48 protein-coding genes are annotated in these 46,850 nt (G+C 39.3%); 23 read left to right on the top strand and 25 right to left on the bottom strand.

Translation table 11 applies throughout. From position 1 onward, the window contains the following. Window positions 1–90 precede the first annotated feature (90 nt). The 12 genes from LPA49_RS20120 to LPA49_RS20065 all read right to left on the bottom strand — a co-directional run bounded on the left by LPA49_RS20120 (window position 91) and on the right by LPA49_RS20065 (window position 7,933). A complete protein-coding gene (locus tag LPA49_RS20120) occupies window positions 91–474 on the bottom strand; it encodes a hypothetical protein (RefSeq protein ID WP_230237601.1) in 384 nt (127 codons plus the stop codon). 36 nt (window positions 475–510) lie between these two features. Continuing rightward, window positions 511–657 carry a hypothetical protein gene (locus LPA49_RS20115; protein ID WP_199524901.1) on the bottom strand — a complete coding sequence of 49 codons (147 nt, stop codon included), beginning with the start codon at window positions 655–657 and terminating at the stop codon, window positions 511–513. A 41-nt stretch (window positions 658–698) separates the two neighbouring features. Further along, entirely contained in the window at window positions 699–1,109 is a 411-nt protein-coding gene (locus tag LPA49_RS20110; RefSeq protein ID WP_230237599.1) for a hypothetical protein, read from the bottom strand. 315 nt (window positions 1,110–1,424) lie between these two features. Then, complete coding sequence (locus LPA49_RS20105) at window positions 1,425–1,610, bottom strand: hypothetical protein (RefSeq protein ID WP_182396615.1); 186 nt, start codon at window positions 1,608–1,610, stop codon at window positions 1,425–1,427. 89 nt (window positions 1,611–1,699) lie between these two features. Continuing rightward, window positions 1,700–3,049, bottom strand: a complete 1,350-nt coding sequence (locus LPA49_RS20100; RefSeq protein WP_230237597.1) for a zonular occludens toxin domain-containing protein — start codon at window positions 3,047–3,049, stop codon at window positions 1,700–1,702. After that, window positions 3,046–3,360: a DUF2523 family protein gene (locus tag LPA49_RS20095; protein WP_182396619.1), complete on the bottom strand. Its 315-nt coding sequence runs from the start codon at window positions 3,358–3,360 to the stop codon at window positions 3,046–3,048. The genes LPA49_RS20100 and LPA49_RS20095 overlap by 4 nt, the downstream gene beginning before the upstream one ends. After that, window positions 3,360–4,847 (bottom strand): hypothetical protein, encoded by a 1,488-nt coding sequence (locus LPA49_RS20090; protein WP_230237595.1) that lies wholly within the window; start codon window positions 4,845–4,847, stop codon window positions 3,360–3,362. Before LPA49_RS20090 ends, LPA49_RS20095 begins: the two co-directional genes overlap by 1 nt. A gap of 87 nt (window positions 4,848–4,934) precedes the next feature. Then, the gene (locus LPA49_RS20085) at window positions 4,935–5,162 is read right to left on the bottom strand and encodes a hypothetical protein (protein WP_182396622.1); all 228 of its coding nucleotides are present in this window, start codon (window positions 5,160–5,162) and stop codon (window positions 4,935–4,937) included. A gap of 11 nt (window positions 5,163–5,173) precedes the next feature. Beyond that, the gene (locus LPA49_RS20080) at window positions 5,174–5,377 is read right to left on the bottom strand and encodes a hypothetical protein (protein WP_182396624.1); all 204 of its coding nucleotides are present in this window, start codon (window positions 5,375–5,377) and stop codon (window positions 5,174–5,176) included. Between the two features lie 2 nt (window positions 5,378–5,379). After that, window positions 5,380–5,703: a hypothetical protein gene (locus tag LPA49_RS20075; RefSeq protein WP_182396625.1), complete on the bottom strand. Its 324-nt coding sequence runs from the start codon at window positions 5,701–5,703 to the stop codon at window positions 5,380–5,382. A gap of 43 nt (window positions 5,704–5,746) precedes the next feature. Then, window positions 5,747–7,738: a replication endonuclease gene (locus tag LPA49_RS20070; protein WP_230237593.1), complete on the bottom strand. Its 1,992-nt coding sequence runs from the start codon at window positions 7,736–7,738 to the stop codon at window positions 5,747–5,749. A 3-nt stretch (window positions 7,739–7,741) separates the two neighbouring features. Then, on the bottom strand, window positions 7,742–7,933 hold the full coding sequence (locus LPA49_RS20065; protein ID WP_230237591.1) for a hypothetical protein: 192 nt from the start codon (window positions 7,931–7,933) through the stop codon (window positions 7,742–7,744). A 133-nt stretch (window positions 7,934–8,066) separates the two neighbouring features. On the opposite strand from LPA49_RS20065, the gene LPA49_RS20060 reads away from it, so the two are divergent. After that, entirely contained in the window at window positions 8,067–8,405 is a 339-nt protein-coding gene (locus tag LPA49_RS20060; protein ID WP_230237589.1) for a DUF3693 domain-containing protein, read from the top strand. A 97-nt stretch (window positions 8,406–8,502) separates the two neighbouring features. On the opposite strand, the gene LPA49_RS20055 is transcribed toward LPA49_RS20060, so the two are convergent. Further along, on the bottom strand, window positions 8,503–9,069 hold the full coding sequence (locus LPA49_RS20055) for a YSC84-related protein (RefSeq protein WP_036972643.1): 567 nt from the start codon (window positions 9,067–9,069) through the stop codon (window positions 8,503–8,505). Between the two features lie 139 nt (window positions 9,070–9,208). Here LPA49_RS20055 and LPA49_RS20050 point away from each other — a divergent pair, with 139 nt between their 5' ends. Together LPA49_RS20050 and LPA49_RS20045 are read left to right on the top strand one after the other, a co-directional pair. Further along, window positions 9,209–10,420: a tyrosine-type recombinase/integrase gene (locus LPA49_RS20050; protein WP_065979180.1), complete on the top strand. Its 1,212-nt coding sequence runs from the start codon at window positions 9,209–9,211 to the stop codon at window positions 10,418–10,420. Beyond that, a complete protein-coding gene (locus LPA49_RS20045; protein ID WP_065979181.1) occupies window positions 10,420–11,607 on the top strand; it encodes a sodium:proton antiporter in 1,188 nt (395 codons plus the stop codon). Before LPA49_RS20050 ends, LPA49_RS20045 begins: the two co-directional genes overlap by 1 nt. A 22-nt stretch (window positions 11,608–11,629) precedes the next feature. Here LPA49_RS20045 and LPA49_RS20040 read toward each other — a convergent pair whose 3' ends face one another. Then, window positions 11,630–14,674, bottom strand: a complete 3,045-nt coding sequence (locus LPA49_RS20040; RefSeq protein ID WP_065979182.1) for an FAD-binding and (Fe-S)-binding domain-containing protein — start codon at window positions 14,672–14,674, stop codon at window positions 11,630–11,632. 147 nt (window positions 14,675–14,821) lie between these two features. Between LPA49_RS20040 and LPA49_RS20035 the strand changes: the two genes are divergently transcribed. After that, complete coding sequence (locus LPA49_RS20035) at window positions 14,822–15,031, top strand: PGPGW domain-containing protein (protein ID WP_036972636.1); 210 nt, start codon at window positions 14,822–14,824, stop codon at window positions 15,029–15,031. Between the two features lie 99 nt (window positions 15,032–15,130). Here LPA49_RS20035 and ppsA read toward each other — a convergent pair whose 3' ends face one another. Beyond that, the gene (gene ppsA, locus LPA49_RS20030; RefSeq protein WP_065979183.1) at window positions 15,131–17,506 is read right to left on the bottom strand and encodes a phosphoenolpyruvate synthase; all 2,376 of its coding nucleotides are present in this window, start codon (window positions 17,504–17,506) and stop codon (window positions 15,131–15,133) included. A 153-nt stretch (window positions 17,507–17,659) separates the two neighbouring features. Here ppsA and LPA49_RS20025 point away from each other — a divergent pair, with 153 nt between their 5' ends. Further along, window positions 17,660–18,469, top strand: a complete 810-nt coding sequence (locus LPA49_RS20025) for a pyruvate, water dikinase regulatory protein (RefSeq protein WP_230237587.1) — start codon at window positions 17,660–17,662, stop codon at window positions 18,467–18,469. Window positions 18,470–18,550: 81 nt separating this feature from the next. Here LPA49_RS20025 and LPA49_RS20020 read toward each other — a convergent pair whose 3' ends face one another. Then, window positions 18,551–19,900, bottom strand: coding sequence for a class II 3-deoxy-7-phosphoheptulonate synthase (locus LPA49_RS20020; RefSeq protein ID WP_036972631.1), 1,350 nt, complete (start codon window positions 19,898–19,900; stop codon window positions 18,551–18,553). 434 nt (window positions 19,901–20,334) lie between these two features. Here LPA49_RS20020 and LPA49_RS20015 point away from each other — a divergent pair, with 434 nt between their 5' ends. Continuing rightward, window positions 20,335–21,210, top strand: a complete 876-nt coding sequence (locus LPA49_RS20015) for a DNA replication terminus site-binding protein (RefSeq protein ID WP_036972629.1) — start codon at window positions 20,335–20,337, stop codon at window positions 21,208–21,210. Between the two features lie 66 nt (window positions 21,211–21,276). Here the strand turns inward: LPA49_RS20015 and LPA49_RS20010 are convergent, their stop codons facing one another. Further along, a complete protein-coding gene (locus tag LPA49_RS20010) occupies window positions 21,277–22,491 on the bottom strand; it encodes a hypothetical protein (RefSeq protein WP_036972628.1) in 1,215 nt (404 codons plus the stop codon). A 770-nt stretch (window positions 22,492–23,261) separates the two neighbouring features. Between LPA49_RS20010 and LPA49_RS20005 the strand changes: the two genes are divergently transcribed. From LPA49_RS20005 to rmuC, 4 genes are all read left to right on the top strand, one after another. After that, window positions 23,262–24,500 carry an AAA family ATPase gene (locus LPA49_RS20005; RefSeq protein WP_036972627.1) on the top strand — a complete coding sequence of 413 codons (1,239 nt, stop codon included), beginning with the start codon at window positions 23,262–23,264 and terminating at the stop codon, window positions 24,498–24,500. A gap of 14 nt (window positions 24,501–24,514) precedes the next feature. Beyond that, entirely contained in the window at window positions 24,515–25,477 is a 963-nt protein-coding gene (locus LPA49_RS20000; protein WP_036972625.1) for a transcriptional regulator, read from the top strand. A 416-nt stretch (window positions 25,478–25,893) separates the two neighbouring features. Continuing rightward, on the top strand, window positions 25,894–29,034 hold the full coding sequence (locus LPA49_RS19995) for a DEAD/DEAH box helicase (RefSeq protein WP_230237585.1): 3,141 nt from the start codon (window positions 25,894–25,896) through the stop codon (window positions 29,032–29,034). A 227-nt stretch (window positions 29,035–29,261) separates the two neighbouring features. Continuing rightward, on the top strand, window positions 29,262–30,728 hold the full coding sequence (gene rmuC / locus LPA49_RS19990; RefSeq protein WP_036972622.1) for a DNA recombination protein RmuC: 1,467 nt from the start codon (window positions 29,262–29,264) through the stop codon (window positions 30,726–30,728). Between the two features lie 59 nt (window positions 30,729–30,787). On the opposite strand, the gene LPA49_RS19985 is transcribed toward rmuC, so the two are convergent. Next, window positions 30,788–31,492: a hypothetical protein gene (locus LPA49_RS19985; RefSeq protein ID WP_230237582.1), complete on the bottom strand. Its 705-nt coding sequence runs from the start codon at window positions 31,490–31,492 to the stop codon at window positions 30,788–30,790. A gap of 125 nt (window positions 31,493–31,617) precedes the next feature. Between LPA49_RS19985 and LPA49_RS19980 the strand changes: the two genes are divergently transcribed. Further along, window positions 31,618–32,187 (top strand): DJ-1/PfpI family protein, encoded by a 570-nt coding sequence (locus LPA49_RS19980; protein WP_180311833.1) that lies wholly within the window; start codon window positions 31,618–31,620, stop codon window positions 32,185–32,187. On the opposite strand, the gene LPA49_RS19975 is transcribed toward LPA49_RS19980, so the two are convergent. Next, on the bottom strand, window positions 32,182–33,066 hold the full coding sequence (locus LPA49_RS19975; protein ID WP_230237580.1) for a LysR family transcriptional regulator: 885 nt from the start codon (window positions 33,064–33,066) through the stop codon (window positions 32,182–32,184). The two genes, LPA49_RS19980 and LPA49_RS19975, sit on opposite strands and share 6 nt — an antisense overlap. 94 nt (window positions 33,067–33,160) lie before the next feature. On the opposite strand from LPA49_RS19975, the gene LPA49_RS19970 reads away from it, so the two are divergent. From LPA49_RS19970 to LPA49_RS19955, 4 genes are all read left to right on the top strand, one after another. Continuing rightward, window positions 33,161–33,649: a DUF2938 domain-containing protein gene (locus LPA49_RS19970; RefSeq protein ID WP_075593361.1), complete on the top strand. Its 489-nt coding sequence runs from the start codon at window positions 33,161–33,163 to the stop codon at window positions 33,647–33,649. Window positions 33,650–33,658: 9 nt separating this feature from the next. Continuing rightward, on the top strand, window positions 33,659–34,291 hold the full coding sequence (gene tmpT, locus LPA49_RS19965) for a thiopurine S-methyltransferase (protein WP_182396641.1): 633 nt from the start codon (window positions 33,659–33,661) through the stop codon (window positions 34,289–34,291). Window positions 34,292–34,403: 112 nt separating this feature from the next. Beyond that, window positions 34,404–35,204, top strand: coding sequence for a class III extradiol ring-cleavage dioxygenase (locus LPA49_RS19960; protein WP_230237578.1), 801 nt, complete (start codon window positions 34,404–34,406; stop codon window positions 35,202–35,204). An 88-nt stretch (window positions 35,205–35,292) separates the two neighbouring features. Further along, complete coding sequence (locus LPA49_RS19955) at window positions 35,293–37,620, top strand: S9 family peptidase (protein ID WP_074988406.1); 2,328 nt, start codon at window positions 35,293–35,295, stop codon at window positions 37,618–37,620. Between the two features lie 89 nt (window positions 37,621–37,709). On the opposite strand, the gene LPA49_RS19950 is transcribed toward LPA49_RS19955, so the two are convergent. Further along, on the bottom strand, window positions 37,710–38,558 hold the full coding sequence (locus LPA49_RS19950) for a LysR family transcriptional regulator (RefSeq protein WP_075593363.1): 849 nt from the start codon (window positions 38,556–38,558) through the stop codon (window positions 37,710–37,712). A gap of 118 nt (window positions 38,559–38,676) precedes the next feature. Here LPA49_RS19950 and LPA49_RS19945 point away from each other — a divergent pair, with 118 nt between their 5' ends. Further along, a complete protein-coding gene (locus tag LPA49_RS19945) occupies window positions 38,677–39,339 on the top strand; it encodes an FMN-dependent NADH-azoreductase (protein ID WP_075593465.1) in 663 nt (220 codons plus the stop codon). Window positions 39,340–39,409: 70 nt separating this feature from the next. Here LPA49_RS19945 and LPA49_RS19940 read toward each other — a convergent pair whose 3' ends face one another. Continuing rightward, complete coding sequence (locus tag LPA49_RS19940) at window positions 39,410–39,583, bottom strand: hypothetical protein (RefSeq protein ID WP_199524889.1); 174 nt, start codon at window positions 39,581–39,583, stop codon at window positions 39,410–39,412. Window positions 39,584–39,757: 174 nt separating this feature from the next. Then, window positions 39,758–40,078, bottom strand: a complete 321-nt coding sequence (locus LPA49_RS19935) for a GyrI-like domain-containing protein (RefSeq protein ID WP_199524069.1) — start codon at window positions 40,076–40,078, stop codon at window positions 39,758–39,760. Between the two features lie 190 nt (window positions 40,079–40,268). Here LPA49_RS19935 and LPA49_RS19930 point away from each other — a divergent pair, with 190 nt between their 5' ends. The 6 genes from LPA49_RS19930 (at window position 40,269) to LPA49_RS19905 (ending at window position 44,962) form a co-directional block, all read left to right on the top strand. Next, on the top strand, window positions 40,269–40,895 hold the full coding sequence (locus LPA49_RS19930) for a fused MFS/spermidine synthase (protein ID WP_036972611.1): 627 nt from the start codon (window positions 40,269–40,271) through the stop codon (window positions 40,893–40,895). Then, window positions 40,880–41,767, top strand: a complete 888-nt coding sequence (locus LPA49_RS19925) for a spermidine synthase (RefSeq protein ID WP_199524070.1) — start codon at window positions 40,880–40,882, stop codon at window positions 41,765–41,767. Before LPA49_RS19930 ends, LPA49_RS19925 begins: the two co-directional genes overlap by 16 nt. Then, window positions 41,764–42,240 (top strand): TlpA disulfide reductase family protein, encoded by a 477-nt coding sequence (locus tag LPA49_RS19920; protein ID WP_199524071.1) that lies wholly within the window; start codon window positions 41,764–41,766, stop codon window positions 42,238–42,240. Before LPA49_RS19925 ends, LPA49_RS19920 begins: the two co-directional genes overlap by 4 nt. A 131-nt stretch (window positions 42,241–42,371) precedes the next feature. Beyond that, window positions 42,372–42,848 (top strand): MarR family winged helix-turn-helix transcriptional regulator, encoded by a 477-nt coding sequence (locus LPA49_RS19915; RefSeq protein ID WP_036972607.1) that lies wholly within the window; start codon window positions 42,372–42,374, stop codon window positions 42,846–42,848. A 4-nt stretch (window positions 42,849–42,852) separates the two neighbouring features. Further along, on the top strand, window positions 42,853–43,914 hold the full coding sequence (locus LPA49_RS19910) for an HlyD family secretion protein (protein ID WP_065979205.1): 1,062 nt from the start codon (window positions 42,853–42,855) through the stop codon (window positions 43,912–43,914). 13 nt (window positions 43,915–43,927) lie between these two features. Further along, window positions 43,928–44,962 carry a DUF2955 domain-containing protein gene (locus LPA49_RS19905; protein ID WP_065979206.1) on the top strand — a complete coding sequence of 345 codons (1,035 nt, stop codon included), beginning with the start codon at window positions 43,928–43,930 and terminating at the stop codon, window positions 44,960–44,962. Between the two features lie 30 nt (window positions 44,963–44,992). Here the strand turns inward: LPA49_RS19905 and LPA49_RS19900 are convergent, their stop codons facing one another. Both LPA49_RS19900 and arfB read right to left on the bottom strand, forming a co-directional pair. Beyond that, entirely contained in the window at window positions 44,993–45,316 is a 324-nt protein-coding gene (locus tag LPA49_RS19900) for a hypothetical protein (RefSeq protein ID WP_036972603.1), read from the bottom strand. 133 nt (window positions 45,317–45,449) lie between these two features. Further along, entirely contained in the window at window positions 45,450–45,863 is a 414-nt protein-coding gene (gene arfB, locus LPA49_RS19895; RefSeq protein WP_065979207.1) for an alternative ribosome rescue aminoacyl-tRNA hydrolase ArfB, read from the bottom strand. A gap of 108 nt (window positions 45,864–45,971) precedes the next feature. Here arfB and LPA49_RS19890 point away from each other — a divergent pair, with 108 nt between their 5' ends. After that, the gene (locus tag LPA49_RS19890) at window positions 45,972–46,535 is read left to right on the top strand and encodes a short-chain dehydrogenase (RefSeq protein WP_230237576.1); all 564 of its coding nucleotides are present in this window, start codon (window positions 45,972–45,974) and stop codon (window positions 46,533–46,535) included. A gap of 60 nt (window positions 46,536–46,595) precedes the next feature. Here the strand turns inward: LPA49_RS19890 and LPA49_RS19885 are convergent. Beyond that, window positions 46,596–46,850 (bottom strand): IS3 family transposase (locus tag LPA49_RS19885; protein WP_230237574.1); only part of this gene is annotated, 255 nt, incomplete at its 5' end.

Below are 46,850 nucleotides of genomic sequence, written 5' to 3'. Positions count from 1 at the left end.
CATAAATTACGGTACGTAAAAATTAAGAAAAGGGCGAAAAGCCCTTTTTTATTATGTAGTTATGTCCGCTGTCAATATTGACAGCTTGGCTTAGTGATACATTGGGTCACAGGCTTTGACATACTTAGATTCGTTCTCTTTTGTTCGATTTTTTTTATATAACTCAGTGAAATAATTGCAAACAATAAGCTTTTCTTCATATTCTTCTTTTGTGTATTTAGAATGTAATTCTTGCATGTACTTATCAGTTTTTATTTGGTTGGACTCAATTTGCAATTTTTTCTGACGTGCCATCGCAACTTCTAACTGCTGTTCAAATGTTAAAAATTTGGAGTCTTTAATAACTGTTTGGTGTTTTTTGATATCACTTAAATAATTTTTAAGTTTATTGTATTCATAGGCCTCTTTAGCAAACCAAAGAGTAGCACCAGCAAAGACGATGATGAGGTATAGTTTGAAGTCATTAAAATTCATATCACGCCCTTGCTGATAATCTTATTTGTTAAAAGTTTAAGACGTTTTATCTAAAATTTCTTTAATATCTTCAACGTCATTTTCTAAACCCATCAAATGGGATTCAACTCTCTCAAGCTGATTTAATTTCGAAGAGATATTTTCTAAAAGTTTTATAATTTCATTTGCTTGCTCTTCATTCATGCTATTTATTTTCCTTCTATAAATTTAAAAAATAATAAAGACTAACTTCCTGTCTTTCTTGATATTTCACCTACAATATCTAGTAATTTATCCTGAAGATCAAATAAATATTTGTCTTGAACTTTTGTTTCGGATTTTAGCTTTTTATACATAGACTCATGCTCCTTTGCTGACCATTTATATCGATAAACAAATTGTACATCTGATGGCTTTACTTTACCCCAAGGCGTAGTCATAACATTGTTATGGTATGAAATGCTGCACTCTGCCCAAGGGCCAGTGTCTGGCAAATAGCCGCGATACATTATCCAAATCAATTTTTCGACTGGTTTACTGGCTTTGTTCGCTTTTACATATCTCCTTACTTGTCGCTCACTTACTCCGAGTTCTTTAGCTCCTTTTGCATAGTCATAACCGAATAGCGTAACGAACTGCAATTTAAAGTTGCTCATTGTGATTTACTCCTTTTTGTTAAAATCACAATGCGCACTCCATTTAACTCTTTTTGGTTTATCAGAAGGCAATCAACTTTTTTCAAAGACAGACTAGGGCAGTGAGTGCGATTGGCTTTCTCACTGAATTGATACCCGACCATAATAAACAGTCTATAAAATGGAAACAGATTCTCGATGAAATGTTGATTTTCTGGAATGTATGACATGGCTTCGCCATCCACCAAGAACTGGAGACACAAAGGTGACTGGTACGTAATAATCAAGTTCATTATTACGTACTGATTAAAATGTTACGTAAAAAATTACGTACCACTATATGGCCTTTTTCATACGACCTGTTTTAACGTTCCTTGCCATAAAAGGAATGTGGTCAGGGTTATCAATCAGAAACTCTATCATCTGTTTGATTTCAATCTCTGATTCGTCAGGAATCCAAAGGGTTACTTTCTTTAAGCCTTTAGACTTTTGTTTCTGTTCGTATTTTTGATTTCTAGTCATAGTGTCACCAGTGACATGTAATAGGTTGACGTTTCTAAGCACACAAGGCAGAGGCTCGAAGCTCGCCTTTCTGCCTTTGTGTTGCTTAGTTAAAACTGTCTAAGGAAAATGTTTTTGTCAGAAAATTTTAAGATTGGTAAATCTTCTGTTAGGTATATCGAGTAACCGATTTTCTCTAAATAGTTTGAGCTAAGCGCTATTACTTCGGGTTCTGATACAATTTCGGATTTCTCGGTTTGATTTTCATCATCACCAAAAATTGAGGTGTTTTTCCTTTCAACGTTCTTACCAGTGACGCAGTTAATGTAATGCTCAACAGTGACAACGCCATGTTTCTTTTTAAGCACATAGCCACCGTATTCGTAGTCATCACATATTTCGTTTAGTGGATGCTCAAATTTCTGTGGCTTATACGTTAAATCTAATTTTGGTTTAACAGTCGGTTGTTGTGTTTGCTGTTTTACATCTGCACTTTTGGGTTCTGGTGTGCTGGCCGTTTCGGGTTCTTCTGAACTGCTCAGCCCTAAGCTACCGAGTAAGGTATAAAAAAGATAAATAAATATTGGGACAGCTAAGAGAAACAAAAACGCCTTTGGTGGTAATTTAAACTTTGCTGTATGTTCATCTGCTGACCAATAGACACCGTAAAAATTAGCATCTCGGCGCATTAGTTTAGTTGCGCATTTCTCTAAGTCACCTTTGTAATCGGTATTGAATTGTTTATCACGTTGAAAGCGTGTAATCGCAGAGCCACCCATTGGTCTAAAATAATGAATATGGGAGTTGGTACACTTTTGAATAACGTTATCTAAAAAGGTGTAGTGCTGAGTTACAAGGTGTATATCGACACCTGAATGTCGATGTGTTTGAAACCTTGTGTAATGGACTGGCCGTTTAGCGCTATTGGCCATTGGTGAAAAGTAATCCTGACACTCATCGAATACACTAATAGAGCCATTGGGTAAATCGAACCATTGCGTTGGGTCATCTACTTTTGTCCAGTGATAGTTAAGCAGCTTAATGGATTCAATGGTTGGCTGTTCGGCCTCAGCAATATAGGTATTTAAACCTGCTAAGTTTTGTTTTGGATAACAACGGCGACACCAATTAACAAACAGCGTAATAGCGGCTTGTTCATCGTATAACTTAAACGAAGGTGCTAACCAAGGAACGTCAGTTAGCTCGACTAACCTGCCTTGTTCATGCGCTTTCTTTATTATCTTAGAATAACGAGATCCTTTTTTAGTTTGTTGGACTGTTGGATAGAACGAACCATAGAACCAACCCGCAAAACTATTTAAGAAATCTAAGTCGAGTAAGAAACATTTAATGTTGTTATAGAACTTTTCTTTTTGCGTCACGGCTGGGTCTTGGCAAATTTCTTTCAACGTATTTAATGTTTTGCCTGCACCTGGGACACCCGTTCGTAAATAAATCATGAGTTAGGTGCTCCCAATTTCATTTTTGTAACTGAGCCGCCAGACGTTAAGCCCCGAATTGTGAGTGCCGCAGCATAAGCGCCAAGCATAAACCCAATTGCTTGGTCTAATTTTGCGTAATTGAAAACAGCAATAACTTCAATTGGTAGCGTGGCCGCATTTGAAACAATGAGATTAAAGATATAATCAATACCGAATGAACCGAGTTCATAAGTAACATAGCCAAAACCGAGACCTACAAGAACCTTGGCTACAAGGCTGGGAAGTAGGGTAGCTAGTGCAGTGAAAAAGGCTTGAATTAGAAATGGCATTATACTGACCTCGCAATTATTGAAGCGCTATGAATCAAAGAGCTAAGAACGATTAACCCAGATATAGCCTGAAAGAAAACGATAAAATATTGAAAGCTAAAACAAAGAGATTTGCCGTTAGTGAGTGTGATACATTTTTCTGGAGGTAACTCGGCATTAGGTAGCCAGTTGTTATACTTTTGTGCGTACTGGTCTAAATTTCGGGTTTCATGACTGAGTTCTACACCGTCACCATTACCAATGCCTGCACATTCTTCGATTGTTCCCTCACAGTCTTCGCCGCCAATGTTGCCTTCACCAGAGCCATTACCACCGCCGCCAGTTCCAGTACCATTCCCCTCTAAACCATTAATTGCATCAATAACCCCCTGCAATTTACCAACAGTTTGCGCAGCATTAATATCGGATTTCTTATCGGCCATGAAAAGAATCGTGCCTATTGAATCCATGGAATTGATTACAGCTTTTGTGTTTTCAACATCGGCATCAATTTTTTTGTTGTGTAATACATTATCGTTTTCAATCTGGTCATTTGTTGAGTTGGTGATTTCAGCTTCAACATTTTTCATCTGGCAGCTAGCATCCGCAGGGTCACAAGACTCCTTAGGCAAGTCAGGTTTTTTATCCTCCCCAACTTTGGCATCATCATTATTATGAGGGTCAACCTCAGGAGTCGTGGCTGTTGACTCTGGACAGGCCATAAGGGAAACACCATCTGCATTGGTGGTCACATTGCACTTTAAATCCTCACCATCATCAGCCATTTTGAAATTATCGTAAGGTTTGGTGCCACATGCTGCACCTTGACTAGTTCCAACTGCATAACTCTTTGATGTGATTTGACTCGATTCAACAGTGTATGCACAACCATCATTGCAATACATGCCACCGCCAGAAAATGGAATACCACCAGTCATAGGTGAAGATGAAAGGTTTTCTCCTGAACCAGCTGCTGGACAAGCTTTTGGCATACATTCATCACCACCAGAAATGGCTTTCGAAGCTGCTAAGGAGTGGTATCCAGCAGGGCAATCATCAGGTAATTTTTCGCGAGCACATTTTAATGTGCCATCTGCTTCAAAGACTTCGTATTTAAACATTGGGAAAGATTCAGGCGGGCAAGATGGCTCACCTTCTATTTGTGTCCAGTTCCCCAATTCCACTTTGACATAATTACACGTAGCGCAAGTTTTAAAGCTCGAATAAATATTGTAGATTGGCCCTGTTGAGCTCTGACCAATAAGAGAGGAAAAAGCATCGCCTGCATTATCGCCATTCCTTGACTTATAATGGTCATCGATAAGTTTGACGCAAGCACCTAAAGGAATGTTGGTTTTATTAAATATACCGTAATAATTACAGTTACCAATGTATTCAAATTTAGGGTGTTTCAAATTTTCCATATCTAGTTTAGTTGACTCGATTGAGTAAACATTAGAAACAAAAAAGGCGCTCATTAGCGCCAATATAAATATTAGTATTCGCATAATTGCGCCTTAGTTTTTAATCATCGAAAAGGATATAAAGTGCTAAAAGTCCGGAGACAATTAGCACTGTGTCTAATGTGATAAACATTAGCTAAAGGTTGTGCCTTTAAGCCATTTCCAGCCAACAGCCACAAAAGCAGCAGCTAGAAAAACGCCACCGATTAAATTCGCGTTATCAGTGAAGAATGTTTGAAAACTCGAAGTTGCAGCCGATACTTCTGGTGCAGCTTCCGCAAAAGCAGAGCCAGAGGCCGCAGCAAGTGCAGTTAGAATTCCCGCTTTAGTAAGCTTGTTTTTAAGAATGTTTGTTTTCATGGTTAAGTTCCTTATCTATTCCAAACCATTTTGTTTAATTTCTTCCAACCATAAGCGGTAAGAAGAACGACGATGATTGAAGGAGCAACTTCAGTTTTGAAGGTGTCCCAATCAAGCGGAACGGGAAGGGGCATTGCAACCACCTCCAATTCCACCGGACACTGTTTCTCTACAGGCGCAACGGGACAAATAGCAATGTATTTGTTCTCGCCCATAGTTAGTTTTTAACCTGTTTTGTTTCAGCTGGTAGACTGTGTAAGCGGAAACCTTTCCAGTCCATCTGGCGGGCAACGTTTGCACCTTCGTAATACTCGATATTGAGTAAAACAGGTTTTAAGCCCCAACCATTCGGGTCAGATTGCATTTGTTCTAATTGCTTGTATGTGCCGTCTGCATATTGGTCAGCAGAGACTTTTACCGACAGAATTTGTGCAGGGTTTTTCGTGTGTAGCTTAAACTCTGCGGTTGTTGGGAGTGGCACACCTTTATCGTCTGTACGATTGATTGGTGCTAAATCAGTAATTGCGCCTTCAATATTCATAGCTAATTTCCTTAATGAGTGGTCGATAAATTAAAAGTTACAGTTAATGACACAAGTCCAAGCTCGCGATTTCATCGCTCATAATGTTGCCTGCAAGTGCTTCGTAATCCATGAACAAACACATGTTTTGATAGTCCTCTAAAACACATGATTCTAAGAATTGCATTTCTTCTTTGGTCGGCTCGAATAAGCGGCCATCGTCATGCCAACCTTGAATCTGCTCTGATACGCCTATCATGATTTTGCGCTGAGCCTTAATGTCAGTTTCAGTCAAAATCTGTGACGTACCACGGCGAGTGATAACAACAACGGCATCCCATGCAACACCCAAAATACGGTTTGCTGGTTGGTCGCCATATTTGGTGGCAAAGTAGGGCGACTGGGTTTCGCTTCGGCTAATCTCGCCTGTAATTTGGTCAACAATATCAGGTATCTGATAATGCAGTCTTAGCGTTTGGTCTTTACGTTTAACTTGTACGCCGCCCATTGCTAAACAAAACGCTTTCCAGTCAGATGAATCAGCGGCTTGACGAACCTTTTCTAAGGCATATTTTGATACGGTATCTAGTGTGGTTTTCATTGCGTTTGCAACCTCGCATTTGCCTTGTTCGCCTTGGCCTAGTCGTCTAAGTTCACGCCATAAACTGACAGATGGACCACCGATTTGTTGAAAGCGTCTAATGTTAAAAGTGCTTGCCCATGTTGATGCACGTTCGGCGGCATCGGCGGGGAGTACGTTCATTTCACCTGCTTGAGAGCAAGTGACTTTATCAATGCAATCACCAGTAACAGCTTTGGTAATGTATTTAGCAATGTAACCAGCCGCAGAGCCTTTGTTTTTGTTTATGGCTATTGCTTTAAAGCGGGTTGATGTCGTTTTAAATTCGTCGGGTGTATCTTGGGTGCAAAGCTTGCGTAATATGCTGCGAACCTGTTTTGCTTCACCTTTTTCCATGAATAAAAGCATGTGCCAGTGTGGGCAACCGTCATGATGTGGTTCAACAACTCTGAATCCGTATGGTCTTAAATCTTGTTTAGCGAATAGGGCGCGGGCACGTTTCCAAATATCATTAAAGTATTCTTGTGCTTCTTGAGGGGTTGAGCCGTTATATTTTTTGTTCGGTATACCAGTATGGTGTACTGAATGAAAACGACTAGGCGCTGATAAAGTATAAAACTCACCACGATGGCCATGCATGTCGGCCAGTTCTTCAAAACCACGAATACGAACCATAAGTTCGGCTGCTTGTTGTTTACCCGATGTATGCGAACGTTCGATGATTGATTGTAATGTTTCAAATTCTTCAAATGGATTTGATTCATTAGGAACAACAAATAAATCAGACATGATTTGTTCTGATTTGCGTTTTCTATCACGGCGGTTTTGGATGGTAGGTTGTGAGACGTACGCACTCGCTTTTTTGTGAACGAGTCTTAAATCACGGGCTAATTGTTCGATGGTAACAGCTTGGATTTTACGTAGTTTTCTACGCCACCAAATAGGGTCTGCAAAACGGTTTAACGCACCGACTAATGATGTTGCTGATAAGGTTGAACAGTAGGGTGAAACCAGAACCGGTGCATCAATATCAAATGAATTTGCTAGTTCTTCTAACTGTGCAAATACATGCAAGTTATGACCTTTTTTAGCGATTTTAAGCTCGCAATAGCGAGCTTTTTGCTCTGCAATATCGCAAAGCTCATCATCAGAAACTGATAAATTGATGTGTCCAAACTTCACATTTCCAAGTTTTAAAGCTTCATCAGCACGCTTTAAACGGGCATTTGCATCGGCTAAATTGCCGAATTTTTCAGCTAAAAAATACCCCGTACTAAGCATGTGAGCAAGGTTAGAATGACGTTCAAAGATACGATTTCGCCAAGTTTGATAGTCGAAAAAACGTTCTTTCATTGGCTTCGATAAGTTCTCGAAAACGTCTTTTGCTGTGTTTGCTGGGTGCAAGTTGGCCGTTAAATTCATTGCTGCATTTAACGGGAAAACTTTTGCGTATTGGTTAGATGATAGTGCGGTCATTTTCTATTTCCCTAAATCATCTGAATAAGAATCTTTAAGTGATGCGTTAATAGCTGCCAGAGCGCTGAAAATTACGAGTAAGTACAGGATGAAAAAAATCATCATTGTTACTGGGTCAGGAATAACGACTGAGAATGTATCGAGTAAATATTGAGATAAAGATTGGTTTAACTCATGTAATTTAGTGAAACTCATATCCGTATTCCTTGTTAAAATTACCGTTTGTCAAAATTGACAATTTGTCGAAGTGTAATTGTCATCTTTGACAATTGTCAACTTTTTATTTATCAACATTTAAAGTTATAATTAAAAAAGTGAGGAGAACGCTATGAACTTTAGTTACGAACTAATTGAAAAATATAAAATTTTTAAAGGTTATACTCAGGACAAACAAGTTGTTTCAGACTTTGCTGAATTTAACTCTGGAAACCTGACTCAGATTAAACAGGGCAAACGTCATTTAACAGCTAACCAATGTATTAATCTTGCTAATATTGTTGGTATGGATCAAAAAGAAGCGTTACTCAAACTTGCCATCGAAAAATCAAAATCGAAGGAAGAAGGTAAGATCTGGTCGGATATTGTAAAAAAGATTAGTGCGGCATGTGTAGCGCTAACACTTGTTGCAGGACTTGCAAATGCTCCAACTGAGGACGCATTTGCGTAATAGCGATAGCTCATAAATTACGTTATGTTAAATATGGTGCAATAAATAAAAGTGGGTGTTATGTTGCTAACTAGCCCACTTATAGAAGGGTTTTTAATTACTGATTTAGCTCAGAATCTACCCAAAATTTAGTACCTTTAAGAACCGCTTGAAGCGCCAAGCCATTTTCGGTTAAAGAATATACGGTAACTTGATCGGCTATCGCTTCGGCAACTAAAGCGCCACCTTTATCTTCATATTTAGCGGCTGCATCTGCGTTGCCACCAAACGCCCATCCATGCTCGATGAAACGGTTTACAGCAGCCTGATTATGAAAAACCATAACAACATTGAAATCTTTAACACCTAAACCGAGGCCTAAACCTGCTTCGCCCATGTTCATGTAAGTTGATTTACCTGTTAGGTTGTTTTTAACAACACCGTAGCCACCGCCAAAACTTGCCAAAACTACATTTACATTGGCATTATCGAAAACAGCATAGCCAGCTGAGTTAGCAATTTGTTGTTTCACATCAGGTTTTTCTGCATATAATGTGTTTAGAGTGTTTGTTTTCATACTCTGGACTAGCGCCCGTTTTTCACTCGGAGAGGCACTGCCGGTAGTAGCACAACCCGACAAAACGGTTGATAATATGATTAAACTGATCGCAATAAACTTTTTCATACATATTCCTTGAATAATTGTATGGCAAGATAGTAATTAAAATACTCGTTAATTTAAGGATATCTTAAGTCCAATACTAGACAGTATCGGACTTTGTGTTACTCTTATAACTAGTTATTTTACAAGATATTTATACATTATGCTCGTTGCTCTAGTCGATACTATAAAACAACTTCGTTACCAAATTGCCCACCTAGAAGATGATACTCTAGCAACAGAATATCCAGAACTTGATACATTTATACACCAGGTTGGATTGACTGTTGCTGAATCAAAAAATGACTTGGCTTTTTTGTATCAGTTTCTTTATGTGTATGGTCGAAAATCCGAAGCGACATTTAATCGATTTAGAAATGAACTTGAACGTTTTTGTTTATGGTCTTGGCTGATAGCTGAAAAATCAGTTTTTGAACTAAAACGTGAAGATATTGAAGCTTATGTTGATTTTATGGTTGAGCCAGAATCAGCGTGGTTATCAAATTCAGTTCAATGGCGATACAAAGATGAACAAGGTATTCGACGATTAAATTCTAATTGGCGCCCTTTTATCGGAAGAGAAAATATTGCTAGTCAACAAACGTTAGCTGCAATGTTTACTGCATTAAATGTATTTTATAAATTTGCCATTCTAGAAGAAAAAACATTCGCTAACTTTGTACCTGTTGTAAAAAAGAATAGCCCATATTTGGTTGTGCAATCTCAAATTAAAATTCCAGACACATTAAGTGATATTCAGTGGGAATATGTATTCGGTGTAACGCGTGATTTATGTGAAGAACAACCTGATCTTGAGCGAAACTTATTTACGCTTGCATGCTTAAAAGGATTGTATCTACGGATTTCTGAATTGTCGGAACGGCCGCAATGGTCACCGGTAATGTCACATTTTTGGCAAGATAATGATGGGTTCTGGTTTTTACGTATCATGGGCAAAGGCAATAAATTACGGGATGTAACATTAAGTGAAGATTTTATTAATTACCTAAAACGTTACCGATTATACCGAGGGTTACCCGCCCTGCCCCGAGTTGATGAAGCCGAACCTTTAGTTCACAAAATTCGTGGTAAAGGTGGTATGACGGTTAGACAAATTAGACGTTTAGTTCAACAAAGTTTTGACTTGGCGAAAAAATCATTACTTGATGATGGTTTTAAAGATGATGCAGAACAACTTGAAGCTGCCACAGCACATTGGCTTCGACATACGGGTGCAACACACGATGCACAAACTCGCCCTTTAAAACATTTATCTGAAGATCTTGGTCATGCAAAAATAGCCACAACAGATCAAATTTATATTCAAACTAATATTAAAGAAAGAGCAAAGTCAGGGATGAAAAGGAAAGTATAATGGAATACACCATATTGGCCATTGTTGGTTGTGCGTTGCTATTTTACTCAATGACAATCCGCCAACTTGAGCGCACCGAAATCACCGGACCAATGTTCTTTGTATTGGTCGGGATTGCAATGTCTTACTTATTACCCAGTGAATTTAAGCTTGGTGAAAATGGACTCAATGAAATTTTACCTTTAGTTGAGTTAACGCTAAGTATTTTTTTATTTACCGATGCAGCTAAATCAAAGTTAAGTGTATTGCAGCATAGTTTTCAGTACCCTAGCCTGCTTTTATTTGTAGCATTACCACTCACATTACTTGCAGGGGTTGCCGGTGGTTTATTTATATTTTCTGAGCTATCACTATTTCAATCTGCACTTATTGCAATTATTTTAACTCCGACGGACGCGGCGTTAAGCAAAGGTATTTTAGAATGCTCGTCGGTTCCTGAAAAAATTCGAGAAGGGATCAATACTGAAAGTGGGTTAAATGATGGATTATGTGTGCCAATATTTTTAGTTTTATTATTGCTAGTTCAGAATCCAGATAGTGCTGTGACAACAACAGATACTCTCGTTGTTTTTATTAGAGAATTGGGTGTTGCGTTTTTGGTTGCCGCAGTTGCAACAGCGATATTTATTCCACTCCTTAAGGCCGCTTTGGCGCGTCATTATTTTGCAAATAATAGCAGTCCATTTTTATTGATTGGTTTAGTAATGGCGATCTTCTCGTTAACGCAAAACTTTCATGGTAGTGGATTTATTGCCGTATTTGTCGCTGGGTTATTGTTTGACTATTTTTCACCAAGAAAAATTCGTCTTACTTTAGTTAAAGACTCGGAGCATATCGCAGAATTTATAGCATTACTCATTTGGTGTTTGTTTGGGTTTGTTTGTGGACATTTAATAATTAATGATATTACTTGGCCTATTGTTTTTTATGCATTACTTAGCGTGACCTTATTTAGAATCATACCTGTATTACTTTCTTTATTTTTCACAGACTTAAATAGAAAAGATAAATTTACGTTTGCCTGGTTTGGACCAAGAGGTCTTGCGTCAATTGTATTTACACTAATGGTTATGGATACAACAATTGCTAACAAAGAACAAATTGCGACAGTAACGTTAACAACAATTCTATTCAGTGTTTTTATTCATGGCATGAGTACCAAGCCTATTGCGAATAGCTATAAATAAAAAGGCGCTTAAAGCGCCTTTTTTATAACAGTTCTGCTATTAATTGCAGTGGATGTTTTGGTTTATATTTTTCGTAACGCTTTACTTGGCTACGGCAAGAAAATCCAGTAGCCAAAATAGTTTCTGGTTCACTATTTTCAATAAGTGGTTTCCAACTCATTTCGTACAATGCGCGTGAGTTTTCTTGGTTTTGTTTTTCATGACCATAAGTGCCAGCCATACCACAACAACCTGTACTTGTTGTACTCAAAGATAAACCTAAATCAGAGAAAATATTTTGCCAAACTTTTGAGGCATTTGGCATCGCTGTCGTTTCAGTGCAGTGGCTTAATAATTTAAATGGCACAGCACTTTTTGCCGAAAGTGATACGTTTTTAAAGTTTTGTGTTTGTAACCACTCATGAGCAAGTTCAACTTTAAAATCACCACGCGTTTCTTTTAGTATTGATACATACTCATCGCGGTAACACATAACAAGTGACGCATCGAGACCAACCAGTGGAGAGTTTATTTCAGAAAGTGAATTTAAAAACTCAGCCGAATTTTTTGCTGTAATTTTAAATTCATTTAAAAAACCTTTTACGTGCTGGGCTTTTCCATTTGGTTTAAAGGGTAACAGCATTGGTTTTTTACCCAGCGCTTTTATTACTTTTATAAAACTCTCAACCAATTCTGCCTCGTAAAAACTGGTAAATGGATCTTGCACAATAAGAACATACTCAGCTTGTTCATCACTGGTAAGTGATTTAAGTAATTCAAAATTGAACATGTCATTTTTGTTTACGCGTTTCGAAAGTTGAGGAACACTTAACGTTGGTGTATCTACATAGCCAATTGTATTTTTTATTAAACTAGAAACCAGTTTTGTATTTACAATTGGATTCACTACCTTCGCAAATTTAGCCATGACAGGTGCCGTCTGTTCGATACCTGCCACTAAATAATCTTTTAATGGCCGCGCGTAGTAACTGTGATAGAAATTTAAAAACTGCGATCTAAATGTTGGCACATCTACTTTTATAGGACAGGCTGTTGTACATGCTTTGCATGCTAAACATTCGTCCATTGACTCTTTCACTTCATGCGAAAAATCATAAACGCCTTTTTTCTTATTTCGGCTATGCTGAAAACGTTCCCACCACGTGATTACTTCTCCATTGATAAGTTCTTTTTCAACATGTATTAAATCAATATTTTCTGATTCTTGAAGACGCAACCATTCGCGCATTAAACCTGCACGTCCTTTAGGTGAGTAGCGTCTGTCACCCGTTACTTTATACGAAGGGCACATTGGAGAATTTTGATCATAGTTAAAACAAAGACCATTACCATTACAAGTCATGGCGTTATTAAATTCTGTTTTAACGTCAATAGAAATTTCTTTATCAAACCAAGCTCGCTTCTGATCATCAACAGAAACGAGGGAGTCTTTACTTTCAAGCGGTGTACATATTTTACCGGGATTAATGCGATTGTCTGGATCGAAAGCTGATTTAATTTTTCGTAGTTGAGTAAATAAATGCTCACCAAAGAATTCTGGTCCATACTCACTACGATAACCTTTACCGTGCTCGCCCCACATTAAACCACCATATTTAGCGGTAAGTTTTACAACTTCATCTGAAATATGGCGAAGTAATTTTTCTTGTTCAGGATCACACATATCTAGGGCTGGACGCACATGTAAAACACCCGCATCAACGTGGCCAAACATACCATACTGAAGATGGTGACTATCAAGAAGTTGACGAAACTCAACAATAAAATCTGCCAAATTTTCTGGAGGTACGGCAGTATCTTCTGCAAATGCGAGCGGCTTTTGACTACCTTTAACATTGCCTAGTAAACCAACAGACTTTTTACGCATGGCATAAATTTTTAGAATATCGGCTTTATCATTGGTAAGTTGGTAACCGATCACACCATGCGTTTCGTTTTTAACGCAGTCATCTAATAATCTACATAGCGTGTCTACTTTTTCTTTAATATCATCCGGTGATACGGCATTAAACTCAACCATGTTGAGGCCTTGCATATCTTTATTATCAACATCGGTTATTAAGTCCGATACTGAATGCCAAATGATATCTTCCCGTGCCAAGTTAAGCACTTTACTGTCGACTGTTTCAACAGACGTTGCATTTGCGGCGACCAAAAAAGGTGAATGACGCAATGCTGAATCAAAACTATCGTATTTAATATTGATTAAGGTTTTAAACTCAGCAATTGGGGTAATATTAAGTTTGGCTTCGGTAACTATACCTAAAGAACCTTCAGATCCCGTAATTAAACGACTCATATCAAAAGTTTGTAAGTCGTCAGAAAAAATATGTTCTAAGTCATAACCGGTTAAAAAACGATTTAATCGTGGGAATTTTTGCAAAATTGCATCACGATTATTGAGTCCAATATCCATTACCGTTTTATACAACTTGCCGACTGTTGAGTTTTGCTCAGCAACTAACTGTGCTTTTTCGATAGGCATGGGTGAGGTAGACATTTCAGTTCCATCGATTAGGTATGTTGTCAGACCTAAAACATGATCACTGGTTTTACCGTAGACAAGCGAGCCCTGCCCTGATGCATCGGTATTTATCATCCCACCAATTGTTGCTCGGTTACTGGTTGATAAATCAGGTGCGAAGAAAAATCCATAAGGGCGTAAAAAGTCATTAAGCTGATCTTTAATGACACCTGTTTGCACTCTTACCCAGTTTTCCTCAACATTTATTTCTAATATTTCACGCATGTAGCGAGATAAATCAACAACGATACCAGGAGTAAGAGACTGACCATTTGTCCCTGTGCCACCGCCGCGAGGACCAAAAGTCAGTGACAGAAATGGATCTCGTGAGGCGATTTGCATTGCAAGTTGAATATCTTTCGCCGTTTTTGGAAAAATAACTCCTTGCGGTACTTGCTGATAAACACTGTTATCGGTCGATAAGCTTAATCGCGTAGAATAACTTGCGTCTGTGTCACCCGAAAAACCTTGTTTTACAATAGTTTCTAGGTAGTTAGCGACTAACTCAGAAGCGACTTGTTGTTGACTTATTGTTGCTATCATGACGGTGATAAATTAAGGCATTTCGTAAATTATATCATGCTAATAGCTAAGTTAAATTGAAGATTTTACAGTTTGTAACACTCTTTTAATCGATTTAAGTCTCAATACTTTTATACTGTTTATTAAAGCATCAAATGAGTAAGGGATATGAAAAAGATTTTATTAGTAAGCTTAGGTATTTTAAGTATGCTACTTGGGTTGATATTTGTCATTGTGCCCGGCCCATCATTACTATTTTTTATAGTGGGATTACTGTGCTTTTCGTTTTATTACCCACTGGCACGTCGCTATTTGGTTTATTGTCAAAAAGCACTCACTAAATCATGTGCTTATTTAGATAAAAAACTAGCGAGATAATTGCCAATCTACGATAACACTTAAGTGCATCGTTATTCTTTCTAATTGAGTAAACAAAAATGCCAGCATAATCGCTGGCATTTTTTTAATAAACACTAGTTAGTCTGCTAGCTTTTTAGCTAAGTATAACCAAGTTTCTAATACTGTATCTGGATTAAGAGATACAGAATCAATCCCTTGCTCAACTAGCCATGCTGCAAAATCTTCATGATCTGATGGACCTTGACCACAAATACCTACGTATTTGCCTTTTGCTTTTGCAGTTTGGATTGCCATTGAAAGCAGCTTTTTAATCGCAGGATTACGCTCATCAAAAAGATGTGCAATTAAACCTGAGTCACGGTCAAGACCAAGTGTTAGCTGAGTCAAATCGTTTGAGCCAATAGAGAAACCATCGAAGTATTCTAAGAACTCTTCAGCTAATAGCGCATTTGATGGTAATTCACACATCATGATCACTTTAAGACCATTTTCGCCACGTTTTAAGCCATGTTCTTCAAGAAGTTCGATAACACGCTTACCTTCTTCAAGGGTACGTACGAATGGAATCATGATTTCGATGTTCGTCATACCCATTTCGTTGCGAACGCGTTTAATTGCTTCACACTCTAGCGCGAAACAATCACGGAAATCTTCAGAAATGTAGCGAGCAGCACCGCGGAAACCAATCATTGGGTTTTCTTCTTCCGGCTCATATTGCTGGCCCCCAACTAGGTTTGCGTATTCGTTTGATTTGAAATCAGACATACGAACAATGACACGCTCTGGTGCAAACGCACACCCTAATGTCGCAATACCTTCAACAAGCTTAGAAATGTAGAACTCAACCGGTGACTCATAGCCAGCCATCATGTCTGAAATTTCTGCTTTTAACTCATCTGATTGCGCATCAAAGTTTAATAGTGCTTTAGGGTGAACACCGATCATACGGTTGATAACGAACTCAACACGTGCAAGGCCAACACCTGCATGAGGTAAACGGGCAAAATCGAAAGCACGGTCTGGGTTACCAACGTTCATCATAATTTTCATTGGTAGTTCTGGCATTTCATCAACGCGCGAAGTAAGTACTTCGTAATCTAGAATGCCTTCGTAGATATAACCTGTATCACCTTCAGCACACGAAACGGTTACATCTTGGCCTGCTTTAATTAAATCAGTTGCGTTGCCACAACCCACAACAGCAGGTATACCTAGTTCACGAGCAATAATAGCTGCGTGACATGTACGGCCACCACGATTGGTAACAATCGCAGCTGCACGTTTCATGATTGGTTCCCAATCTGGGTCGGTCATATCGGTAACAAGGATATCGCCTTGCTGTACTTTGTCCATCTCGTCTATAGAGTTAAGAACTCGTACCGTACCAGCACCAATTTTGTGACCAATAGCACGCCCTTCGACAACAACATTGCTCGAGCCATTTAATTGGAAACGTTCCATTACGTTGGCATCTTCATTTGAGCGAACGGTTTCTGGACGTGCTTGAACAATGTAAAGCTTACCGTCGTTGCCATCTTTAGCCCATTCGATGTCCATTGGACGACCGTAATGTTTTTCGATGATCACAGCTTGCTTAGCCAGTTCTTGAACTTCGGCATCTGTGATTGAGAATTTGTTTGATAATGCAGTATCTACATCTACGATTTCAACTTGCTTACCATGTGATTCATCACTTGAGTAAATCATTTGGATTGCTTTTGAACCGATGTTACGACGAACTACTGCAGGCTTGCCGCTCGCAAGCGTTGGTTTATGTACATAAAATTCATCTGGGTTTACTGCACCCTGTACAACCATTTCACCAAGACCGTAGCTTGATGTGACAAACACAACGTCTTCGAAACCAGATTCAGTATCGATACTGAACATAACACCTGACGATGCTTTGTCTGAACGTACCATGCGTTGAATACCAGCCGATAAAGCAACACCACGGTGATCATAGCCTTGGTGAACTCGGTAAGAGATAGCGCGGTCATTGAATAATGAGGCAAACACGTGTTTGATTGCAGTCATAACTGAATCAATACCACGTACGTTTAAAAACGTTTCTTGTTGTCCTGCGAATGAAGCGTCTGGCATGTCTTCTGCTGTAGCAGATGAGCGAACTGCAAATGATACATCTTGAGATGCGTCGCCATGTAATTGGCTATATGCGTCGCGGATGGCTTGGTCTAGGTTAGGTTGGAATGGTGTGTCGATAATCCATTGGCGGATTTCGGCACCGACTTTAGCGAGTGTATTTACATCATCCACATCCAATGTGTCTAAAATATCGTGGATTTTTGAGTTTAGCCCTGATTGCTCAAGGAACTCGTTAAATGCATCGGCAGTTGTAGCGAAACCACCTGGCACTTGTACACCAGCGTTAGCTAGGTTTGAGATCATTTCACCCAGTGAGGCATTTTTACCGCCAACACGTGGAACATCTTGCATACCAAGCTCTTGATACCAGAGAACGTATTCTTGCACGGATCTTTCTCCATAAAACAAATTGTAGTACTAACTGTGAGAGTTAAGAAAGAAAACCTTCTAAAAAGGTCGCCATCATTCTACACTGGCAACAGACCTCACGTAAACCGTGAAGCCCCTATTTTGCAGATAAAGGTAATAAAAAGGTTAATTATGAGAACTGCATTCTATATTTCTGACGGAACAGCTATCACCTCTGAAGTGTTTGGCCATGCTACATTGTCGATGTTCCCTGTCGATTTTAATCACAAAACAATTCCATTCGTTGAGACAGAAAAAAAAGCCAACGAAGTTAAAAATTTAATCAACTCAACAGCCCAGCGCGACGGCGAACAGCCTTTGGTATTTTTCACTTTTGTGAATCATGAGCTAAGTGAAATTATTAAATCTTCGTGTGCGGTGTGTTACGATTTCTTATCTCAGTACAGTGACCAAATAGCAAAAGAGCTCAAAGTTGCGCCTGTGCCTAAAGTTCACCGTACACACTCTATGCATGAAAAAAGCTACGATTTTAGAATTGATGCCGTTAACTACGCGCTAACAAACGATGATGGCGCTAATATAAAAAACTATGCTGAATCTGATATCATTTTGGTGGGCGTAAGTCGCAGTGGTAAAACCCCTACTAGCCTCTATTTAGCATTACAATATGGAATAAAAGCAGCAAACTATCCATTGACTGAAGATGACCTAGAGCGTGGCAGCCTACCTGAATGTTTGAAGTCGTATAAACATAAACTATTTGGTTTAACAATCGACCCTGTCAGACTTGCCGATATACGACAGCGACGCATGGCGAACTCAAAATATGCATCATTAAAACAATGTCGAATCGAAGTCCGCGAAGTTGAAATGCTTTATAAAAAGCAAAAAATTCAATATTTGAATTCTACACATCACTCTGTTGAAGAAATATCAGCCAAAATTATATCTGATACAGGGCTTGAGCGTCGTAAGTACTAACCAACTTTTCTTCATAATTAGTATCGGACATAAAAAAGGCTGCACTATGCAGCCTTTTAATACTTAATAAGTAAAGCGAGATTACTTGCGCGCATCCTTTAATAAGTCTGCAACAAGGAAGCCTAACTCTAATACCTGATCTGCATTTAAACGTGGGTCACACTGCGTGCGGTAACGTTGAGCTAAATCTTCATCTGACAGCCCATATGCCCCACCTGTACATTCAGTTACATGTTGGCCGGTCATCTCAAGGTGAACACCACCAGGGTATGAGCCTTCGGCTTTATGGACTGCAAAGAACTGGCTAATTTCTCGAAGTATATTATTAAAGCTTCGTGTTTTATATCCTGAGCTCGCTTTTTCAGTATTACCGTGCATCGGGTCTGAGCTCCAGATAACCTTGCGTCCTTCTTGCTGTACTTTACGAACAAGCGCTGGCAGTTTTTCTGGTAGAATGTCTGCACCCATGCGTGTGATTAATGTTAAGCGACCAGGGATATTATCTGGGTTAATTGCATCTATTAACTTAATCAACTCGTCAGGGTCCATGCCAGGACCTACTTTTACACCGATTGGGTTCTTAATACCTTTAAAGAACTCGATATGAGCATGATCTAATTGACGAGTTCGTTCACCAATCCACACAAAGTGCGCAGAACAGTCATACCAATCACCTGATAAATGGTCTCGACGTGTTAGTGCTTCTTCGTAGCCAAGTAATAGCGCCTCGTGCGATGTAAATAAATCTGTTTCTTTTAAACTTGGTGCAACCGTAGAGTCAATACCACATACTTCCATAAACTCAAGCGCATCTTGAATGCGATCTGCAAGTTGTTGGTACTTCTCTTTTAATGGATTTGCAGCAACAAAGCCCATATTCCAACGATTTACCTGATGCAAATCAGCAAGGCCACCTTGTGCAAATGCTCGTAATAAGTTTAACGTAGCCGCACTGTGGTGATAAGCAGTCATTAAACGTTGTGGATCGGGTATTCGTGCTTGTTCGGTGAATTCAAAATTATTTACAATATCACCACGATATGAAGGTAATGAAACCCCATCAATGGTTTCGTAATCTGACGAACGTGGCTTTGCGTATTGACCTGCCATGCGTGCAATCTTAACAACAGGGCATTTACCGCCATAGGTTAAGACAACAGCCATCTGTAATAGAGTTTTAAATGTATCGCGAATATTGGCGGCATTAAAATCACTGAATGATTCAGCACAATCACCACCTTGAAGTAAAAAGGCACGTCCTTCACATACATCTTCTAATTGTTTAAATAAGCTACGCGTTTCTTCGGCAAACACTAAAGGCGGTGCGCTTTTTAATTGCCCTTCAACTTGTTTAAGGGCTTCTTTATCTGGGTACTCTGGCTGCTGAAGTATCGGCAGGTTTCTCCAGCTATCTGGGTTCCACGATTGCATGTTCTTTCCTCATTCCTAACATAGACCGTTAATGAAAACTAACTTAATGCACAGGGTAAGTTCAAGGACTATATTCACCTATTTTCAATTATTTAGTTATTTGATAAACCAAAGCATCGATTGACTAGACACCAACTATATCATAGCTAATTAAAACAAAAGCTTAAGTTAGATTTGCATAATATGAGTGAGCAATAAAACAAAGAACACATCTTACCTTTAATAAGACACAGTGTAACCTCAGCTTTACACTGAATTTAGATAAAAATAAACAGCAGATTGAAATATTAGAAAAGCATGCTAAGGGATATCATAAAGAACACATCATACTTATTTTAATGTAAATGTAAGGTCAGCATGTAGGAAATATTTGTCCTTTAAATATCAAAGAAGCTGAGGTAATATTAACTCATGTTAAAGTAAGATGTGTTCTTATGGCTTCTAAATTAGAAATTCGTAGTCAATTTGATTTAGTCAGCGAATTAACCCAATTATTTTGCGATGATCTAAAACAAGTTGGTTTTAAAAAAGCGTTTTATTATCAATTACCAGAAACGGATATTAACGATGAGAAAAAAATACCCTCACTGATTCCTGTCAAAAAGTTCGAAGGTGATGAAGCGCACAAATTAATTATTAACTCGTATTTAGACCTTTATAAAAAACCTGGGATTAGTAGTCGGGTTTTAAAACGTCATCCTGGGTTATTGGTACTTCATGATGTTGATAAAAATCAACTTACAGCCCGTATTCAACAATTGAACAAAGCAAAAGCTGACTTTAAAAACTGTATACTCGCTATCGATAATAATGATGCTCGATTTGAAGCAGTGCATAACGCTGTACCAAATTTAATTACGCTTGCAGCATATCGTAAAATTCATTTTGAAACTGAATCACCCTACTCGGTCAGGTTCACATGGATGCACAAACATGCAACTAAAACTTTATCCAAAAAAATGGCATTGGCCATGCTTGATAAATCGGCGAGTTACTCTAACCCTAGAATGATAGATCAACATACTTGGCAATCTCTTGTTGCACAAGAACAAAGCCGTGTTGCGAGTTTAAATGATAAAGATAAATTAAGAATTCGAAGACCTACCCGTGTTAGTCCACAAGTTAATGTGCGATACACTGCTCAAAACCGATATCATGTGAGTGCCGCATTACCATTCATTCTTATAAATCCAGAACCGGATGTAAAACTTGGTGCACTAAATGATTATCAAAAACCTGAGAGTCATCCACGTAAAAAAGAATATGACTTTTTAGTAGATCGACTTTATTTGGAACAAGTAACAGATTGATTATGTTAAAAAGGCCACTTTAGTGGCCTTTAACATGTAACAGTATTGGAGATAAGAAATATAAATTTAATCTTCGACTATTTCTTCTATTTTATCTTCATCAATTAACACAGCATTCTCAACGATACGTTTACCGCCTTGAATTTCAATTCGTTTATTGTGTTTATTGAGCGCTAAAATTTCATCACAAAATTGATCAGACGGATGCATTTCGTATGTGTAATCAATAATATTACCCGTTTTATCATCTTTCACATTTGTGATGTTGTATTCTGATATCGCGCCTTTTTCTATTAAATCTTTCATCGTTGTGGTCATATCACGACGTAACGCTTTTAATTTATTCTCAGTGATTTCATCTGTCGAATAAATTGAGCCGTACTTTTCCATGATTGATAACAATCTAAAATGATATGTCTTACCTGGCGCAGCATAACGCCAAAGATGATACAAACGTAACATCATCCAGCGAGATAAACCGCGTTTCAGTTCTTGAGCACTATTAAAATAATAGCCTTTGTACTCAAGGTTATCGATCATGTTATGAACAAACGCATTTAAACATGCCACACATTTTACATTACCGCCTTGTCCTTTTTTACCGCTAAAGTGAAGCGACGATAAAAAGTTCATGTTCGACTCGTAAAATGAATCATCAATATCAGAGTTGCGCGTGTCAGTTGCAGAATATTTAAATGACAACTTAGAACCTTGAAGAGCTTCAAGCGATTCTTTAATCTGCGGATACGGCATTGATTGACCAACCGCTTTTAATTCTTGTGCCAACTCATTCATTGAAAAAACAACCGCGTATTGAATACCCGATTTAAAATTAATTTTTACAATTTTACCTTTAGAGGCCAAACGTATTAATGCACGTTCAACTTTTTCTTCACGATCGGATGGCCATACTAAATATTCAATGTCTTCACCATCTTTTCGTGTGCTGACAACTGCTGGGGTAATTTTAATTTCGCCATCATAGAGAATCCCATCAACTTTTTCTGAAATTCTTCTTGTAACAATTGTCTTTTTTGGTGCTTCTTCAACCGGAAGCTTTTTATGACCTGAACGAACAAAACGTCCCCACAAATCATAATGATTAAAGGTATTTGAGTAAGCTCTCAAACCATGTGCTGCATTTTCAATTGAAACGCGCACATCTTTGTTGTCTGTAAACAGTGCAAGACTTTCATTATCGATTGCACTTTCCACCCCATGGATTTGCCCGCGTAATGTATCGGGAAGGTTATCCACTGAGATGTTGACCTTTCGGCTCATTGTTCTTATTTCCAATTTTTCTTCGACAGTTAATAACAACACATAAAACTTAAAAAGTTAAATGTTTAAGTTAGTATAAACTTGATCCGATCTGAAATATTTTCTTGAGATCAGTTTTATACTAACTAGATTAATTCTAGAACTTTTCAGATCAGATTTTTACTAAGTTATAGTGTATGGGTCAAAATTTTACTAACTCAGTGAATATTATGTCATGTTAAAATTCATTTTCAGGTCAAAAAACACGACACATAAACCCATTTTTACAAAAGCATGTGGATAAATGCTTACTGAGTTAGCATAGATCTGATCTGTACCAACTATAGATCAGATCTATACTAACAAAATGCACTATTCTGATTTTGCTTCAGTGCATAACTCTCTAATTTAGTTAGTAAAATCGTGATCTACAGCAGTAAAAATGTGCATAAACTAGTGACTAACCTGTGCATAACTAAGCAGCTGGTTTTTTAGTTAGTATTAAGCTGATCTGCGAGTTATAAGAGATCTGATCTTAACCAAGTAAAAACATGATCTGCTTTTTTTGATAATATTCTGGTTAATCAGTAACATAGATTGCTATTTTAGCACGTTAACCTTATATACCTATATCTTTAACCAATTCTAATCTTACTTATTTATACTTAGCTTCAATTAGATTACAAATTTTTCTTAAATGTCTTATTAATAAAAGGCATGTCGTACAAAATAGTTGTTTACAGCAATTTGAATGGACATTATACTTAAAGCATAACTTTGAGGAAGAAAGTATGTCTATTAATAATAATGCGCTAGCCACTTACCGGTTATTAAAAGCAACAGCTGAAGTTGCTGAAAAATCGCTAGAAGGACGTATCCAACATTATCGTGCTCATCTTAAATCGGAAGAAAAAGAACTTCGCACCTATACTCAAAAAGCCGCAGCAGATCTTTTAGGCTGTAATAACAGAACGTTAAAGCGACGTCATGATAATGGTGACTTTGATGAATTAAACATCAAACGAGGTGCAAATGGACATTATGCCTATACGCTAGTCAATATTTTCGCTATGGCAGATATCATGGATATCAAGCCAGATCACCGCACAACAGATGACAAACTACAAGTTATTGTCATTAACTCTTTGAAAGGTGGCTGTGGTAAAACAACCAGCATGGTTAATATTGCAGCGGCCCTCGCTACAACCAATATTAAACGGTATCGAATTGGTATTATTGACTTAGATCCACAAGGCTCATCATCGAGTTTCTTCCCGCCAAGTGAACCAGATCCAATTACTGTGGGTGACTTAATGCGTGATTGCATTGAGCTTGAAGAAAATGAAACGTGGGACGAACTTGTTACTAATTCATTTTTACCGACTCACATTCCCAATATTCGTATTTTACCTTCTGGTATGGATGATTTTTATTTTGAACATGAAACAGCCACACTGTTAAAAGATAGTTCAAGTTACGATAAAACACGTCACTATCATAAATTATTAGAAAAAGTGATTGAGCCTGTAAAAGATCAATTTGATATTATTTTAATCGATACAGCTCCATCACTTAACTTTATGTTTTATAACGCTTTAATGGCTTCAACATCGATGCTTATTCCTGTTCATCCTGAAGCTGTTGATTTTGATGCAAACAATAAATACTTAAAACGTTTAGGCGAGATCTATCACACGGTTGCTGCTTTAGGGCATCAAGGATGGGATTTTATGCAGTTTCTCGTTACAAATTACGTGAAAGGCAATCATTCACAACGCGATATTGTTAAAGACGTGCGCAGTGCCTTTGGACGTCAAGTTATGAGTTACCCAATAAACCATAGCTCCGCTATCACGGCGAGTTCATCGTCTTTTAATACCATATTTGACCAAAAAACGTCTGACAGTCTCGCAAGTAGAGAATCATTACTACGTGCTCAAGAGAATATTAAAGATGTGGTTGATGAGCTTGAAATGTTGATTCGTTCTAACTGGCAATCAACCCAATCAAAATTGAATACAGCTAAGTAAGGTAAATGATTAAGATGGCTAAAAAACGTAAAAATGATACCAGCTTAGATCCTTTTTCAACGTCAATTGAAAGCAGCAGTCTAGATGCTTTACTTGAACAAGCCAATGCTGGCGATGTTATTAGCATGCCCGCGCCAAGTGATCCTACGCGCCAAATTACCCTGGTATGTAAAGTCATTCCAAGTTCTGAAATCGAATCTAAAACTAAAGTGTATGGCAAGAACCGTCGAGTTCAGTCGTTACTGAATGAAAAATCGGTGGCTGATATTTTACCGGCTATCGCTGAAGACGGACGAAACCAACACCCTGCCCTTTGCTGGGATAAAGGCACTGAAATGCTTGTTTTAGCCGGCTCGCGTCGTCGCAAAGCGTGTATTTTAAGTGGTTCGGACTATTTAGTGCTAAGTTCAGAAGATTTCACTGAACAAGATGCAAAAATACTTGCGGTCTCTTCTGATCAATACATTGCCCCCAGTCTGTGGGAGCTTGGACAAGCTTATCAGCAAACCCGTGATGAATTAATTGCAGAAGGCAAAAAGGGCTCGTACCGTGAGATTGCAGCAATTGAAGGGGTATCACATACAGCAATAGCGGATGCCATTAAAGCCTATGAAAATTTACCCGCTTCTGTACTGAGCCTCTACCCAACAGCGAATCATGTTGGCCGAGAAGTGGCTAAAAAGCTTATTGCGGCGAAAGAGCGTGACGAGCAGGCATTCACTCGCCTTGTAAGTGAAATCAGCACTGACAGCGAAATAAACGCCATAAGCAGTGATGATAAGCGTGCGCTAGCCATTACTAAGTACTTAACAGTCGAACCCGCTACGCCAAGCCGTCGTGAATCACTCATAGAAAGTGAATTTGTGACCGTACAGAGAAACATTAAAAGCGGTGATTTATCGGTAAAAATCGATAATAAAGTGATGACTGACAAGCGTTTAGAGCAGCTTACTAAGTTATTAAATAGCTTTAATTAGTTAGTAAAATAGCGATCTGTCACGCTTTTATCGTTAGTAAAAGCGTGATTTCTTACCCTATTTTGTTAGTAAAATACTGATCTAAATATCTTAAAATTTGCTCAATTCGCATCCATAGATCAGATTTTTACTAACTATCTGCCCCTTTACAGGCTATTTAAGCCTTTTCACTGTTTCCTTAGTAAAAAAGTGATCTGTAAAGGCCCTGCCTTGTTATTAAGTTGTTTATATCTTGTGCGTTTGTTGTTCGTTAAATAGTCGAGCCCTCTTCTTTGGCTGTATTTTTTTAGACAAAAACATAATTTTACCAACTAATCAGCTCCAACCAGTCCGAAATAAAGGAATAGTGCTTTAGCTGGGCGCTGATAGATCATATACTGGCAGAATTATTTTTTGTTTTTACTGTTAAAAGCGTTATGTCTGCTAACTTATCCAAAAATGACTTATTAGCTATCTTTGAAGAAATCAAACAAGAGCAAGAAACACAGTTTCCGCTGTCAGAGCGATTCATCAAGCAGCTATTTAAGCCGCATGTGCTAAGTAAAGCAAAAGAGTACCATCAGAACGGCCAAATCAATTGGCTTGAGCATAGTAGTGACTTTAGTGTGATTGATGCTTCTATGTTTGGTAACGAAGGGAATACTTTTACCCAGCATATCGAGATCAGTAAATTACCAACCGGATTTTCAGTTGATTCACATTGTACGTGTGGTTCAAAAACAAAGTGCCGTCATATTGCTGCGGTTTTTCTTAAATTAAAAATTGAGCATTCAGGCGATTATGGTGAGGACTATATTATTAATGATTGGTTTAGTGAGCTAAAGACGCTAAAGCAATCAACAACCGACACAGCAAAACATGTATTATTATTTGTTTTAGATGTTGAAAAATCGGCTGTTACCCTTACCCCTAAAATTGCTAATTATGATCCTGAGCATAACTACACATTGGGCCGTAATTTAACAGAACAACAATTAAATAGCTTTGTTACACCGACTGATTTACTCGAAACTGACTTTAGATTATATAGTTGGATCCGCTCTCAAAACGCGCTCGGTAAGCTTGAGTTGAAAGGCTCATGGGGCTTTGCGGCATTACAACAACTTATAGCGACACAACGATTATTTTTAGGCCGTTCTCGCCAGGCTATTAAAGCAGATACCATGCAAGCCTTAGAATTTAGCTGGCAGCAAAATAGTGATTTAACCTCATTATCTTTGTCACTAGCAGGGCAAGATAATTGGTTGTTACTCAAAACGACACCCCCGACTTACCTAGATCCAGACACACTTAAAATTGGCCGTATCCGAACTCCTTTGACTGCAGATGAAATTGCGTTATTGGCTAACATGCCTGCGATACACAACGAAAACTTTGATCGTGTATACCAACAACTCAATGACAATTTTGGTGAGGGTGTTATTCCGCATGCATTTAAGCAAAGTAAAAAGAATCAATCACGTTCTGTCTTTCCCGTTATAAGCATACGCAACGATGAGGGAAACATTGGTCTATCGCTTCAATTTAACTATCAAAATTCACTTTACGAACTAAGCCAAGCCCCCGAGGGGATTATTAATCAATCGCTTGAGAATACCGTTGTTAATGAGCTAAGGAACTTAGGGTTTGAATTTTGTAAAGGGGCTTTACAAACCGAGTTTGTATTTAATAAACAATCAGTTATACATGCACACTGGTTGAAATTCGAAATTATCCCTACCCTGCTTAAACGCGGCTGGAAAATTAATGATGAACTTGATGTTAGTAAAGCATTAAAGCAAATATCGCTTCAAGTTGAGCGAGGAAAAGGTCATCAAATAGTTAGTAAAATCGTGATCTCTGGTGTAAAAACGCAGCAACTTTTTACAGCGGATAACAATTTTCAGTCTCTCAATCGTCAAAGTGAACGTTATTATTATTTCAGCGTAGGTAAACGTTTTGCTGTTGTTGATAAGTTAGCGATTACTCAGCTTAATGAATACCGCGAACGTTTTGAGCATATAAAAACGCGTGATGAAATACTCATGCCATTGTCATTTTTACCCCAGTTAATCGCCCAAAAAGCAATTAAAGTCAGTATTGTTGATGATGCCCTTGATGCATATTTAACTGAATTAACGAACACCCGTCCGGTGGTTAAAAAGTCCGATATTCAGGGATTGAATGACGGTGTACAACTTCGAGAGTATCAGCAACATGGTGTTGATTGGCTTAACTTTTTAAAACGTCATCAGTTGGGGGGTATTTTGGCTGATGACATGGGATTGGGTAAAACCTTACAAGTTATTGCCTTTTTAGCGAATGCCAAACAACGGCCTCAAGCTGGCCCTACTTTAATTGTTTGCCCGACCAGCTTGGTAGGAAATTGGCAAAATGAAATTAATAAGTTTGCGTGTAACCTTAAAATCACCACCGTATTTGGTTCGTTACGAAACGAGCAACTCCAGCAGTTATCGCAGGCCGATTGCATTTTAACAACGTACCCTTTGTTAAAACGTGATATTGCATATTACTCGCCACTGTATTTTGAAAACATCATTCTGGATGAAGCCCAGTACATTAAAAATGATGCCGCGCAGGTATCGCGTTTGGTTAAGCGCCTTAATGCCGATTTTAAATTGTGCTTAAGTGGCACGCCTATCGAAAATAACCTGTTTGAGCTTAAGTCGTTGCTCGACTTTGCAATGCCCTCACTCCTGGGCTCGCAAGCGCACTTTAAAACATATTTTCAAACACCTATTGAGCGCGATAACGATGTTAAACGAGCCGATGAACTTAAATCGCTGATCATGCCTTTTATTTTACGCCGAACAAAAGCGCAGGTAACGCAAGAACTTCCCGAGAAAACAGAGCTGGTTAAAGAGTTTGAGTTCGAAGCGAAACAAAAAGAAATTTACACCGGTATAACGCAATCGCTAGAGCAAAAGCTGGTTGACTTGTTTGCCCAACAAGGTGTGCAAAAGAGTAAGCTTGCGTTTTTGGACGCGTTACTAAAATTAAGACAAATTTGTTGTCATCCCAAACTTATTGATCCAACAACTCAGGCGGGTAGTGCAAAGCTTGAATGGCTCTCTAAGCATTTACCCGTTATGTTAAGTGAAGGTCGTAAAGTTATTATATTTAGCCAGTTTACGACCGCTTTAGATGTGATTGCAGAACGTTTAGGTGAGTTAGGAATTACTTTTAGTATGTTGACCGGTCAAACTCGACATCGCAGTCGTGTTATTGAAGAGTTTACCGAAGGTGAATCGTCAGTCTTTTTAATAAGCCTAAAAGCCGGTGGCACCGGGTTAAATTTAACCCAAGCAGATACCGTGATTCACTTTGACCCATGGTGGAACCCTGCAGTTGAAAAACAGGCAACCGATCGGGCATATCGAATAGGTCAAACCAACCCTGTGTTTGTGTATAAATTGATTATGGCCAACTCTGTTGAACAAAAAGTATTTAAAATGCAGCAGCATAAACAAGCGTTAGTTGATGCATTATTTACTGATAAATCAATGAGTTTTACTCAGTTTGATGAAGAGCAGATGTTGGCGCTGATAAAAAATTAAATTTTTTTAAACTTTTTTTGAACTAATCAAATTTAGCGGCGTCTATTATTATGCTTGTTGTTAAATTGCAGTTTACATGAGCATTATGTTGATTTCCCATTTGGTTACTAAATTTAGTAATGTTAGAGCCAGCTCACCTTGAGCTGGCTTTTTTTATGCCTACTCCCCTACTCTGCTGTCATGTAATTCGTTATGATGAAGTGTCTTTAAGTTATTGAGTTTTCATTATGATTACAGAGCTATTAGGCCACATTGATTGGCTTCAGATTGCAAGCGGTTGTGCACTAGGAGTATTGGCTGCAGGTACTGTGCTTTCGTTGCAAAAGAGTCGCTTAAAAAGCCAGTTAGTCGCACTGGAAAATAGCCATCAGTTACAGCAGAATCAATTAGAGCAGAAGCTACAACAGTTACAAGAAAGTCAGTTAACACTGTCGCAGTTACAGCAAGATTACGCAGAGCAACGTGATGAATCTCAACACTTTAAAACCCGCTTTGTCGAGCAAGAAAAGCAAGCGCAGCAATTTAATCAATTTTGGCGACGAGTTGAAGCAGAACTCGCTGACACCAAAGCAATGCTAAATCAACGCGATGTCGATTTAAGTACTTTACGCAGCACCTTAGAACAAAAAGAACTGCACTTTAAAGAACAACTTAATCATATAAAAGACAGTAAAGAACAGCTCAAAAAAGAGTTTGAAAACCTAGCAAATCAAATTCTTGAAGAAAAATCACAACGATTTAAAACGCTCAACCAAGAAAGTATTGAACAGTTATTAAAGCCCGTTCAAGGTGAGTTAAAAGGCTTCCGCGATAAAATGGAGCTAATTCATGTTGAAGATTTAAAACAACGTGCCGCATTAAAAACCGAGCTTTTACATTTACAGGCAAAAAGCCAGGCCATAACAGAACAAGCAGACAGGCTCAGTACCGCCTTGCAGGGGCAAAAGAAAACACAAGGTAATTGGGGCGAATTAATGCTCGAAAACGTCTTAGACAGCGCAGGGCTTCGCGCAGGAATCGATTATGAGCGAGAAGTGTCATTTAATACTGAAGACGGGCGTCTGCGCCCCGACGTTGTGGTTTATTTACCTCAAGAACGACATTTAGTGATCGACGCTAAAACCTCGCTCAATGCGTATACACGCTACGTTAATGCCGACAATGAGCTTGAAGCACAACAAGCACTTAAGGAGCATGTGACTGCGGTGCAATCGCGTATCAATGAATTGGCCAGTAAGGCATACGACAGACTCCCAGGAATTAACTCCCCTGAGGTGGTCGTTATGTTTGTCCCCATTGAGTCTGCATTTGTTGAAGCGCTTAAATATCAGAGTGATATATATCAGCAAGCGATCGAAAAGAATATTTTGGTGGCGACACCAACGACCCTGCTAACCAGTTTAAATATTGTGAAGCAACTGTGGCGATTTGAAGAGCAAACAAAATACTCAAAAGAATTGGCCGCCCGTGCTGAGCGCTTTTACAACAAACTTAATGGCTTTTTAACCAGTATGGAAGGCGTTGGTAAACAGCTCGATCGAGCTAAAGAAAGCTATGATAAGGCCTTTTCACAACTTTATCGCGGAAAAGGAAACTTAATTAAGCAAGCGTCGGAGTTTAAAGAGTTGGGTGTATCTGTGCAAAAAGAGCTCCCGAGTGACAGTGTCGAGAGAGCGCAGTTAGAGCTTGATTAATCCCGTAAATATCCCGCACGTATGCGTTTGTGAAAGCCAACAACATGTTGGCTTTTTAGTTAGTTGATTAGCTCTGCCGAGACGATTCTGTTCAGCATTAAAAAATGGCTAAGCACAGCCTCTTCAAGCTCAAAGATCTGCACTACTTTTTCACCCTTGGCAGATAGCCCAGTTTGCTCCCCCTCAAACTGTATATGCAAACCGAGGCGTTTTAATGTGTTTACATCATAACTGTATATCGGGGCATCACGTTTTTCGGTTATGCCAGGCATCATCCCAATAATGGTTATCGCCTGTTCTACATTAATCGTTTCAAAAAATTGTTTTTCTGCTTCTTGCCACTTTGCAATGTAATTTGTTATTTGCGTATTTTTTTCCATTGGCACATATAACGGTTGCAAAGCTCCTCCATGCCAGCCAATGATCCCGTGCTCTTCAACGCGAACGTCTGGGCTTGCTGTTATCACATAGTTTGCACATGATGAGGCGCACAATTCGCGTACGATCACTTTTAATTGATACTCGTGAACTAAGCCGCCTAAATGGAGACCAGCCATAACATCGCCGCCCTCACTGTTGATCACTAGGGTATCGATTTTGTTTTTGCTATTCACAAGCACGCTTTCGAACATTTCAACATTTTGTCTTGATGTCTCGCCTTGATACAAAACTGTACCTGGCGATATTTCACTGATTTCAGTGACGGTTTGCTCTGTTGATTTACACCCAACAAGCAGACCACACAGTAATAATAATAAACGCATTAACAATGCCTTAAAGATTTATTTGTATACAGTACTAATTTAATAATATGTTATTAACGCTCTGCAAAAATGGCATAGTACGATTTTTTACTTGAGAAATAAATCCACATATTAGGAACAATTGTATGAATATTGGGATCTACATTTATGATGATGCTGAAGTGCTTGATTTTTCGGGTCCGTTTGAAGTGTTCAGCACCGCAAAGCGTTTAGCCAACAATGATTGGCAAGTAAGTTTAATAGCACAGACTAACGGCCCTGTGAATGCGCGTGGCGGATTCAGTGTAAACCCCCATTACAGCTTTGCTGATTGCCCAGAACTTGATGTGTTTATAGTGGTTGGTGGCGACCATACGCATGAGCTTGAAAAAAGCGCAGTGATTGAGTGGTTAACCCACACCGCATCAACAACAAAACGGGTTGCGAGTGTCTGCACAGGCGCATTTTTGTTAGCTAAAACAGGGCTGTTATGCAAAAAAAATGTCACAACTCATTGGCAGGATCAAAGTGATCTCGCTGCTATGTTTAAAGACTTGACAGTGATTGCCAATAAACGTTGGGTAACCGATGGAAAATTTACCACGTCTGGTGGTATTTCTGCAGGCATTGATATGAGCTTAGCGTTAGTGGCAGAGCTGATAAATAAAGAGCACGCTTTATTAACAGCAAAACAAATGGAATACGCATGGCTATAGTGTTTCAGAAATAAACTGTGTTACGAACTGTTTTAGACAAACCGCTTTTTTACTAAGTAATCGCCCGCTTGGCCAAATTGCATATATCTCTCTGTTTTCACCACGCCATAAAGGGAGCACTTGCTTGAGCTGTCCACTTTTAAGCTCATCAATAATCTCAAAGCGTGGTAACAACGCTACACCTTGGCCATCACAGACTAAGTATTTCACAAACCCGGTGTCGTTAAATGTGCTAGCAAACCGGCACATGTAAGTCTGTGTTTCGCCTGTTTTTAGGTTGTTTAGTTGCCATTTATTTCTGAGCGTCGTGCCTATAAGCCGGTGTTGCCTTAAATCTGCTGGGGTACTGAGTGAGGGAGCGTCACTTAAATAGCGCTCTGTCGAGACAAATAATGTATCGACACTGCCTAGTTTCTTTTGTTGGTAGTGTGAATCAGTTTGCGGACCAATACGAATAGCGATATCTGCTTGGTTTTTACTGAGATCGTCACGTTGGTTGTTTAGCAGTAACTCAAGTTGAATTTCTGGGTAGTGTTTCGTGAAGGCAAGCCACATAGGTTTTAAAAATCCATGGCTAATATTCAGGGGTGCGAGTACTTTTAGCTTGCCCGTTAATTTCGCTTTTTGATCGTTTAATTGATGGTGAGTTTGCGCAAATTGCTCCACTAACTCTACGTAGCTTTGAAAGTACACTTCGCCAACGTGAGTTAATGTGCATTGCCTTGCAGTACGATTTAATAGTTTTTCACCAACGCGCTGTTCAAGCCGTTGTAATCGCCTTGAAACTGTTGCTGCTGGTACAGATAGGTAATCGGCTGCTGCTGTAACTCCGCCTTGTTTAACGATATGTATGAACAGTGCAATGTCATCAATCATCATTTCATTTATGCAATCATAGTTTGTTTATATTGTTGTTTTTAGCATTTTTGTAATTGTTTATCATGTTTTTTATGATTCACTACTTGGTATAAATATGACCTTCCTTCAATTTATTCAGGCGATAGTTATTGGCCTTGTTGCCACGCTTTCAATTGATATATGGAGTTATTTTTTTAAAAAGTGCTTTAACCAGACTACATTAAACTTTTGCTTTGTTGGGCGTTGGGCCCTTACTATGGCATCGGGGCAATTTAAACATGTCGATATTGCTGCCAGTGAAGCTAAAGAACGCGAATGTGTTGTTGGTTGGATTTTGCATTACATCATCGGCGCCCTATTTTCTCTGTTTTTTGTGTTATTGATTGGTAAGGAATGGATGACTTCACCGCTATTTTTACCTGCCTGTTTATTCGGATTGTTCAGCACGGTCATGCCATTTTTTGTTATGCAACCTGCTTTAGGATTAGGAGTTATGGCTGTTAATACAGCTAAGCCAAACCAAGCACGTTTGAAAACTCTCACCACCCATTTACTATTTGGTGTAGGGTTATATTTATCAGCTCAATTTGTGTTGTTTATTTAGGAGTTATTGATGGACGCAAAACATTGGCATAATCGTTGGGAAAATAATGAAATAGGATTTCATGAAGGGGATGTTAATCGTTACCTGGATCAGTATTTTACCAACTTGAGTTTGCAACCTGGCGATACCGTATTTGTGCCTCTATGTGGCAAAACGCACGATATTCATTTTTTGTTAGCCAGCGGCATGAAAGTTGTGGGCGCTGAGTTAAGTGAAATTGCAATTAAGCAGCTTTTTCAAGAATTAAACCTCACACCAGAGATTACTAACCATGGCACACTAACGTGTTATCAGAGCGCTAATTTAACTGTGTGGGTGGGAGATATATTTACATTGACTCCTGAACAACTTGGTACGGTAAACGCTGTGTATGATAGAGCGGCATTAGTGGCATTGCCATTATCAATGCGAGTACGTTACACGCAACACATTTTACAGTTAGCCAATAAAGCGCAGCAATTGGTTGTGGTGTTTGAGTATCAACAGAGTGAGTTTTCAGGTCCTCCATTTAACGTTACTGCCAACGAGCTTCATCAGCATTACGACGCGTTTTATCAATTAACCTTACTTTGTCGAGAGCCATTAGAAGGGGGGCTTAAAGGGAAAATACCCGCAATGAATGCTGCATGGTTGTTAAGTTAGTACTTACAAACTTTTGGTGTGTAAAATCACACCTAAGCTGTGCATTTATGTGGCTGGTTATTGAACCTCTGTGCGTGCACTATACATAACAACGTAAGTAAGGAGCCCGTTTATGCAAAAGCCACGCGTCTTTTTTGTTTCTCATGGTGGCGGCCCAATGCCACTATTAGGCGATGCCAGTCATGCTGATATGGTTACCTGTTTGCAATCTGTTGCAGCAAAAATTAAAAAGCCATCAGCTATTTTGATGATCAGTGCCCATTGGGAAGCCAACCCAATAAATATTACCTCTTCCGCTGCGCCTGAGCTTATATATGATTATTATGGATTTTCGGATTCTGCATATTCTATAGAATACCCATGTCCCGGTGAGCCAGTGCTTGCTGAGCAAGTTCATCAAGCACTCACAACTGCATATATTGACAGTGAGTTGAACTCCACTCGAGGCTTCGACCATGGCATGTATGTCCCTTTGAAGATAATGTACCCAGACGCAGATATACCTTGCGTGCAGTTGTCGTTGCACCCTAGCCTATTACCAAACGTGCATCTAGCAATAGGCGAAGCGCTGCAAAACCTGCATTACGACAACCTATTGATTATAGGCTCAGGGTTTACTTTCCATAATATGCGCGCTTTTTTTACACCGGAAACAGCCGAAATCAAAATGCAAAATCTCGCTTTTGAGCAGTGGCTTGTTGATGTGTGCGGTAATACATCGCTTACAGAACAACAGCGTCACGCTAAGTTATTAGAATGGCGAATGGCGCCAGCAGCACGCTTTAACCATCCTCGTGAGGAGCATTTGTTACCACTGCATGTGTGTTACGGAGCCGCTAGTCGACCATGTAGTGATATATATGAACTGCGTATTGCTAATAAACATGCCAGTATGTTTTTGTGGGATGATTAAGTTCAACCCCCCTGTTTATACGATAAAAACTCAGATTTTATTAACTTATTTTGCTACGCTAGGTTAGTTAAAACCAAGGGATAACAAAATGAACTTAATAAAAACATCAGCCCTCGCGTTTGCCGTTGTTGCAGGTTTGGGACTACAAGCATGCTCAAGTACTGAGCAGGCCAATACAACCACAACAGTGAGCGCAAACTCTAATCCTCTTTCACTTGAGCAAATATACAAAGACAAAGACTTTAAAGCACAACGTAGCACCTATTTCACATGGCTCGACGACGGCACGGGTTACACAGTGCTTGAAGAGCGTGAAAGCGATAAAAACAAACAAGACGATAAAGCCAAAGACGATGAACATGGTGTAAAAGGCAACGACATTGTTTTTTATAATGCCGATGGTACAAATCGAAAAGTGCTTGTTAGCTACGAAAAACTGATCCCAGAAGGCGAAAAAGAGCCGTTAACCGTTGAAAGTTATCAGTGGTCAAAAGATGGCAAGTGGCTGATGGTGTTTACGAATGGTGAGCAAGTTTGGCGTTCACGTAGCCGTGGTGACTTTTGGCTTTTAAACCTAGAGACAGACTCGCTGTATCAATTAGGTGGTGAAAACGTTGAAGCTAAAAAATTAATGTTCGCAAAGTTCTCACCAGATAGCTCTAAAGTGGCCTATGTGCGTGATAACAATATCTACATGGAAAAAGTAGGCAGCAAAGCGGTTACTGCATTAACTACCGATGGCAATGACACCCTCGTTAACGGTAACTTTGACTGGGTATACGAAGAAGAGTTTACTATTCGAGATGGATTCCGTTGGAGCCCTGACAATAAATCTATCGCTTATTGGCAGCTTGATACCAGTGGTGTGAAATATTTCACTATGATCAATAACACCGACGAGCTTTATCCGACACTCAAAGAGTTTCCGTATCCAAAAGCGGGCGAAATGAACTCTGCCGTAAAAGTCGGTGTGGTAAGCTTAAGTGATAAAAAAACGCGTTGGGCAGAACTGGGTGGCGATAACCGTGACCGTTATATCCCACGTATTAGCTGGGCTGGCACGGGAGAATCATTAATGATCCAAGATCTTAATCGCCCGCAAAGCCACAACAAAGTGTGGTTATTTGATTGGAAAAAGCAACAGCTAACTAAAATTCTTGAAGACAAAGACGATGCATTCATCGAGTGGTTCTATAAAGCTAATTGGTCAAAAGATGGCACATTCTTTATTTGGCACAGTGAGCGAGATGGATGGCGTCATCTTTATCGTGTTTCACGTGATGGCAAAAGTATCATTGATTTAACGCCGGGCGAATACGACATTATTGATATGCTGGCGTTAAACGAAGATAAAAATGTGATGTATTTCACAGCTTCACCTGATGATCCGGGCCAGCGTTATTTATTTCGTACATCGCTTGATGGAAGCACAAAACCGATGCGTGTAACGCCAGAGTCATTTGATGGCTCTAATAGCTACTACATGTCGAAAGACACATCATGGGCAATGCATACCTACTCTAAGTTTGGCACACCCCCCATGAAAGAAATCATCAAAGTAAGTGATCACAGCAATGTGAAAACCTTAGTTGAGAATAAAGCGCTAAAAGAAAAGCTTACAACTGAACAATTACCAACACACGAGTTCTTTACAGTAAATGCCCGCGATGGTGTTGAGCTTGATGGTTACATTATGTTCCCTGCTAATATGGATAACAGCAAAAAGTACCCTATCGTATTTTATGTATACGGTGAGCCATGGGGTTCTACAGTTCAAGACCGCTGGGAAGGCAACAGTTACTTGTATAAGTCGTACTTAACACAACAAGGCTTTATTGTTGCCTCGGTTGATAATCGCGGTACACGTGCGCCGAAAGGCCGAGATTGGCGTAAATCAATCTACAAAAAAATTGGCTCAATCACTGTGCGTGACCAAGTGGATGCACTTGATGCAATGGCAAAGCGCTGGGATGTAATTGATACCGACCGTGTTGGCGTATGGGGTCACTCAGGTGGCGGCAGCTCAACACTTAACTTGTTATTCCGCCATGGCGACAAGTACAAAGTGGGCATTGCTTCAGCCCCAGTCCCTGATATTCGCTTGTACGACACCATCTATCAAGAGCGTTATGCTGGTAATCCAAATACGGATCCTGAAAGTTACGACAATACCTCGCCAATTACTTTTGCCAAAGACTTGCAAGGTAAATTGTTGCTGATCCACGGCACTGGCGATGACAACGTGCATTACCAAGGTTCAGAACGTTTAATTAACGAATTAGTTAAGCACAATAAACAGTTCGAGTTTTTCTCATACCCGAACCGCTCTCACAGCCTGCGTGAAGGTGAAGGCACGACCCTGCATTATCACACGATGATGGCTAACTTCTTTGAAAAGCATTTACTCAAGCCGTAATTTAGCTTTTAGTAAAAGCCGCAGCTTAATAACTTAAACTGCGGCTTTTTTATGCAAGCTGTAAACCCCCGTTACAGATTACTAAATGTTTAATTTAATAATCGCTCTAACCACTCAATTACGGTTTTATGTGTGTTTGTCTCAAAGCGAGACTTATCGGGTATGTAATAACAAAGCTGTGATTCTACAGCACGGCTCTTAAAGTGTGTGAGTAACCCTGCATCAACATAGGGTTTGACCAACGTGTTTGAGCAAAATACAGCGCCATTATTTGCCAATGCTTGTTGAATACCAAATAACTCCTGATCAAACGACTTAATCTCGAACTGCGATGAGCTTTGGTTGTTTTTAGTCAGCCACTCAGTGAGAGGGGGCGCAGCTAATGCGTTGTTTTTCCATTGACTAGTGTACAAAGTAACGTGCCCATTTAGCCAAGGTGCGCGCTGGTGCGTGCTTGCAGCAAAGACATTAAAAGCCTCATATTTTATGATATCAGCTTCGTTGATTTCTTCTTTATTCCCAAGTCTAACGGGTAAAGTATGCAATTGTTTATCCAGCGCTTCACTGGTTGATATATCGAGCGTTAATTGTGGATACTGTGTGTTTAGCGTATGTAAAGCAGGTATTAGCCTCATTGCGGCAAGCGATGAGGTGGTTGTTATCCGAATGTGGTTATTTGCTTGGCTTAGCGTGTCTAGCGCATCAAAAATTAGTTTAAACCCTTTTGAAGTGCTCAGGCTCAAGTATTCACCCGTTTCAGTTAAGGTGATTTTTCTTACTTCACGATGAAATAAATCGGTGTTTAAACGACTTTCGAGGTTACTTATATGATGTGAAACTGCGGTAGGCGTAATCGCAAGTTCTGCAGCTGCAGCTTTAAAACTGCCCAAGCGCGCAGCCGACTCAAAGGCTTTTAAGGATTGTAATGATACTTGCATAAAAAACTCTCGCAGATTTATAGCTGAGTATAACTTACTTATAGTGAATTTTAACTCGTTTGTTAAAACGCCTCAATTTATTGATGATACCCATACATTAACTAATGAGGTTTTACTTATGACTACCCTTCTACATATTGATGCTAGCGTACGTGCGGCAAAAAATGATAATTCAAGCCATGATTCAATTTCAAAGAATATTGCTAAACATTTTATAAGCTGCTTACAAAATACTAATGCAATAGCTGAGTATATCTATCGTGATGTAGGGATTCACCCGCCTTCTTTTATTACTCAAGCGTGGATAGGTGCTGTGTTCACACCGGCTAATAAGCAAACCATAGAACAACAAGCGCTGCTTGCTGAGTCAGATGAACTTATTAGTGAAGTCGCTAAGGCCGACACTATCGTGATCTCAACTCCTATGTATAACTACGGTATGCCCGCGCAACTAAAAGCATGGTTTGATCAAATAGTTCGTATTAACAAAACTTTTGATTTTGACTTAGGACGTGGTGATTTTCCTTTAAAACCGCTGCTAAATGGTAAACGCTTAGTGATCATTACCTCTACAGGCGAGTTTGGCTTCGAGCAAGGTGGGATACGCGAGCATATGAGCCATTTAGTGCCTCATCTACGCACATTGAGTCTGTATTTAGGCGTTGAGAAAATCGACGAAATTGCAAGTGAATACCAAGAGTTTAATGATGAAAGGCATCAGCGTTCACTCACTAACGCCTATGCAAAAGCTGAACAAATAGCACTGAGTTTTTATAAATAGCCAGCGCCGCATTAAGCGGCGTATTTAGTCAATTTGTAATGGGGGTTTACACGCGTTGTTTAGTGCATTGCTATTCAACAGAAATAAACACCTCAACCTCATCGCTACTTTTATAAAACTCGTAGTCAGTTTTATAAGCGCGAATGTGTGGGCACTGCTCATTACTAAAGTATTGCCAAACTTGACCCCATACATCAATCACAGCGTGTGGCATACTTCCTTGACCACTAATACCATTTTGCAAAAATACTTAATCATTTTGAGTGATTAAACCAGTCGCTACCTGCGTTAAAAATTTCTGATTTACGACTGCATGGATGCAGGAGGTAGAGCAATGCAGGAGCAATTGCCGAGAACAACTAAATAACTAAATTTTTGCCTTGTTATCAACGCGGTTTTATTGCCTCAAAATAGATCACTAAATTAAGCACAATGGTATAAAGCGGAGATAATGCCCTGCAGCTAGATCAACGGACTCTGTTTCTACCGTGTTTATCGGGGTATTAGTACAGGCATATACATCAAAGTCGCCGGTGACATCTGATTCGTAATGTGTATACACACCGTAAACCTGGCTTGTTGAGGTCAGTTCTGGTGCTATTTCGCTATAAAAACGTTGCCATAAATGCCCTATTTGAGCGCCCTCGCCACTCATTTCATTCGCGTTACACGTGCGCACTTTAAAACCTGAAAGTGATTTTATTTCGCTAACGTTTATTGAGGTAATGTGCTGTTCCATCGCTTGAATCCATTTTTAATTGCTCCCGATAAAATACCAGACGATGACCTAATTAGCCTCTTTTTTTATAAAGGTTATTTAAAAAGGTATTTTTATCATTGCCCCTTTTATGAACAAAAAACAGTCATAGCATCGAGTTCATCATCAGGTTAAGATGGATTAAAACTATAACGAAATCAGCAGGTGTTTAATGAATAAAATCAATGCGCTTATCTACTTTTTAGCATTCAGTAGTGGCTTTTGTATAATGGGGATTGAATTACTCGGTGGGCGAATTTTAGCCCCATTTTTTGGTAGTAGTGTGCATATTTGGGGCAGTATTATTACTGTGTTTATGTTGAGCTTATCAATTGGTTATTTGCTTGGCGGTAAACTTTCTACTCGCAACCCTACATTAACCAAATATGGCGCTATCTTTTTTATTGCCAGTATTATGGTGATACCAATTGTTATGTTTGCTGAGCCAATTATGGCTTTTATTTTCAGCCATATCGAAGACAGTCGTTACGGTTCTCTGCTTGCCTCAATGGCATTGTTTTTCATTCCAACTATTATTTTAGGCATGATCTCGCCATATTCGGTGCGGTTATTGGTTACCGATCATGAAAAAAGTGGACAAGTGGCTGGCGGGTTATATTTTGTGAGTACATTAGGCAGTGCGCTGGGCACTATTATCACTTCGTTTTATATGGTGCTGGCATTTGATGTTAATGACATTATTAAAACATTTGCTGCTGTACTCGGTGCTTTGGGATTACTTGCTATTGTTGTGAGTCAGCTTTCGGTTAAGGAGCGTGCTGTATGCTTAGAGTCTTAATATGGTTAGTGTTAATCATGCCATTCATTGCACAAAGCAAGGTAATACACAAAGAACGCTCTTTGTATCGCAACATTTTGGTTGAGAAAAATGCTGACTTACTGTGTTTAAAATTTAATGAAAAAACCCGTAAAAGTACGCAAAGTTGTATGTACCAAAGTGACCCTAAAAAGTTAGTGTTTAATTACACTAAAATGACCTTCGCAAGTTTATTATTTATTGATAATCCAAAGAATGTGCTCATTATTGGATTGGGGGGTGGCACACTTTCTAACACCATTCATGAACTCTACCCCAATGCACATATAGAAAATGTAGAAATTGACCCTGCGGTGATTAAAGTTGCACGCGATTATTTTGATTTTGTTGAAACCGACAGCGTGACATCAAAAGTGCAAGATGGACGCATTTTTATAAAACGTGCGGCATTAAAAAAGCAAAAGTACGACTGGATTATTCTCGATGCCTTTAACGGCGACTACATTCCTGAGCACTTACTTACAAAAGAGTTTTTTGCTGAAGTAAAAAGTGTTCTGACCAACAATGGCGTTGTTGCCGCAAACACCTTTTCATCAAGTAAGCTTTATCAGCACGAGTCTGCAACCTATTTTGATGTCTTTGGTGATTTTGTAAATGTAGTGACAGATAAAAATTCTAACCGGATAATTTTAGCGGGTTTTCATGCCATGCCCACAGAGCAACAAATTGCTGAGCGGGTAAAGCGTTTAACGCCAAAATTAGCCCCTTATGATGTCGATATGCAGTTGCTTAGTGAGCACTTGTTTTATACTAAAGGCAACCAAGACTGGCCAAAAGGCACCAAGGTCTTAACGGATCAATATTCACCAGCAAACTTGTTAAATTATCAATGATCAAACTCATTTTCTCTCTATTTCTTTTTGTTAGCTCTGCTGTAATAGCAGAGCAACCTGCATCGACAACAGTTTCACCTAGCCAGCAACAACTCGCAGCGTTACTCAGTCAAAATAAAGGAAAAGTGGTGCTATTAGATTTTTGGGCGTCGTGGTGCAGCCCTTGTCGTCGCTCGTTTCCTTGGCTTATTGAAATGCAAAATACGTATCGTGAACAAGGATTGACGATTATTGCGGTTAACATTGATGTAGAGCGCGCAGATGCTGAGAAGTTTTTAACTGATTTTGCGGTTAATTTTAATATCATTTATGACCCCGATGCTGTCATAGGCAGGCAATATCAACTCAAAGGGATGCCCAGCAGCTTTTTAATTGATAAAGAAGGGATAGTCCGCTACCAACATACGGGCTTTGTAATTGATAAGTTAGACCAATATGAGCAGCATATTAAAACGTTAATCGCACCTTTGTGAACTGACAGGTTATTATTTTCGTTGTTTCGGTTTTTTCGATTAGTTCTATCTGTTTTATAAAATGCATTAATATTTACTTAGCATGCTAACTACATTAAAATAGTTAGCATGCTAAGTAAATGGAGTGCATTATGTCCTCTTCTATCCCCTTTCATGAAACCCTTGATCTAACCTTGTGCGGAAGCATGGGGCGTGTACATCGTTTATGCCGCGATGCCGTTACATTTGCGGTTGAGCCTTTAGGTTTAACGCAATCGCGCTGGACGGTAATGATTCATTTATTTCACTTGAATCAAGGCTGCACACAGCAGCAATTGGCGAGTAGTTTAGGTATTGAAATGCCGTCACTAACACGCACAATTAAGCAGCTTGAGCAGCAAGAGATTATTGTACGCAAGTCAGATACCGAGGATAAACGCAGTAAACGCCTTTATTTCACCGAACAAGGTCTACAATTATTAGACACCTTGCGCGTTATTATTGCTGATGTGAAACAACACTTGTATGCAAATTTAACCACTGAGCAGCTCGATACCATGGCGCATGGTCTTGTGCAAATGGAAATAAACGCGCGCCAGTGCATTAAGCAATATTCAGGAGATAAGTAAGTTTATGACACCGGATCAAAAATTTGCCCGTTATGTAAAAATCTCCTTAGCGGGTTTTATTGTTTTATTTCTTTATTTTGTGGTTGCTGATTTATTCATGCCTGTAACTCCGCAGGCACGCGTGTATCACCCTGTTGTACAGGTAACGCCACAAGTCAGTGGGCGTGTAACGGATGTGTTCGTAACCAATAACCAGTCGGTTGTGAAGCAACAACCATTATTTCATATTAATGATGAGCCTTTTAAGCTTGCCGTACAGCAAGCCGAACTTGCTTACGATGATGCAAAGTTGCAAAACCAACGCTTAGATAGCAGCGTTAAAGCGATTGAAGCACAATTAGCAGCGGCAGAGGCCAAGTTACATGAGCAAACCTTGTTGTTTGAACGCGGCGAATCACTCCTTAAAAAGCGCTCTATATCAGAGCAGGAATACGAAACGATAAATGCGAATTATCAGTCGAGTAAAGCGAATGTGGCAGCGATTGAAGCGCAACTGAGCGAAGCTAAATTAGCACGTGGTAAAATGGGCGATGACAACCTAGCGCTTCGTCACGCCTTGAATCAACTAGAGCAAGCAAAGCTTAATTTGTCTTATACAAGTGTTACAGCAGAGACCGATGGTAAAGTGGCGAACTTGCAAGTTACGCCAGGCACTTATGCGAATAAAGGCCAGCCATTAATGGCGGTTGTGGCTAATAAAGCGGATCTTGTCGCTGATTTTCGCGAAAAATCACTCGTTCATGTGAAGGTTGGTAGCCGTGCAAAAGTCAGTTTTGATGCCCTACCCGGCAAAGTTTTCAATGCAAAAATTATCAGCTTTGAGGCCGGTGTGAGTGATGGTCAACTTAATGCTAATGGCTTATTAAGTGCCACTGAAAGTAGCAATCGCTGGGTACGTGATGCACAGCGTCAGCGTATTCATCTGCAATTAGAGCAACACGACATGCTGGCTAAGTTTCCAAGTGGCGCACGAGCAACGGTGCAACTATTGCCTGAGTCAAGCATCGGTAGCTGGTTTGCGGGCATGCAAATCCGTTTGATCAGTGTTTTGCACTTTATATATTAAGGTTAAGTAAGTTATGTCAACACTGCAACTCGATGGGAATGGTTTGCGTCAAGCATTGCGTATTGCTACGGGCTCAGCATTAGGGTTTGCGCTTGCAAAGTTGATGAATTGGCCAAATGGGATCTTTTTTACTGTGTATCCTATGTTGTTGCTTGGCCTAGTACCTGTACTTAATATGCATATTATTCGTCAGTTTTATGCGGGTGCAGTATTCAGTGCATTGTTTGTACTTGTCGTTCAAGGTTTGCTTGCACATTTGCCTGTGGTCATGACGATGGTAAGTTTTTTGGCATTTGCTTTTTTGTTTTACCAAATGAGTCGTGGTGCTAACTTTTTATTTGGTGCAACAACGGTAGTCAGCCTCTCGATTCAATTGCACTTTTCAACCTACACAGGGGCAGGAATCAGTATTTATCCGTTGATCATCAGCAATGCAGTCGCTGTTATTGTAACCGTTGTTTTTTCGGTACTGATGCATGGAATTTTTCCTGATGTTTCACCCCGTCAAGCTCGCGTAATGCCTGAAAAAGCCAAAGAAAGTGTTCGGCATGAAGTCTTGTTATGTTCAACTGTCGCGACTCTTTCTTTTATTGTTTTTCAGGTATTTGATTTACAAGACTCTATTTCTGCACAGGCGGCGTCGGTATTGATTTTGTTTTCTTTATGCTGGAAAGCGGCGGGAATGGCTGCATGGCAGCGTGCTATTGGTACATTAATTGGCTGCAATTTAGCACTTGTGGCGCAGTTATTTTTATACAATCACACTGATATATTAATTTTTCCTGCACTGATTTTATGGATTTTGACCTTTATATTTAGTCGCTATCATATTTTATCTGGCGGCATTCCAGGGGTTGGTTTTGGTATTATTACGACCTTTGGCATCTTGTTTGGTCAATCATTAGGGCCGGGTCAAGATCTGGTGTATAGCGCTTTATATCGCTTTTCATCGGTGTCGGTTGCAATACTATTAAGCTTGTGTGCTGTCTATATTATGCATCACACACTCAATCGATTTGAAATGACACGCCACCATACATTTGACTAGTGCATGCGGGCCTGATGACAAAAAAGGGAGTTAATCAGAACTCCCTTTTTTATTATTATTTGTTTCGAAGATGGTTGGCAGCGACTTTAATAACTCATCTTGCTTAGCCATACTCATACTCTCTACACAGGTTTTTGATGCAACATCGGCAACCCATGCCCCCCATTGTGAACTACCGGGTTCTTCTCCTGGGGTTGCCCACCATCTGGCTTTATAGAGTATCTCGTTATAACAGGTTTCACTTCCTTGCGGATAAGCGCTTCCGGCTTGCCAAGAATCAACGGCAAAGCTGGTCATAGGCAAAACTGACAGCGTTATCATAGCAACGCCGATTAAGCATATTTTTTGGCCCATTTGCGGCTCCTTTCAAAAGTGAGATAGTATGATTATTATAGTCTTGGTAGGATTAACCATCAATTAACTTTGTTAACAAGTTACACTTCTTTACAGTTATGCTTATTATTGACACTATTGGATGATGATAAGGTTATAGGCTTATATTTTTTCTTAATGCTTTAGTTTGACCTCTCTTCGTTTTGCTATCCATGCGCTTGCGTTGTGAATTTCTTGATGGCTTGGTTGCACGACGCTTTTTTTGAACTTGTGTTGCACTGATAATTAACTCTTTCAAACGATTGAGTGCTTCTTCTTTATTCAGTTCTTGTGTACGATGACTTTGCGATTTAATGACAATAACTCCCTCTTTGGTCAACCGAGAGTCATTTAAATTGAGTAATCTTTGTTTGTAAAAGTCAGGAAGCTTTGAACGCTTTATATCAAAGCGTAGATGAATTGCACTGGCCACTTTATTTACATTTTGTCCGCCTGCCCCCTGAGAGCGGATTGCACTAAAGTCGAGCTCCCATTCATCAATTGTTACAGTATTAGAAATAATTAACATTAGGTTCAGTTAGTTGTGCTAAAAACTGTATTGTAACACTTGTAATTAGCTGATCATAATAACTCGCTAAGCAAGTCGGTTGTTATAAACTGGAAAAGAAAGGAAATCATGATGAAAGCACTAATTATTTCAATGAGTTTACTCGCGATGAGTTTTTCTAGCTTCGCACAAGATATTACCGAAAACCAACTACAAAGTTATATTAAAGCACTCCCCGCAGTTGTGAACTGGTCAAAAAATCAACCTGAGCTTGAAAGTGTAGACCTTGGTAACATGCTGGGTAGCACAGAAGGGGTAGACACTTCTGTGGTAATGAGCGCACTGGGTCACATTAAAGAACATGAGCTTTACACTGAATTTGCCGCCTTAACACAGCAGTATGGCTTTACGCCAGAGCAGCTTGTTACTGTGGGTTCTGAAGTTTCTATGGCCTATCTTGAAAATGTGAAGGCAACACTGTCACCAGAAAACCAAGCGCGAGTTAATCAAGCAATGAGTGGCTTACAAAGTTTAACTGCGTCTTCTGCAAGTTCTGGAACACGTTCAATGACCGGTGCCTTAGAGGGCGTTAAAGAAGCGAGTAATGCCCCCGTTGATGTTAGCGAAAACAACGTTAACTTGGTTAAAGAATATATGCCGCAATTAAAGCAGTTATTTGCGCTGCTGCAATAGTGTTAAATGCAATGCGAGAAAGCGGCTTATTGAAGTGACCCCATAAAGTTGGACTCATTTTTAAGCGGCTGCCAAGGCCTGATTTCGATACTGTATCGGACTCAGGCCTTTTAGTTTCAGCTTAATACGCTCGTTGTTGTAATAGTGGATATATTCTTTGATGTTTTCAATAAGCTCATTCACGTCTTTAAACGTTTCGTTGTGGTACATCTCACTCTTCAATATGCCGAAGAAGTTCTCAGCAACCGCATTATCTAAACAATTTCCTTTTCTAGACATACTTTGTTGCAACCCTTTTTCCTTGAGATGATTTTG

Origin of the sequence: Pseudoalteromonas sp. MB41 (assembly GCF_020966275.1) — a bacterium.
In the GTDB taxonomy this organism is placed as follows: domain Bacteria; phylum Pseudomonadota; class Gammaproteobacteria; order Enterobacterales; family Alteromonadaceae; genus Pseudoalteromonas; species Pseudoalteromonas lipolytica.
Note: the sequence above shows the minus strand (reverse complement) of the source record. Positions and strands in the feature narration are given on the sequence as shown.

What these genes read in the sequence shown, in the direction of transcription:
- LPA49_RS20120 (WP_230237601.1), bottom strand. Translation starts at nt 474, where the DNA reads ATGAATTTTAATGACTTCAAACTATACCTCATCATCGTCTTTGCTGGT.
- LPA49_RS20115 (WP_199524901.1), bottom strand. Translation starts at nt 657, where the DNA reads ATGAATGAAGAGCAAGCAAATGAAATTATAAAACTTTTAGAAAATATC.
- LPA49_RS20110 (WP_230237599.1), bottom strand. Translation starts at nt 1,109, where the DNA reads ATGAGCAACTTTAAATTGCAGTTCGTTACGCTATTCGGTTATGACTAT.
- LPA49_RS20105 (WP_182396615.1), bottom strand. Translation starts at nt 1,610, where the DNA reads ATGACTAGAAATCAAAAATACGAACAGAAACAAAAGTCTAAAGGCTTA.
- LPA49_RS20100 (WP_230237597.1), bottom strand. Translation starts at nt 3,049, where the DNA reads ATGATTTATTTACGAACGGGTGTCCCAGGTGCAGGCAAAACATTAAAT.
- LPA49_RS20095 (WP_182396619.1), bottom strand. Translation starts at nt 3,360, where the DNA reads ATGCCATTTCTAATTCAAGCCTTTTTCACTGCACTAGCTACCCTACTT.
- LPA49_RS20090 (WP_230237595.1), bottom strand. Translation starts at nt 4,847, where the DNA reads ATGCGAATACTAATATTTATATTGGCGCTAATGAGCGCCTTTTTTGTT.
- LPA49_RS20085 (WP_182396622.1), bottom strand. Translation starts at nt 5,162, where the DNA reads ATGAAAACAAACATTCTTAAAAACAAGCTTACTAAAGCGGGAATTCTA.
- LPA49_RS20080 (WP_182396624.1), bottom strand. Translation starts at nt 5,377, where the DNA reads ATGGGCGAGAACAAATACATTGCTATTTGTCCCGTTGCGCCTGTAGAG.
- LPA49_RS20075 (WP_182396625.1), bottom strand. Translation starts at nt 5,703, where the DNA reads ATGAATATTGAAGGCGCAATTACTGATTTAGCACCAATCAATCGTACA.
- LPA49_RS20070 (WP_230237593.1), bottom strand. Translation starts at nt 7,738, where the DNA reads ATGACCGCACTATCATCTAACCAATACGCAAAAGTTTTCCCGTTAAAT.
- LPA49_RS20065 (WP_230237591.1), bottom strand. Translation starts at nt 7,933, where the DNA reads ATGAGTTTCACTAAATTACATGAGTTAAACCAATCTTTATCTCAATAT.
- LPA49_RS20060 (WP_230237589.1), top strand. Translation starts at nt 8,067, where the DNA reads ATGAACTTTAGTTACGAACTAATTGAAAAATATAAAATTTTTAAAGGT.
- LPA49_RS20055 (WP_036972643.1), bottom strand. Translation starts at nt 9,069, where the DNA reads ATGAAAAAGTTTATTGCGATCAGTTTAATCATATTATCAACCGTTTTG.
- LPA49_RS20050 (WP_065979180.1), top strand. Translation starts at nt 9,209, where the DNA reads ATGCTCGTTGCTCTAGTCGATACTATAAAACAACTTCGTTACCAAATT.
- LPA49_RS20045 (WP_065979181.1), top strand. Translation starts at nt 10,420, where the DNA reads ATGGAATACACCATATTGGCCATTGTTGGTTGTGCGTTGCTATTTTAC.
- LPA49_RS20040 (WP_065979182.1), bottom strand. Translation starts at nt 14,674, where the DNA reads ATGATAGCAACAATAAGTCAACAACAAGTCGCTTCTGAGTTAGTCGCT.
- LPA49_RS20035 (WP_036972636.1), top strand. Translation starts at nt 14,822, where the DNA reads ATGAAAAAGATTTTATTAGTAAGCTTAGGTATTTTAAGTATGCTACTT.
- LPA49_RS20025 (WP_230237587.1), top strand. Translation starts at nt 17,660, where the DNA reads ATGAGAACTGCATTCTATATTTCTGACGGAACAGCTATCACCTCTGAA.
- LPA49_RS20020 (WP_036972631.1), bottom strand. Translation starts at nt 19,900, where the DNA reads ATGCAATCGTGGAACCCAGATAGCTGGAGAAACCTGCCGATACTTCAG.
- LPA49_RS20015 (WP_036972629.1), top strand. Translation starts at nt 20,335, where the DNA reads ATGGCTTCTAAATTAGAAATTCGTAGTCAATTTGATTTAGTCAGCGAA.
- LPA49_RS20010 (WP_036972628.1), bottom strand. Translation starts at nt 22,491, where the DNA reads ATGAGCCGAAAGGTCAACATCTCAGTGGATAACCTTCCCGATACATTA.
- LPA49_RS20005 (WP_036972627.1), top strand. Translation starts at nt 23,262, where the DNA reads ATGTCTATTAATAATAATGCGCTAGCCACTTACCGGTTATTAAAAGCA.
- LPA49_RS20000 (WP_036972625.1), top strand. Translation starts at nt 24,515, where the DNA reads ATGGCTAAAAAACGTAAAAATGATACCAGCTTAGATCCTTTTTCAACG.
- LPA49_RS19995 (WP_230237585.1), top strand. Translation starts at nt 25,894, where the DNA reads ATGTCTGCTAACTTATCCAAAAATGACTTATTAGCTATCTTTGAAGAA.
- rmuC (WP_036972622.1), top strand. Translation starts at nt 29,262, where the DNA reads ATGATTACAGAGCTATTAGGCCACATTGATTGGCTTCAGATTGCAAGC.
- LPA49_RS19985 (WP_230237582.1), bottom strand. Translation starts at nt 31,492, where the DNA reads ATGCGTTTATTATTATTACTGTGTGGTCTGCTTGTTGGGTGTAAATCA.
- LPA49_RS19980 (WP_180311833.1), top strand. Translation starts at nt 31,618, where the DNA reads ATGAATATTGGGATCTACATTTATGATGATGCTGAAGTGCTTGATTTT.
- LPA49_RS19975 (WP_230237580.1), bottom strand. Translation starts at nt 33,066, where the DNA reads ATGATGATTGATGACATTGCACTGTTCATACATATCGTTAAACAAGGC.
- LPA49_RS19970 (WP_075593361.1), top strand. Translation starts at nt 33,161, where the DNA reads ATGACCTTCCTTCAATTTATTCAGGCGATAGTTATTGGCCTTGTTGCC.
- tmpT (WP_182396641.1), top strand. Translation starts at nt 33,659, where the DNA reads ATGGACGCAAAACATTGGCATAATCGTTGGGAAAATAATGAAATAGGA.
- LPA49_RS19960 (WP_230237578.1), top strand. Translation starts at nt 34,404, where the DNA reads ATGCAAAAGCCACGCGTCTTTTTTGTTTCTCATGGTGGCGGCCCAATG.
- LPA49_RS19955 (WP_074988406.1), top strand. Translation starts at nt 35,293, where the DNA reads ATGAACTTAATAAAAACATCAGCCCTCGCGTTTGCCGTTGTTGCAGGT.
- LPA49_RS19950 (WP_075593363.1), bottom strand. Translation starts at nt 38,558, where the DNA reads ATGCAAGTATCATTACAATCCTTAAAAGCCTTTGAGTCGGCTGCGCGC.
- LPA49_RS19945 (WP_075593465.1), top strand. Translation starts at nt 38,677, where the DNA reads ATGACTACCCTTCTACATATTGATGCTAGCGTACGTGCGGCAAAAAAT.
- LPA49_RS19935 (WP_199524069.1), bottom strand. Translation starts at nt 40,078, where the DNA reads ATGGAACAGCACATTACCTCAATAAACGTTAGCGAAATAAAATCACTT.
- LPA49_RS19930 (WP_036972611.1), top strand. Translation starts at nt 40,269, where the DNA reads ATGAATAAAATCAATGCGCTTATCTACTTTTTAGCATTCAGTAGTGGC.
- LPA49_RS19925 (WP_199524070.1), top strand. Translation starts at nt 40,880, where the DNA reads ATGCTTAGAGTCTTAATATGGTTAGTGTTAATCATGCCATTCATTGCA.
- LPA49_RS19920 (WP_199524071.1), top strand. Translation starts at nt 41,764, where the DNA reads ATGATCAAACTCATTTTCTCTCTATTTCTTTTTGTTAGCTCTGCTGTA.
- LPA49_RS19915 (WP_036972607.1), top strand. Translation starts at nt 42,372, where the DNA reads ATGTCCTCTTCTATCCCCTTTCATGAAACCCTTGATCTAACCTTGTGC.
- LPA49_RS19910 (WP_065979205.1), top strand. Translation starts at nt 42,853, where the DNA reads ATGACACCGGATCAAAAATTTGCCCGTTATGTAAAAATCTCCTTAGCG.
- LPA49_RS19905 (WP_065979206.1), top strand. Translation starts at nt 43,928, where the DNA reads ATGTCAACACTGCAACTCGATGGGAATGGTTTGCGTCAAGCATTGCGT.
- LPA49_RS19900 (WP_036972603.1), bottom strand. Translation starts at nt 45,316, where the DNA reads ATGGGCCAAAAAATATGCTTAATCGGCGTTGCTATGATAACGCTGTCA.
- arfB (WP_065979207.1), bottom strand. Translation starts at nt 45,863, where the DNA reads ATGTTAATTATTTCTAATACTGTAACAATTGATGAATGGGAGCTCGAC.
- LPA49_RS19890 (WP_230237576.1), top strand. Translation starts at nt 45,972, where the DNA reads ATGATGAAAGCACTAATTATTTCAATGAGTTTACTCGCGATGAGTTTT.